This window comes from Marinobacterium sp. xm-a-127 (assembly GCF_013283425.1).
In the GTDB taxonomy this organism is placed as follows: domain Bacteria; phylum Pseudomonadota; class Gammaproteobacteria; order Pseudomonadales; family Balneatricaceae; genus Marinobacterium_E.
This window is the reverse complement of record NZ_WBYH01000003.1, coordinates 230,473-288,143: the sequence shown is the minus strand read 5'-3', so window position 1 is coordinate 288,143 and position 57,671 is coordinate 230,473. Positions and strand designations below refer to the sequence as shown.

At 46.9% G+C, this 57,671-nt stretch carries 48 protein-coding genes, 1 tRNA gene and 1 pseudogene (1 of these 50 running past the window's edge); 26 read left to right on the top strand and 24 right to left on the bottom strand.

Annotated elements, in window-relative coordinates:
* The 3 genes from XMA127_RS07315 to XMA127_RS07305 form a co-directional block, all read left to right on the top strand.
* Positions 1 to 612, top strand: the 3' portion of a protein-coding gene (locus tag XMA127_RS07315) for an 8-oxoguanine deaminase (RefSeq protein ID WP_173483965.1). It extends 753 nt beyond the left edge of the window; 612 of the gene's 1,365 nt are visible here — the last part of the coding sequence; its start codon lies beyond the left edge, outside the window; its stop codon occupies positions 610 to 612.
* Between the two features lie 9 nt (positions 613 to 621).
* On the top strand, positions 622 to 1,116 hold the full coding sequence (gene gpt / locus XMA127_RS07310; RefSeq protein WP_173483966.1) for a xanthine phosphoribosyltransferase: 495 nt from the start codon (positions 622 to 624) through the stop codon (positions 1,114 to 1,116).
* A 206-nt stretch (positions 1,117 to 1,322) separates the two neighbouring features.
* A complete protein-coding gene (locus tag XMA127_RS07305; protein ID WP_173480956.1) occupies positions 1,323 to 2,357 on the top strand; it encodes a diguanylate cyclase in 1,035 nt (344 codons plus the stop codon).
* Here XMA127_RS07305 and XMA127_RS07300 read toward each other — a convergent pair.
* Positions 2,354 to 3,784 carry a sigma-54 dependent transcriptional regulator gene (locus XMA127_RS07300; RefSeq protein WP_173483967.1) on the bottom strand — a complete coding sequence of 477 codons (1,431 nt, stop codon included), beginning with the start codon at positions 3,782 to 3,784 and terminating at the stop codon, positions 2,354 to 2,356. The genes XMA127_RS07305 and XMA127_RS07300 overlap by 4 nt on opposite strands.
* 24 nt (positions 3,785 to 3,808) lie before the next feature.
* A complete protein-coding gene (locus XMA127_RS07295) occupies positions 3,809 to 4,207 on the bottom strand; it encodes an Hpt domain-containing protein (protein WP_173483968.1) in 399 nt (132 codons plus the stop codon).
* Positions 4,208 to 4,412: 205 nt separating this feature from the next.
* On the opposite strand from XMA127_RS07295, the gene XMA127_RS07290 reads away from it, so the two are divergent.
* The 6 genes from XMA127_RS07290 to XMA127_RS07265 all read left to right on the top strand — a co-directional run bounded on the left by XMA127_RS07290 (position 4,413) and on the right by XMA127_RS07265 (position 9,363).
* Positions 4,413 to 6,077, top strand: a complete 1,665-nt coding sequence (locus XMA127_RS07290; protein ID WP_173483969.1) for a SpoIIE family protein phosphatase — start codon at positions 4,413 to 4,415, stop codon at positions 6,075 to 6,077.
* A 97-nt stretch (positions 6,078 to 6,174) separates the two neighbouring features.
* On the top strand, positions 6,175 to 6,768 hold the full coding sequence (locus XMA127_RS07285) for an AAA family ATPase (protein WP_173483970.1): 594 nt from the start codon (positions 6,175 to 6,177) through the stop codon (positions 6,766 to 6,768).
* A gap of 73 nt (positions 6,769 to 6,841) precedes the next feature.
* Positions 6,842 to 7,186: an STAS domain-containing protein gene (locus tag XMA127_RS07280; RefSeq protein ID WP_173480961.1), complete on the top strand. Its 345-nt coding sequence runs from the start codon at positions 6,842 to 6,844 to the stop codon at positions 7,184 to 7,186.
* 3 nt (positions 7,187 to 7,189) lie between these two features.
* Positions 7,190 to 7,696 (top strand): hypothetical protein, encoded by a 507-nt coding sequence (locus XMA127_RS07275; RefSeq protein WP_173483971.1) that lies wholly within the window; start codon positions 7,190 to 7,192, stop codon positions 7,694 to 7,696.
* 8 nt (positions 7,697 to 7,704) lie between these two features.
* Positions 7,705 to 8,187, top strand: a complete 483-nt coding sequence (locus XMA127_RS07270) for an OmpA family protein (RefSeq protein WP_173483972.1) — start codon at positions 7,705 to 7,707, stop codon at positions 8,185 to 8,187.
* Between the two features lie 12 nt (positions 8,188 to 8,199).
* Positions 8,200 to 9,363: a WecB/TagA/CpsF family glycosyltransferase gene (locus XMA127_RS07265; protein WP_173483973.1), complete on the top strand. Its 1,164-nt coding sequence runs from the start codon at positions 8,200 to 8,202 to the stop codon at positions 9,361 to 9,363.
* Here XMA127_RS07265 and XMA127_RS07260 read toward each other — a convergent pair.
* Entirely contained in the window at positions 9,308 to 9,781 is a 474-nt protein-coding gene (locus XMA127_RS07260) for a hypothetical protein (RefSeq protein ID WP_173483974.1), read from the bottom strand. The genes XMA127_RS07265 and XMA127_RS07260 overlap by 56 nt on opposite strands.
* Positions 9,782 to 9,964: 183 nt before the next feature.
* Between XMA127_RS07260 and XMA127_RS07255 the strand changes: the two genes are divergently transcribed.
* Together XMA127_RS07255 and XMA127_RS07250 are read left to right on the top strand one after the other, a co-directional pair.
* The gene (locus XMA127_RS07255) at positions 9,965 to 11,161 is read left to right on the top strand and encodes a glycosyltransferase (RefSeq protein WP_173483975.1); all 1,197 of its coding nucleotides are present in this window, start codon (positions 9,965 to 9,967) and stop codon (positions 11,159 to 11,161) included.
* Between the two features lie 8 nt (positions 11,162 to 11,169).
* Positions 11,170 to 12,405 carry a hypothetical protein gene (locus tag XMA127_RS07250; protein ID WP_173480968.1) on the top strand — a complete coding sequence of 412 codons (1,236 nt, stop codon included), beginning with the start codon at positions 11,170 to 11,172 and terminating at the stop codon, positions 12,403 to 12,405.
* 34 nt (positions 12,406 to 12,439) lie between these two features.
* On the opposite strand, the gene XMA127_RS07245 is transcribed toward XMA127_RS07250, so the two are convergent.
* A complete protein-coding gene (locus tag XMA127_RS07245) occupies positions 12,440 to 13,423 on the bottom strand; it encodes a hypothetical protein (protein ID WP_173480969.1) in 984 nt (327 codons plus the stop codon).
* Between the two features lie 144 nt (positions 13,424 to 13,567).
* On the opposite strand from XMA127_RS07245, the gene XMA127_RS12070 reads away from it, so the two are divergent.
* Entirely contained in the window at positions 13,568 to 13,705 is a 138-nt protein-coding gene (locus tag XMA127_RS12070) for a hypothetical protein (RefSeq protein ID WP_371731440.1), read from the top strand.
* Positions 13,706 to 14,094: 389 nt separating this feature from the next.
* Here the strand turns inward: XMA127_RS12070 and XMA127_RS07240 are convergent.
* The 5 genes and pseudogenes from XMA127_RS07240 to XMA127_RS07220 all read right to left on the bottom strand — a co-directional run.
* Positions 14,095 to 15,927 (bottom strand): annotated as a pseudogene (locus XMA127_RS07240) (SLBB domain-containing protein); the annotation flags it as partial.
* A gap of 322 nt (positions 15,928 to 16,249) precedes the next feature.
* Positions 16,250 to 17,173 (bottom strand): hypothetical protein, encoded by a 924-nt coding sequence (locus tag XMA127_RS07235; protein ID WP_173480971.1) that lies wholly within the window; start codon positions 17,171 to 17,173, stop codon positions 16,250 to 16,252.
* Entirely contained in the window at positions 17,163 to 17,642 is a 480-nt protein-coding gene (locus XMA127_RS07230) for a hypothetical protein (RefSeq protein WP_173480972.1), read from the bottom strand. Before XMA127_RS07230 ends, XMA127_RS07235 begins: the two co-directional genes overlap by 11 nt.
* A 68-nt stretch (positions 17,643 to 17,710) precedes the next feature.
* Positions 17,711 to 18,907 carry a glycosyltransferase family 4 protein gene (locus XMA127_RS07225; RefSeq protein ID WP_173480973.1) on the bottom strand — a complete coding sequence of 399 codons (1,197 nt, stop codon included), beginning with the start codon at positions 18,905 to 18,907 and terminating at the stop codon, positions 17,711 to 17,713.
* Complete coding sequence (locus tag XMA127_RS07220; protein ID WP_173480974.1) at positions 18,907 to 20,187, bottom strand: lipopolysaccharide biosynthesis protein; 1,281 nt, start codon at positions 20,185 to 20,187, stop codon at positions 18,907 to 18,909. The genes XMA127_RS07225 and XMA127_RS07220 overlap by 1 nt, the downstream gene beginning before the upstream one ends.
* 127 nt (positions 20,188 to 20,314) lie before the next feature.
* Here XMA127_RS07220 and XMA127_RS07215 point away from each other — a divergent pair, with 127 nt between their 5' ends.
* Genes XMA127_RS07215 through XMA127_RS07205 form a run of 3 tightly spaced genes read left to right on the top strand, consistent with a single transcriptional unit; the run spans position 20,315 to position 23,920 of the window.
* A complete protein-coding gene (locus tag XMA127_RS07215; protein WP_173480975.1) occupies positions 20,315 to 21,205 on the top strand; it encodes a DUF6492 family protein in 891 nt (296 codons plus the stop codon).
* Between the two features lies 1 nt (position 21,206).
* The gene (locus XMA127_RS07210; protein ID WP_173480976.1) at positions 21,207 to 22,607 is read left to right on the top strand and encodes a sugar transferase; all 1,401 of its coding nucleotides are present in this window, start codon (positions 21,207 to 21,209) and stop codon (positions 22,605 to 22,607) included.
* A complete protein-coding gene (locus XMA127_RS07205; RefSeq protein WP_173483978.1) occupies positions 22,607 to 23,920 on the top strand; it encodes a hypothetical protein in 1,314 nt (437 codons plus the stop codon). Before XMA127_RS07210 ends, XMA127_RS07205 begins: the two co-directional genes overlap by 1 nt.
* Before the next feature lie 83 nt (positions 23,921 to 24,003).
* Here XMA127_RS07205 and XMA127_RS07200 read toward each other — a convergent pair whose 3' ends face one another.
* From XMA127_RS07200 to XMA127_RS07190, 3 genes are all read right to left on the bottom strand, one after another.
* Positions 24,004 to 25,176 carry a nucleotide sugar dehydrogenase gene (locus XMA127_RS07200; RefSeq protein ID WP_173483979.1) on the bottom strand — a complete coding sequence of 391 codons (1,173 nt, stop codon included), beginning with the start codon at positions 25,174 to 25,176 and terminating at the stop codon, positions 24,004 to 24,006.
* A gap of 74 nt (positions 25,177 to 25,250) precedes the next feature.
* Positions 25,251 to 26,648 carry a mannose-1-phosphate guanylyltransferase/mannose-6-phosphate isomerase gene (locus XMA127_RS07195; RefSeq protein ID WP_173483980.1) on the bottom strand — a complete coding sequence of 466 codons (1,398 nt, stop codon included), beginning with the start codon at positions 26,646 to 26,648 and terminating at the stop codon, positions 25,251 to 25,253.
* A 55-nt stretch (positions 26,649 to 26,703) separates the two neighbouring features.
* The gene (locus XMA127_RS07190) at positions 26,704 to 28,203 is read right to left on the bottom strand and encodes a trehalase family glycosidase (protein WP_173483981.1); all 1,500 of its coding nucleotides are present in this window, start codon (positions 28,201 to 28,203) and stop codon (positions 26,704 to 26,706) included.
* Positions 28,204 to 28,314: 111 nt separating this feature from the next.
* Between XMA127_RS07190 and XMA127_RS07185 the strand changes: the two genes are divergently transcribed.
* Positions 28,315 to 29,886 (top strand): bifunctional GNAT family N-acetyltransferase/carbon-nitrogen hydrolase family protein, encoded by a 1,572-nt coding sequence (locus XMA127_RS07185; RefSeq protein ID WP_173483982.1) that lies wholly within the window; start codon positions 28,315 to 28,317, stop codon positions 29,884 to 29,886.
* Between the two features lie 238 nt (positions 29,887 to 30,124).
* Here the strand turns inward: XMA127_RS07185 and XMA127_RS07180 are convergent, their stop codons facing one another.
* Positions 30,125 to 30,463, bottom strand: coding sequence for a HopJ type III effector protein (locus tag XMA127_RS07180; RefSeq protein ID WP_371731435.1), 339 nt, complete (start codon positions 30,461 to 30,463; stop codon positions 30,125 to 30,127).
* Between the two features lie 17 nt (positions 30,464 to 30,480).
* The gene (locus XMA127_RS07175) at positions 30,481 to 31,143 is read right to left on the bottom strand and encodes a phosphotransferase family protein (RefSeq protein WP_173480983.1); all 663 of its coding nucleotides are present in this window, start codon (positions 31,141 to 31,143) and stop codon (positions 30,481 to 30,483) included.
* Positions 31,144 to 31,331: 188 nt separating this feature from the next.
* Here XMA127_RS07175 and thiB point away from each other — a divergent pair, with 188 nt between their 5' ends.
* The 3 genes from thiB to XMA127_RS07160 are packed head-to-tail and all read left to right on the top strand — an operon-like array spanning position 31,332 to position 34,523.
* Positions 31,332 to 32,333 (top strand): thiamine ABC transporter substrate binding subunit, encoded by a 1,002-nt coding sequence (gene thiB / locus XMA127_RS07170; protein WP_173483983.1) that lies wholly within the window; start codon positions 31,332 to 31,334, stop codon positions 32,331 to 32,333.
* A 23-nt stretch (positions 32,334 to 32,356) separates the two neighbouring features.
* Entirely contained in the window at positions 32,357 to 33,919 is a 1,563-nt protein-coding gene (locus XMA127_RS07165; protein WP_173499069.1) for an ABC transporter permease subunit, read from the top strand.
* A complete protein-coding gene (locus tag XMA127_RS07160; protein ID WP_173483985.1) occupies positions 33,909 to 34,523 on the top strand; it encodes an ATP-binding cassette domain-containing protein in 615 nt (204 codons plus the stop codon). Before XMA127_RS07165 ends, XMA127_RS07160 begins: the two co-directional genes overlap by 11 nt.
* Before the next feature lie 158 nt (positions 34,524 to 34,681).
* On the opposite strand, the gene XMA127_RS07155 is transcribed toward XMA127_RS07160, so the two are convergent.
* A complete protein-coding gene (locus XMA127_RS07155; protein ID WP_173483986.1) occupies positions 34,682 to 35,665 on the bottom strand; it encodes a quinone oxidoreductase in 984 nt (327 codons plus the stop codon).
* Positions 35,666 to 35,675: 10 nt separating this feature from the next.
* A complete protein-coding gene (locus XMA127_RS07150; protein WP_173483987.1) occupies positions 35,676 to 36,470 on the bottom strand; it encodes a DUF4198 domain-containing protein in 795 nt (264 codons plus the stop codon).
* Positions 36,471 to 36,494: 24 nt separating this feature from the next.
* Between XMA127_RS07150 and XMA127_RS07145 the strand changes: the two genes are divergently transcribed.
* A complete protein-coding gene (locus XMA127_RS07145) occupies positions 36,495 to 37,625 on the top strand; it encodes a HupE/UreJ family protein (RefSeq protein ID WP_173483988.1) in 1,131 nt (376 codons plus the stop codon).
* 184 nt (positions 37,626 to 37,809) lie between these two features.
* On the opposite strand, the gene XMA127_RS07140 is transcribed toward XMA127_RS07145, so the two are convergent.
* Positions 37,810 to 38,940, bottom strand: a complete 1,131-nt coding sequence (locus XMA127_RS07140) for an aminotransferase class V-fold PLP-dependent enzyme (protein WP_173483989.1) — start codon at positions 38,938 to 38,940, stop codon at positions 37,810 to 37,812.
* 159 nt (positions 38,941 to 39,099) lie between these two features.
* On the opposite strand from XMA127_RS07140, the gene XMA127_RS07135 reads away from it, so the two are divergent.
* A complete protein-coding gene (locus XMA127_RS07135; protein ID WP_173480991.1) occupies positions 39,100 to 39,987 on the top strand; it encodes a DMT family transporter in 888 nt (295 codons plus the stop codon).
* 64 nt (positions 39,988 to 40,051) lie between these two features.
* Positions 40,052 to 41,644 carry a sensor histidine kinase gene (locus tag XMA127_RS07130; protein ID WP_173483990.1) on the top strand — a complete coding sequence of 531 codons (1,593 nt, stop codon included), beginning with the start codon at positions 40,052 to 40,054 and terminating at the stop codon, positions 41,642 to 41,644.
* 225 nt (positions 41,645 to 41,869) lie between these two features.
* On the opposite strand, the gene XMA127_RS07125 is transcribed toward XMA127_RS07130, so the two are convergent.
* The 3 genes from XMA127_RS07125 to XMA127_RS07115 all read right to left on the bottom strand — a co-directional run bounded on the left by XMA127_RS07125 (position 41,870) and on the right by XMA127_RS07115 (position 45,711).
* On the bottom strand, positions 41,870 to 42,697 hold the full coding sequence (locus XMA127_RS07125; protein WP_173480993.1) for a PhnD/SsuA/transferrin family substrate-binding protein: 828 nt from the start codon (positions 42,695 to 42,697) through the stop codon (positions 41,870 to 41,872).
* 12 nt (positions 42,698 to 42,709) lie between these two features.
* The gene (locus tag XMA127_RS07120; RefSeq protein WP_173483991.1) at positions 42,710 to 44,548 is read right to left on the bottom strand and encodes an ATP-binding protein; all 1,839 of its coding nucleotides are present in this window, start codon (positions 44,546 to 44,548) and stop codon (positions 42,710 to 42,712) included.
* 185 nt (positions 44,549 to 44,733) lie between these two features.
* Positions 44,734 to 45,711: a calcium/sodium antiporter gene (locus tag XMA127_RS07115; RefSeq protein WP_173483992.1), complete on the bottom strand. Its 978-nt coding sequence runs from the start codon at positions 45,709 to 45,711 to the stop codon at positions 44,734 to 44,736.
* A gap of 303 nt (positions 45,712 to 46,014) precedes the next feature.
* On the opposite strand from XMA127_RS07115, the gene XMA127_RS07110 reads away from it, so the two are divergent.
* Positions 46,015 to 46,102: transfer RNA gene (locus XMA127_RS07110), tRNA-Ser, on the top strand.
* 315 nt (positions 46,103 to 46,417) lie between these two features.
* Here XMA127_RS07110 and XMA127_RS07105 read toward each other — a convergent pair.
* Positions 46,418 to 49,423: an ATP-binding protein gene (locus tag XMA127_RS07105; protein ID WP_173483993.1), complete on the bottom strand. Its 3,006-nt coding sequence runs from the start codon at positions 49,421 to 49,423 to the stop codon at positions 46,418 to 46,420.
* A 218-nt stretch (positions 49,424 to 49,641) separates the two neighbouring features.
* A complete protein-coding gene (locus tag XMA127_RS07100) occupies positions 49,642 to 50,355 on the bottom strand; it encodes a YebC/PmpR family DNA-binding transcriptional regulator (RefSeq protein ID WP_173483994.1) in 714 nt (237 codons plus the stop codon).
* A gap of 115 nt (positions 50,356 to 50,470) precedes the next feature.
* On the opposite strand from XMA127_RS07100, the gene XMA127_RS07095 reads away from it, so the two are divergent.
* From XMA127_RS07095 to XMA127_RS07085, 3 genes are read left to right on the top strand one after another with little or no spacing between them, the layout of a single operon-like run.
* Positions 50,471 to 50,722: a Trp family transcriptional regulator gene (locus tag XMA127_RS07095; protein ID WP_173481000.1), complete on the top strand. Its 252-nt coding sequence runs from the start codon at positions 50,471 to 50,473 to the stop codon at positions 50,720 to 50,722.
* A complete protein-coding gene (locus XMA127_RS07090) occupies positions 50,719 to 52,113 on the top strand; it encodes an anthranilate synthase component I family protein (RefSeq protein ID WP_173483775.1) in 1,395 nt (464 codons plus the stop codon). Before XMA127_RS07095 ends, XMA127_RS07090 begins: the two co-directional genes overlap by 4 nt.
* Before the next feature lie 14 nt (positions 52,114 to 52,127).
* Positions 52,128 to 52,790, top strand: coding sequence for an aminodeoxychorismate/anthranilate synthase component II (locus XMA127_RS07085; RefSeq protein ID WP_173484085.1), 663 nt, complete (start codon positions 52,128 to 52,130; stop codon positions 52,788 to 52,790).
* A 142-nt stretch (positions 52,791 to 52,932) separates the two neighbouring features.
* On the opposite strand, the gene gcvP is transcribed toward XMA127_RS07085, so the two are convergent.
* Complete coding sequence (gene gcvP, locus XMA127_RS07080) at positions 52,933 to 55,797, bottom strand: aminomethyl-transferring glycine dehydrogenase (protein WP_173499068.1); 2,865 nt, start codon at positions 55,795 to 55,797, stop codon at positions 52,933 to 52,935.
* Positions 55,798 to 55,967: 170 nt separating this feature from the next.
* Positions 55,968 to 57,635, bottom strand: a complete 1,668-nt coding sequence (gene leuA / locus XMA127_RS07075) for a 2-isopropylmalate synthase (RefSeq protein ID WP_173481003.1) — start codon at positions 57,633 to 57,635, stop codon at positions 55,968 to 55,970.
* Positions 57,636 to 57,671: the final 36 nt, after the last annotated feature.

Below are 57,671 nucleotides of genomic sequence, written 5' to 3'. Positions count from 1 at the left end.
CGAACGGTAGATTACCTAGAGTCTGTTGGTTGGCTATCCAGTAACACTTGGTTGGCGCACGGCATACATTTTAATGACGAAGAGATTGCCCGATTGGGTAAAGCTGGCGTCGGAGTCTGTCACTGCCCAAGCTCGAATATGATGCTGGCATCGGGCATTGCTAAAGTGAAGGAGCTTGAAGCGGCCGGTTCACCGGTAGGTTTGGGCGTCGATGGTTCTGCGTCGAACGATTGCTCGAATATGATTCAAGAAGTTCGCCAAGCCATGTACATCCAGCGCCTGCGTTACGGATCCTCTGCGGTCACCCATTTTGACGCCTATCGTTGGGGTACCAAAGGCTCAGCGCAGGTATTAGGCCGTAACGATATAGGTGAGCTCGCGGTGGGCAAAGCAGCCGACCTAGCTCTATTTAAGCTTGATGAGCCGCGCTTTAGCGGTGCTCACGATCCATTAGCCGCCCTGCTGTTGTGTGGGGCACATCGCGCAGAAGCCGTAATGGTGAATGGCGAGTGGCGCGTTAAGGCTGGTGAGTTAGTCGGTCAAGATATTGAACAGATCATGCATGAACATAAAGAGGCTGCTAATACGCTTGCGGCTCGTACGATTTCTTAGGAGAAGATAATGACACCCTTCAGCAAAGACTTTCCCGTAAGCTGGGATGAACTGCACCGAAATGCACGTGCACTGAGCTGGCGCCTTCTAGAACAAGGGCCTTGGAATGGCATTATTGCCATCACTCGCGGCGGCTTAGTACCAGCAGCCATCCTAGCTCGAGAGATGGATATTCGCATGATCGATACGATCTGTGTCCTTAGCTACTCAAACTCAGACAGTGGTGAAGCTTCTGTTCAGGGGCAGATAGAGGTACTAAAAGGCATTGAAGGTGATGGCGAGGGGATGATTTTGGTCGATGACCTGGTTGATACCGGCCGCACCGCAAAATACGTTCGCGAAATGCTTCCTAAAGCACACTTTGCAACACTCTATGCAAAACCGGCTGGCAAACCACTGGTTGATACCTTTATTACTGAGGTCAGCCAAGATACTTGGATTCGTTTCCCTTGGGATATGGTGCAAACCTTTGCACAACCACTATCAGAAGTTATCGATAAGTAACTGATTTTAAATAAAGTATTATTTTGATTGGACGTTCTATTTTACACAAATAAAACGTCTTAAAAAATCCTGCAAAATCAAAATCCTCTGCTAGGCTTAAGCTTTCATTATGTTTGGAAGGGTTTTGTATGGGTTTTAGTTACCTAGTTTCCTGCCTATCTTTGTTACTCATTAGCCAACCTCTTTGGGCTAATGAGAGCTCTCTAATGGCTGAGATAAGACTCCACCCCGTCATCTTTTTAGTCTCTGTTACACTTATCATCATTGTGCTGGCCACAATGACTCGAACCCTGCAGCTATTTCGTTCACGTGGACATAAGCAGTTTAGACAGCTTAAGCGTGAGCGTCACAAGACACAGCGACATCTTGCCATCATCGACAAACACATCTTAATGGTAAATACCGACCCAAACGGCAAGGTGACTAAGGCATCTAGCGCCTTTTGCGATCACACGGGATATACAAAAGAACAACTTAAATCAGGCACATTAGCTCGTTTAATTCCAGACGAAAACAGCGCACGCCTTTTGCAACAACGATATCAAGAGGCAAGTCAGAAAGGGGTCGTGAGTGTTGAAACCCAAGAGAAAAATGCCTACGGTGGACTCTATTGGGTCAAGCTTCAGATCGAGCCTCAATACGACCGAAACGCTAATCTGATTGGATTCACCGAGATTCGCGAAGACATTTCGACTCAGAAAAAACTGGAAGAGCTATGGATGACGGACCAGTTAACCGGCCTCTACAATCGTTCGAGGCTAGATGAGCTATTTGAAGCAGAGCTGCGACGTGCAAACCGATACGGCACTCAATTTTCGCTGTTGCTGTTAGATATTGATCACTTCAAACAGATCAATGATACCCACGGGCATCTTGTAGGCGATGACGTTCTCTATGCCGTCGCTAACCTACTTCAGAATAATATTCGTGATGTGGATATATTGGGTCGCTGGGGCGGTGAAGAGTTTATGATCATTTTACCCAACACCAACCAATCTGAAGCGTTGATTCTTGCAGAAAAACTTAGAAACACACTAAGAGATCACCCATTCACACCCGTGAGTAAGGTAACGGCTAGTATCGGTATCAGTAGTTTTATTGCCGGTGTCGAAGCAGATGAGCTATTTAAACGGGCGGATGATGCGCTCTATCGAGCCAAAGCAAAAGGAAGGGATCGGGTAGAGTTAGGCATGGTCAGCATACCTAACCCTAATGAACAGAGTCGCGATCGCAGCGCTTAACTCCAACCCTTTATTTTGCGGTAGAGTGTAGAGGGGCTAACCTCAAGTAACGCGGCCGCTTTAGGGACATTGCCTTTACAGAGTTTGACGGCATTTTCGATGATTTTTCGCTCTAATACATCCAGAGGTTCAATCTCGTCTAAACTCTGAGCCATCACTTTCGAATAGGGTTTAGACTTCTTAGCGGATTTACTCGTTTGAACCTCTTCTGGCTGTTCTGTTTTGACGGGTTGGGGTGCCACAATCTCCTGCAGCGAATTTAACGGGGCCGGGAAATCGGCTACACCGACCATACCCCCCTCGTTTAATACAACGACATTACGAATCACATTCTGAAGTTCGCGGACATTGCCCGGCCAGTGGTACTCCAGTAGTCTACGCTTAGCTTCATCTTCAAAGCCCTCGAAATACTTGGTCTCTTCACGCGCGTAACGGTTTAGGAAGAATTCGGCAATCATTAAAATATCATCACCTCGATCCCGTAACGGCGGCAGGTGAACAGGAATCACATGCAGGCGATAGTAGAGATCCTCTCTAAAACGACCCGCTTGCACCTCAACCAGAGGGTCTCGGTTCGTTGCGCAGATGAATCGGACATCAACCACCTCATCTGAATTACTGCCCACTTTCTGGATAATGCCGGTCTGAATGAATCGTAGCAATTTGGTTTGCAAATCAAGACTCATTTCACCAATTTCATCTAGAAAAAGTGTACCGCCATTGGCTTTGCTGGCTGCGCCCTCACGATTGGCACTGGCCCCAGTAAACGCACCCTTAACATGGCCAAAGATCTCACTCTCCATAAGATCTTTAGGGATAGCGGCACAGTTAATAGCAACGAAAGGGCCTTCAGAACGCGCGCTCTGCTTATGCAGGGCTTCTGCAGTGAGCTCTTTACCTGAGCCACTCTCCCCTGTCACAAAAACAGATGCCTTACTGGGGCCCGCACGCTCGATAAGATGATACATATCTTGCATCGCAGGACTGGCACCGATAAAGCTATGAAAGGTCTCACGCTCCCTCTTCTCTGCCAAATCGACAGGGGCAAAATTGAGCTTTGCCACCTGTGCAAATGCTGAGCTGATCGCTACCTTTAGTCGACGCGCATCAAAAGGTTTTTCTAGAAAATCATAAGCACCTAAACGAATGGCATCGACAGCAACATCGATCGACCCATGCGCAGTCATAATAATCACCAACGACTTAATCTGATGCTCAATTATTCGTTTAAGAAGCTCAAAGCCATCACCATCAGGCAGGCGCAGATCCAGAAGAACGACCTGATAGACCTTGGAATCAAGTGCGGTGTGAGCTTCAGCCAGTGTGGCGGCGGCATCAACTAGTACCCCCTCCTTCTCAACGTACTGTGCATAGATACGTCGCAGACTGGCACTGTCTTCAACAATTAATACTTGATTCTGAGACATCAGAAATTTCCTCAATTAACTTTATTATGCCGATAGCGCTGATGAAAAACGGTTCAACTCTGCAAGGACAGATTCCAGCTGCGAGGGTACAGAAGGCACAAACTGATCAACCGTAGCTTGATCGCCAGATTTGGCTGCTTTTTCTATGCGTTCAGCGGTAGAACGAAGCGTTTCGGCACCAAAGGTTGCTGAGGTACCTTTCAGTGAATGTGCTTCGATACCTAAAGTCGCTAAATCATTTTCAGACATCGCTTTACTGATTTTTTCTAAACGCTGTGAAGATTCTGATTCAAACACTTCAATAAGGCTTGGCAAAAAATCGATCGACGTGTCCTCTAAAAGACGCTCCAGTACTGCAAGATCCAGTACTTCAGAAACCTTTGAAGCAACCGCCTGATCCATTGAATCGATGATTTGTCCCATTTAACTATCTCCTTAATTAACCCTTCTAAACAGTGAAGGCATAACAGGTGAAAGCAAGGTCCATGCCAACTCTTCTTACTGCTTATAAAAAGATCTATTCATAGTGATTCGCAAAATGCAAAAAGTCTAGATATTTGATTCAGAGCTGTTGGCACGGTTTGTGCTTACCCTCTTGCAATACGAACTAAATAAACCGAGTTTTAAGATGAATATTGCAGTATCAGCGAAGATTAGCGAACAAGACCATTTTGATATCAATAGAATCCTAATGGTTGATGACAGCCCTACCGAACGAGCTCGCCTTGGCGCGATGTTAAAAGACCTAGGCTATGAAGTCGTTGAGGCCTGTGATGGTAAAGAGGCACTCGCACTGCTGGAGAGAGACCAATTTCAATTGATCCTCTCAGATCAAGTGATGCCAGAGATGGATGGCAAAACACTCTGTCGCACTCTGAGAAGTAACGATCGTTACGGATCACCCTACGTGGTTATGTTAACTGCTGAAAATGATCAAAATGAGCTGGTCACCTGTATGGATGCAGGCGCGGATGATTTTTTGCGTAAACCCGCTGTTAAAGAGGAACTTCGTGTACGACTGGCTGCAGGAGCTCGGTTGGTAAGCATGCGTAAGAGTGTCACCGACCAGAACGAGCAACTTAACGAAACCGTGACTGCACTGGAAGCTGCACAGAAGCAAAATGAGGAAGAGTTGCAATTTGCGACGCATCTTCAAGAGGAGTATGTGCCAAACAATCAGTGGTTATCACCCACCCTAGAACTCGCTACTCACTTTAAAACAGCACGTGGCATTGGTGGTGATTCAATGGGATTTGTCACTACCAATAACAATCAAGTACTGATCTATCAGATCGACGTAATGGGACACGGGGTCGCATCGGCTATGCTCTCCTTTACCTTACAAAATGCCATTCAACAGATGCTGGGTTACTACATCAATCAAAGTGTCTTGCCACCGCTTCACCAAATCGTACGCAGACTGAATGAGCGCTTTCCGAGTGAGCGTTTTTCAGGCCTCTACTTCACTATGTTCCTTGGCATGATAGATGAACAAGCCAATACCCTAAGGTACTGCCAAGCAGGGCACCCTCACCCCTGCGTATTAAGCGAACAGGGTGATATGATGCAGATAACCCGCGGCAGCTTTCCGGTTGGAATGTTTGAGTTTGCCGACTTTGAAACACGATCCCTTCCCTTTTTACCAGGCTCTTCATTACTGTTAAGTAGTGATGGACTGTTTGATATTGTTGATGAAACAAACTCAGCCCTAGGCCGCAATGCGATCGAAAACATACTGAAAAGTGAACGCAGTAAAGATGCCGAAACTCAGTTAGATATCATTAAGCAATTTGCCTATGATTGGGGTAACCAAGAGACCCCAGAAGATGATGTATCGGTCATGTTGATTAAACGCTCCTCGGAAAACAACCAAGAGACAGAGTTGAACGTCCAGCCATTTCTGATCAGTTTACGCCCTACAGAGAGCGACGTAGAAAAGACACTGGATCGTATCTATCTTCACTTAAAACTGCTTAATACCGATGATCTAATCCTCTCTAAGATCAGAACCGCGCTAGCTGAACTACTGAACAATTTTGTTGAACATACTGTTTGGCCAGAAGATTACGCGGAGCTTCCTATAGAGATCATCACAACGACCTCTAAAAGCTGGATTGAGTTCAATATTCAAGAGTATTCCGTAGAGCTTCCTCATCTATGCCCACCTAAGCCCTATTCAGGTGAATCAGAGTCAGGGCGTGGCCAACACATCATGATGAGTTGGATCGATCAAATCAGCTGTATGCGTGACAATGATGCAAACCTATGGCGACTGCGTTTTAAAAACAGCTAATAAAGTCACTCAAAATAAGCCGCATCTATTGCAGCTTATTCATTTCCAGAACTGATCTCTCTATAATCTGAGCACATTTTGAACCGATGGAATTGACGTGAAACCTCTTTTGATTGCCGTTGCCGGTGCGTCTGGATCTGGGAAAACCACCGTAGCTAACGCCCTCTTGCAGGGCATTCAATCACAGGGATTAACGGCCACGCTGTTTAGCCAGGACAATTTTTACAACCCTATTGGCCACCCGCTAAGTAATTACGATGAGCCTCAAGCGCTAGAACTTGATCTACTGGCCGAGAAATTAAATGAACTTAAACAGGGATTGGCAACAGAAATTCCAACCTATGACTTTGTTGTTCACAGACGCCAGCAAGAGACTTTGATCATCGAACCCCTGGATGTAATTATTGTGGAGGGGCTTTTTCTACTGTCACAACCGAATTTAGTCTCAGCCTTTGATGTCAAAATCTACTTAGATGTTCCTCAAGAGGTCTGTTTCCAACGCCGTTTTGAACGAGACCAAATTGAACGAGGTCGCGAACCAGACGATATTCGTCGTCAATATAACGATCAAGTGCGACCTGGTTTCGATAGTCACATTGCCCCATACCGTGATCAAGCCGATATTAGGATTGATGCCCTTCCCGTAGATGTAGAAAGTTTTATTAAAAATGAACTAAAACTCCAACAATAATCACAATAAAACTCCAAGTTGGCACACCTATTGCTAAGTCAATATAGGTAAATAATTAACTTAGGAGTTACCGATGAGTTTTACAGTCAGTTCTTACGATTCAGCTAACGTCGTTCACATGCCAGAGAAACTTACTATGGCCAATGCGAACAGCGTGAAACAGCAACTTACAGAGATGATCGATGAAGGAAAAACCAACCTAGTCATCGATTTAGCCGGCATGAGCTTTACCGATTCAAGTGGTTTAGCCGTGCTAGTCGCTGTCTACAAAAACATTCAAAAATTGGGTGGTTCAGCGGTGATCTTGTCGCCTCAACCAGCCGTGCAATCTCTGTTAGAACTGACACGCCTGCAAGAGCTATTCGAGATCTATCAGGATCCGAATGCTGCCATTGAGCGAGTCAGCAAAGCGGCTTAACCAATGTACGAAGCCCTTCGAGAACACCTAGACTCCGCCGTGCTGACATTGGCGGAGTCAAAAGGATCAGAGCTACCCAATGCACTTATTGAGTCGCGCATCACCTCAATTATCTTCTATAAGGCGGCCATTGAGTTGATTGAACGGTTCAATAATGGACAGATAAACATCTTGGAAAAACTTCCAGAAAATGTCCGTCGTTCGCTCCTTACGCCCAACTGCATGATGAGTTATGAGCACTGGCTAGATGCCATTTCTAATCTGCATCTTGAGCTAGAGAAGGTCTACTACAGTGATACCCATTTAACGCACGAATCTTTGGCTGATATTCACCGCAATGCGATCGATATTGAGCAGTTTGTTCTCAGTGCGCCCTTTAACGGCAGAGCCAGCCTGTTAATGCCAGGATTAATAAAACGGGACCAGAAACTTAAATGTTTAGCGGCACCCTTTTTAGTCTTTAAGAGGCTAGGTTTACTGACTCCGTTGAAATCGGTTGTGAACGGATAGGAGTGATCATGAAAAAATATGACGGCATCAAGCTGGGTTCATTGGTCAGCTTACTCCTGTCTGGTTGCAGCCAACAGCCGATACAAAACGAAAACGAGACGATCTATTTTTCGCACTCGTTGCCGAATATCGCCACTCCCTTAAAGCCTCAACCAGTCGTCAACATTGTGCTACCGATCATCTACTTCGCCAACGACAGTTATGAAGTGACGCCAACCGAGAGGGTCAAACTCAAAGAGTTTGTTGAGACACTGGGTGAGCAACGTCCGTCAATCATTTTGAATGGGCATACCGATTGGAATCGCAGTGACCAATACAACGATCAGTTGGGGCTGAATCGATCCGAGTCCGTCCTACTAACATTGGTTGATATTGGCTACCCAGCTGAAAAACTGGCCACAGCCTCCATGGGCGAATCCCAACCCGTTGCAGACAATCAAACCGAACAGGGCCGTCAACTGAATCGACGAGTCACTCTATCACTATTCTAATAGAGCCAAATCATGACACGAGAAGAAGCGATTGCACGTGATCTAAAGCGCAATGTATGGACAGTCATGGGGCTGCCGTTTGATTGCACAACAGAGCAAGAGACGACAGATCATCTGATTGATGCGATGCTAAAAGAGGAGCGCTGCTTCTTCACAACACCGAACCTAAATTTTGCAATCACTGCACAAAATGATTCGCAATTTAGGGATTCAGTCATTAACTCAGATTGGGTGGTCGCGGATGGTATGCCGCTTATCTGGATTGCAAAAACTCTAGGTATTCCTTTGCCGGAACGCGTCGCTGGCTCTTCAGTGTTTGAAAGGGTTAGGCAAGAGTATAGAAACCCACATCGCCCCATCCGACTGGTCTTTTTCGGAGGCCCTGATGGAACAGCAGCTGAAGCGTTTAAAAAGATCGCGGTAGACAACAGCAGCATGGAAGTCGTTGGTTTTTACAGCCCCGGCTTTGGCTCGATGGATGAGATGAGTGATCCTGAGATAATCAAACAGATCAATCAGACAGATGCGGATCTTTTAATTGTTGCGTTAGGAGCAAAACGAGGCCAGCAATGGATCGAACTAAACCGCCACAATCTTGATGTTCCGGTCATTTCACACCTGGGCGCGGTCATCAATTTTGTTGCAGGAACGGTTAACAGGGCCCCTCTTTGGATACAACGTAGCGGTTTAGAGTGGTTATGGCGTATATGGGAGGAGACGAGTCTATTTAAGCGGTATTGGCATGATGGTCGCGCATTTATTTGGCAATACCTCACAAAAATACGTCCCTATAAAAAACTAATGCAGAAGCAGTCTCAGCTACCGCAGATACCTTTGGAGTTTAGTTATCTAAACGACTCAAACACCCTACAAATATCGGGTGATGCACTTCACAGAAACTTATCAAATCTTAGAAGTGCATTAATTGAGTTAATTGAAGAGGAGAGAGTTCGGGTAATCGATCTCAAAGGCCTATCTCGGCTGGATGGTTCATTCATCGCCCTGCTACAACTGGTGCAAAAGCAGATCAATATAAGCGGTCACAGCTTGACGCTTAAAAACCTTGATTCAGTTCATCTGCAACAGTTTGAATACGCTTGCGTATCTGATCAATTCACTATTATTCAACATCCAAGCCCAGTGGATGACGTTTCACTAGCGCCCACTCAATCATAGCGATCAATAACACCAGTGCAGTTGAGATAAGATAAACGTTCACCACCATTTCAAAATGGGTAAAAGGGTCTTTCTCTTGTAAAAACTCTACCAAAAAGATCACTGCGGCAATCCCAACTCCGGGCAACCAAGAGTAGGCTAGATTTCTTAGCAGTCGATAGAGTCTGAATCGAACTATCTTCTTAGAAGGGTTTATTAGGGCAAAGCAGAGGTAATAACTGAATGTGTGGAACGCGCCAACACTGAGCATCAGTAAGCCAAGGTAATCCAGATAGTAGGTTTCATAAATTGCCTTCCCTACAACGAATTCGATGCCAAAAAAGATAAGCAACAGCATCACCGATCTCATTAAGTATTCAACAATCAGCACAACGACCAATGGCTGATTCTTCAACTCACCAGCCTCCGCTTTTTCCATAGTCTGTAGATTAGACGCTCGAGGTGGTCCGATAACAGATAGATATCCTAAGATGAATAAAATTTTCGACAGAGCTCTCATCTAATTCCTCTCTATGTGGCACACAAATTGCTTTAACTAGCTGGGTGCAAACCCATTACTTGCCAAGTGATAAGCAATTTACAGGCCAACTTGAGAAATATTATGAGTAAACAGACACTGTTAATGATCAGCATAGAGCTTCCCTACCCCGCTAATAGCGGTGGGCGAGTCAAGAGTTGGAATATGCTGAAGTACCTAACCAACCACTACTCTGTTGCCCTGGCCTGCCCACTTAAATATGGGAGTGAACATGTAACTGAATTTTCGCAGTTGATAGATCTAGAGGAGTTACTCTTTGAAAGGGTTGAAGAACCACGTTCACCTAAAAACTTGGTTAAGAGCTATCTGAAATCGATCCCTCTTAATGTCTTAAGGTCAGGCTCAAAAAAACTGAAAGAGCGTATTGCAGAGATCGCGAACGATTACGAAATCATATTGGTAGATCACTACGAAGCAGCTCAATACATACCCAACCATTTTACAGGCAAAGTAATATTTCATGCTCATAACGCCACCTACCTAATGTGGGATCGTTATGGCAAAGAGGGTAATAATTGGGTTATGCGTACCATCGCAAATTGCGAAGCCAAACGCGTTGCAAAGTTTGAATCTGATGTCTGTCGTCGCTCTGATCTATTTTTTGCTTCTCCCAACGATATAGACAATCTCTCCAAAATCGGAGCAGACACCTCTCTAGCAAGAGAGACATACCACCTTGGGGATGATACTCAACTTGCTCTCCCTAGCATCAGATTTGAAGAGACAGAGAAGCGACTTCTCTATGTAGGCACACTCAGTTGGGAAGCCAATGTTGATGGCTTACTCTGGTTTATTGAACAAGTGTGGCCGGAGATAAAGGCCAACAATCCTAACCTGATTCTAGACATCGCAGGTGGTAATCCTGCACAACGTCTTGTCGACAGAGTTGCACAGATCCAAGACATTCACTTGCTAGGCTTTGTTGATGACCTAGAGCCACTGTTCAAACGCTCTCGTGTGTTTGTTGCACCACTCACATTTGGTTCAGGCATTAAAGTCAAAGTGCTCAACTCAATGTGCAGAGGACTTCCCATATCAACCACATCGGTGGGTGCCGAAGGCATAGATGCGGACCACTTAACCCACCTATGCATAGACGATACCGCTGCAGATATGGCGAACTCAATTGATCGCTTGCTGCATGATCAAAGGCTATGGGAGACACTGGAACAAAAGAGTCGTGAGCGGGTACGTGAAAAGTACACCTGGGATAGGGTTCTAGGTTTCATGGTCAACGAAATCAATCTGCTATCGGCTTAATCGACCCTGTGTTCATCTCGACTCGAGCCCTTATCACCTTTGCACTGGCTGTCATCTTCTATACAGCGTTTAAGGGTGCCTATTACTTTATGGCCAATAGATTACAGGAGGTCGGTTTTCTCCTAACCTTTATTCTATTTGGCTACTCTGCACTGGTTGCAGCACTGAACGTTAAAGAGCAAAACCTTCGATGGAGTTTTTGGGTGTTCACCACCCTGCTATTTGTGGCTTACACCTTTGTGCTACCGGCCTATCAATTCTCTGTGAATGCTGGTGTGTCAATGCTACCCAGCATGATGGCATCACGTGAATTTCTGATTGTGTTTATTGCCCCTACTCTCTACTTCTTGTACCGAATTGGTTACAAAGTTGAGGACATTAATAGAGTCGTTCTGTTGGTGTTTGCTGCCATTGTTTTTAGTTATGTATTTCACTATTTCCGTATCGATCTTGAAGCTGCCTACAACTCCTCTGACCCAACTATAAAAGGGATGACAACGCATGACGAGCATCGAGGATATCGATTAAAAGCGCCACAGGTAGCTCTATTTCTAACGACCATAATTTCAGCCTATCTAATGGTGACTTCCGAAAGCTTAAGAGCAAAATTGGGTTGGGGCATCACATTTTGTGTTTCCGTTTGGATATGGTCCATTATTCAAGCAAGAGCACCAACGGCAATGATGATTCTGGGTGTTCTTCTCTATCACCTATGGTTTGCAAGAAAGCCACGCATGGGATTGCTTTTCCTGGGTATGGCTCTAATCATTCCGCTTTATACACTGGCCATTCAACAATATTTTGCCGTTATGGAAGGGGCCGATGATGGTGTTCGCTATCGCTCCTACATGATTGCTCTTAACACTGTGATGGACCATCCATTTTTTGGATTTGGTCAACAAAGTGCAGCGACAATCACAGAGCAAGAGATCTTTTGGTATAAGTTCTACAGCTCAGATCTCGGTTTAATAGGTGTGGCATTTAAATTTGGCATAACGGGTGCTTTGCTCTATGTGGCACTGATGATCTATACACTCAAGAAAGCAGTGACTACCAACTGGTTAATTATTCAGCATACGGGGAAAGCTAACATATTTTTTGTTGCATCCATTGCGAAACTAATTACCGATATTTTCAACTCTTTACTGTCCGTGCACTATATTTATATCCATGGTCTAGCCCATGCATCAATAATCATTGCCCTGAGTGTCATCTATAGACTCGAGTATCAGAATCACAGATAGACACTATAGAAACTGGCGAATGCATAGAGAGTCTCTATTTATCAATCCACTCTTCAAAAGTCTGAGATGTAACCTCATCACCAGAAATGGGCTTTGCTTGAACCTTTCCAACTCGGGCTTTGTATTCAGAAAGTGCAGCGTTCATTTTTCTTAGAATGACGAGCCCAATTACAAAGAAGAGGCCTAAAAATAGCACCCCTACAAAAGCTAATACGGTCCACTTTTTTCGGCTCGGGTATGACTTGTAAAGCGGTGGATTAGCAGGCTGTATCATCTCAAAAGGATAATTCTCTCGAGCATGGATCATCGATTCGACACCCAACTGTGCTTCTAATAAACGATAAATAGAACGTTGCACTTCGATATTATTTACCTCACTCAGACGGCGTTCTAAATAGTCACGACGAGAATTCATTGTCTCTACAGAGCGCTGTTTAATAAACGCATTAAAATCAGCAAGGTAGTGATTAACAATCTCTGCAGAATAATCGGATGAGTGAGTGGTCGCATAAACGGTCAAGAGACCACTTTTTTCATCATGAGAGTGGCCAACGTGCTCTTCCCTAAAAATCTTAGTGGCAACTCGATAATCTGGAACAAACCCCTCACGAAATGAGGCAGATTCTGCATTCCATTCGTTGGGAAACAACATCGGCAGCAGTCCGCGCTTATCAATAAAATACTTTGTAAACTCAAAGCTATTTAACTTAGCTAACAAGCGATCAAGTTCATTACTAGGTGCAACATCAATAATGAAGTCGTGCTCTAATAATCCTAAGGCATCGCTACCTCGATAACTTTCTGGGGCTACGCCACCTGGATTTTCATTGATATTCACAGCCGCGATTCCTGATGCGGTAAACTTATCATCCACAAACTTTGATAAACCAAAGACAGCAGCTGCTGAAAAAATGGCCGCGATCAACAGACGATATTTCGAGCGGAGTACAGCGTCTAAATACTCTAAAAGATCCACCTGTTGATCGATATGAATAGGTGGTTCATTTGTGTTCTTCATAATTAATTACCCTTAAAAAGATAACTGACGCTTGAGGCTGATAAGGTCAATTTATAGAACAGATCGACCCAAGATTGTGTGAACTCTCGACCATTGATTCGATCGACACTCAACGGCACATAGATAGTAGACCCTGGAGTCACTTTGACGTTTGAAGCGCTACCTAACCAGCCCCAACTCGATGCTTTAGAACGAACACTCATCACCTCTCCATTAGCTTGTACCACAAAAGCATGCTCATGCTGCGCTAACTCTTTCATACCACCGCTTAGATTGATGTAGTCCAATGAGGCTCTATCTTTTCGATATTTGTGTGACGTTGGAAAATAGACCTGACCGACGACAGAGACCTCATCTTGGTATTTTGGAACCCTAATGCGATCTCCAGACTCTAGAACCACATCAGACAGCTCTGAGCAGTTTTTAACAGCGGCCTCCATATCAACCACCATACGTCCTACTGCACGCTTAGGAGCCAGTTGCTTGATGATTTTCAAAGTTTCCTCTGCGCCGTTGTTTTCGGGCTGTTTATCCTGTTTTTGGTAACCTGGTGAAAGATGTACATCCGCTAACAGATCATCAAGCTCGCCCATCATGCGATCAAGTGCCTGTAGTTCACGAAGACGGACAGATTCACGCGTAAATACCGTACCGAAGAGATAAGCGTCCTCTGTAAAGCCACCGGCTCTCTGCAATAATCCACAGAGTGTTTCACGCTTATCAACGGTGTATGTGCCCGGGAATAGAACTTCACCTTCGATGGTCACCTCTTTACGGTTACTGATCCATTCAGGTTTTTGTCTGATGACCAGATGATCCGAGGGTATCAACACAGTGGTTAAATCTTCGCTTATACCTTCTCTTTGAATTAAAGAGACATCGTATTGATCTATGCGCGAATAATCGCCTTTGATAATTGAGCGACGGGCTAGCGTTGCCTCTGAGTTGAATGCTTGCTCTTTTAGGCCACCTGCAGCAACCACAAGATCCTCAATACGCATTCCAGCCACTAGGGGATAGAGGCCAGGAGAACGTACTGATCCGCTCACTTTAACCACTTGTGTAGGAGTATTGATCGAAGCTTGCTGGCGAAGCTTCTCAAGTAGACCTTTTAAAATCTCAGATCGTTTACTGTCTCGGCCAAACAAGAAGAGTTCATCCCCTGCTTTCAATTTAGGGTTATAGCGATTCTCTGTTAAATCCAACGCTGTCACATCCACCTTTAAGCTGTCAGCATCGGTGCGCGACAAAATTACATAGGAGCGATCACTACCTACCTGGAAGCCACCAGCATACTCAATCAAATCGGTTAAGCGCATCTCATTGGCGATTGGATAGGTGCCGCCATGACGAACGAACCCTTTGATCCGAACCAGAGGTGAAAGCTCTGATGCAGACGCCTCGCGCTCCATTCTCTTAACCAGATTATTGAGTTGATCTGCACGCTGATCGTGCGTATTGAAAACGACAATTCGATCTCGCGCCTGCAAAGTCAAATTATCTTCTGAAAATGGGTTAGAGAGTGCATTACCTAAATTAAAATAGAGTACCTCTGTTCTCTTGCTAACAGGATTTTCTCTCTCTACCAGTGCGGTTGATAAGTCAGCGCCCTGTTTAAGAGTGGCAACATCCTTAATCAGATCAGTGACTTTAATACCGCTTCGCCACTGCATTGCACCGGGTTTAAGCAGATGACCATCAAGCAACACAACATTTTCAACACGATCTATCACTGGTAGCACCTTAACCAGATCGCCATTGATCAGACGAATATCCCCACCCTGCTTCGTCATATCGGCAGAGATCAACTCATAGGACTCGCTTGAACCTATACGTTCTATCATAACGGTGCTTTTGGCAGCCGTCGGCAACAGTCCACCAGCCAGTTTGAGCAAGTCAGTAACGCTCTGCTCTTCCTCGATTTCATAGATTGCTGGTCGATGCACTTCTCCCGCAATACCTGCCGTCATTCCGATAGGTTTGATAAAGATGATGTCGCCTTGGCGCAGATACGCATTTCCGCTGTCATCACCCCGTAGAAGCAGATCATAGAGATCAAAATCTGCAACAACCCGGCCCTGACGCTTTACCTGAATGGAGCGTAGTGAACCAGTTCGTTTAATCCCCCCTGCCTGAATCAACGTATTCAGTAGCGAACTCATACCACTCACCGTGTAGGTGCCTGGTTGATTGACTTCACCGACCATTAGAACCTGAATGGAGTGAAGCTCAGCTAGCGTTACGATACTTTTCACACCGACTCGGACGCGATCAATGGACTCTTTGATTAACAGTTTAGCGTCTGAAAAATTGAGACCCGCAACTTGAATGGCGCCAATTTCTGGAACCAGGATTTGACCCTCACGAGTGACGACAAGTCGATACTCCAAATCGGTCACACTGAAAATCTGCAGCACAAAGGTATCACCTGGCCCAATGATGTAATCTTCAGGAACAGGAATACCTGCAACGGGTGCAAAGGTTGTGGCAAGCGTAGTGAACATGTCATAGCCAAATTGCTCAAGCGAAGGCTGAGTTTTCAAATCGCGGCTTTTCTCCGTTAACTCAACCGGCTTCAGCGTCTCTGCAATCTTTTTCTCTATCTCAGAAGGCTCTTGTAACTCATCGATGATTAAGCTTTTCACAACCCCCAAAGGGACCTCCTCTAAGGGTAAGTCCTGACCGGTTGGAGCCGCATTAATCGCTGCTTGACGCTGCTGACGCTCGGGCAGTGAATTGGCCGACGCGTTATTGACCGTGAATGCCATTAACAGACAGAGAGCGCTCAGAACAGAGCTATTCGTGTTAAACATATTCATTACCCTCTTACTCATCAGCAAACTTCTCGCAACCGTTAAAGTTGACCAGCGCATTTAAAGCGGTGCTTGGACACTGATCTTTGTAATCAAAAACACCATCGCCATCACTATCTTTAGGTCCTTTATAAAGTACTCTCTCAACAAAATGCGCCATTTGTTCAGGCGGCATTATTTTGTCTGCAGCACTTGAAAAACCACAGTCTCCGATCTGATCTATAAGCGATCTTGATAAAGAGTTACTGATTCCAATCAAATAGATACAGCTACCTTTTAACTCTTTTGGCGACATCCATTTAGGCGTTTTTGATTGAATAAGGTGGCCTTCTGGGTAGCGATATGCCTGACGCAATCGATTAATGGCATTGACTAAATTTTCATCAACGACACTCCAATCCGTCAGAATCACTATCGTTTGAAAACCCCTCACCTGTGCAGACTGTTGATGTAAAGCGTTTAGCAGAGAGATCAAATCCTCAGCGACGAACTGAAATTGCTCACTATCTAATTGATAAGGATCGAGCTTAGATAGTGGCTTAAAGCTGAAGTCCGAGGAGAATTGCGCCAGGTCATTGGCAGCTAGCAAACGGCTTTCAAGGTTTGTCTTGGGTGCCGTTACCAGAAAACGACGCACGACCTCTTCGGCATAATCTGTACTGGGCACACCTCGATACTCTTTACCCTTTAGGGTTGTCCAGTCAGCAATCAGGGTAAATTGGTCAGCTCTTCTCTCAAGCTGAAGTTGATTAACCCGCGGCTCAATATTGAGTGGATCAAAAATATGCAGTGAGCGTTTATTCAATGAAGTGTTGTATTCGTCAATCGACGTTAACAGTGTTCTCTCTGGTACATCGATGGTTCGTTCAAAACCAGAACAACCCGCTAAAAACAGCGTTGTTATCGGTAACAAAAGCTTCAGTAGATCACTTTTCATTTGACGTTCCTTTGAGACCTAACAGGTCCTTAGCCTCCTGAAACAGATCAAAAGGCAGATAATCACTAAGATGAGAATTGGGCATCAAATCGATACCAGCAAAGCTTTTGATTAGATAGAGAGCTGCAGCCAATACAATAAGAGCGGTCATCATTAAACTGCCAGACACCAGCAGGTAGACAGTTCGTCGTAAACCAATGGGCAAACGCTCGATCCGGTTCAACTCTAAATTGTGTGTTTTACGTCTTCGATCACGACCTGCAAACAGAACGAGATAGTAGGCTCTAAAAAAAAGCGGGAGTCGAATGCGGATATCTAGACTGTGTCGTGTTTCGGTGGACTGAGCGACCAGTGCCGACCTGACGTCGTTGAGTTGTTCAACACTGAGACTAGAGAGAGTTTTATGAGGAATTCGACTGATCGTAAAATCAGCAAATACTTCACTACTCTCTCGGGTTTTATCCTGCACACTGCTACCTAATCATTAATTCTCAGATAGCAATAAGCAAAAACCTTGCCAGTTTTGCAAAGTGCAAATCAAATAGCCTGATAGAGTTCACTGTATTTAGAGAGCATTTCTCGGTTAGAGTAATTTTTTGCTTGTTCTAAACAGTGCCTAGAGAGTGTTTCGTAATCCAACTGACCAAAGGTTTGCAGTGCTGATTCAAACTCTGATTGGCTGTTAATATCTATGACAAGACCTGTCTCTCCCTGCCTGACGAGCTCGAGCAATCCACCAGCACCATGAACCATTACCGGTATGCCATGGGCATAGGCTTCAATGACAACGCGCCCCATAGGCTCATACCATAAGGAGGGAACAATCAGCACATCGATCTCTGCAAAGAAATCAGCAGGTTTTGTAAATCCTCTATAATCAATGGCTGGATCACTCTCCAGTTGTGACTCAATCCTTTTCTCACCAGTTCCGGCAAAAACGAAGCGGTAATCACTCCCTTCAGGCAGTTGTTTCACGCGATCAACCAACTGCATTACACCCTTGTCGTACTCCAAACGACCAATGTAACCAAAGACTTTCGCCTCACTCGACCGAGGAGTCTGTGACTGTTCTTCAAAATTGTCATTAGGGGAGATGCTGTTATAGATAACTCGCTGATGACTCTTCTTAAAGTAACCGTCTTCGGTGTGGCTATTTAAGATGAAATTGCTAATCCCTACGATGCCATCGACTCGCTCAGAACCCCACCTTTTTGGCGTCGAATAGCATCTACACTCCTTGCAAATTGCTTCGCAATTTATCTCATTTTTTCTTCTCGACTCTCGATGACACTGTATATAGTAATCCCGCAAGGTATGAACGACCTTGCAGCCTCGTTGCTTAGCAATCTTCCAAACCAATACACTGATTCCTTTAAGATTGTTGGTATGCACAATGTCTGGCTGAAACTGATCAATGACGGATAAAATATCTTTTCGATAACGAAAATTACTAAGATCCAGAAGACGTTGTGCAAGCTTCTGAGCAACACGTTTAACTTTGTTGGGTGTTTCTAGCGTTACGAAAGGCCAGTAGATGTTTCTATCTGGGAAGTAGAAGGCTTTTACGCCATTTTCTAAACGCCGAGAACCAACCAAGCTGGGATCTTTCACGATACTGGCTACTGCCACCTCATAACCCATGGAGACCAGACCATCCGCTAGGTTATAAACTGACTGTTCAGCACCTCCTAGCTTGGTAGGAAAGAAGACAGAATTAAATAGCAGAATTTTCATCATTGGGTTCCTGTTAAATCACTACAGCGTTTGGATTTTTGGTAGACAAACAGGATTAAAGTCCCGTAGAGAAAACCGTTAGCAATGCTTAAATAGATGATCGATTGAAGTGGGCTTTGTGCTAGCACGCCAAGGTAGATGGCTAACACCCGAACAGAGAGTGAAACGATTTCATGAGCAAGCAGATGAGCCTGCAGACCTAGAACGGGGACTGATGCAATGGCAGGCCTTGAGGCCAGCATCATCAATAACCACAGGGCAATCCATTGTGCAAATTCTCCCGACGTTTTCCACTCTTCGCCGTAAAGCAGAGCGAAAATGCTAGGCCCAAGTAGAGCGATGAAACCAAAAGGAAATATGCCCAATAAGAATAAATTTCTCGTCGTTCTATTAAGAAGTGCGGTGATAGTCTGTTTTTGCTCTACCCTATCAACAACCTCTTTGTAGAAGACGTCCCCTACACTTTTCCCCAACAAGGTTGCAGGTACAGTCAACAGCGCGAAGGCGATGGTGTAATAACCTGCAGCAGCTGATCCGAACGCCCAGGCAAACATCAACGTAGGCGCAGCCAACGAGACTGAGTTTAATAGCACCTGTGGTGCGCGATAGATTGGAAAATCGTAATAGCGTTTGAGCAAATCACGATAGGAATCTTTAGTGACATACTCAGTGGATAGACCAGATCGCTTCGCTAGATAGAGGTTTTGAATCATCATACCCAGGGTATAAAACAGGACTAACCATCCACCGGTGGCTTTAATCAAACCCATCAAGGTTTGACTCACTCCAATAAACAGCGCCCTAATGTTGAGTGATTTTGCCAGGTTGGAGAACTTCTTAGTTCTAATCTGCCACTGTTCATTAACCTGGAATATCGCAGCAATAAAAATAGCCACAGGTAGTAGCCAACCCAAACCAATAAGGGACTCGGCATTTATTAATGTCAGGACCTCTTTTTCAAAGATCAGCAAACTTATGAGTAAAGTGGTCGATAGAGATAAGCTTATAAACAGCGATAGCTTAGCCAATTTCCAAGCCTCGGCATCGCTTTTCGCCAGTACGATAGACATAGGTAAGGTCAGAGCAATGGCAGGGGCAAACATATAAATTGACGAGGTGAAAACACCTAAATAACCATACTGTTCAGGACCATACAGTCGTGTAATGACCAATGAAAATAGAAGCGTTAAAGCATTAGACAGCGCCGTGCCACTGGCCAGCACCATTATATTTTTTAAAAAAGCATCCTTATTTAGAAAGTGCTTAAGTCGAGAAATCATCAGTCGTAAACCCAAACATTGATCGATTGAACCTCTACAGCATATTTCGTGCCAATGTATTCATATAAATGAATATAAGTTGGCACGATTAATGCTAATCACCAGTAAATGCATACTGGAGTGAGTAATGAGTTCAAACTCTCAATCTGATCAACTGGCGCTAATCACCTGTTCGTATGGTCCGGACTTAGATCGTTGTAAACGATTGTGCGAATCGGTGGATAGATTCGTTGATTCAATCTACGAACATGTCTTGATTGTTCCTAAACGTGATCTCAAAAAGTTTTTAACGCTCGTAAACGAGCGACGCAGAGTAGTCAGTGTTGAATCTGTCGTACCAGACTCATTTATTCAACTCCCATTTTCGAACAAGTGGTGGTTGGGGGCTTGGGGTTTTCCAACACGCGGTTGGGTCATGCAACAGATTACAAAACTAAGCGCAGGCTTCTCCACTAAGGCTAAAACCTTAATGTTTGTGGACTCAGATCTACAGTTCATACGCCCGCTTGACCTCTCTTTAATTGAACAGTCAGGACGCACACGTCTGCACTCTATTCCAGGGGATATGGACTACGGTGTTCACCTTAAATGGCATGCGAAAGCTGGAGAATTGCTCGGCTGCGACACAGCTTATGCGGGTTCTGATTACGTTGGACAGTTGATCACATGGGATCGAGAGACGTTGATGGCTATGTTAAGGGACATTAGCAGAGAAACCGGTACTCACTGGACAAGAGCGATTGCGCGCTCTTTGACTGTGTCTGAGTACATTCTGTACGGCATGTATGTGACACGAGTGCTAGGTATTAACCGATCAAACCACTACGAAACAAGCAAAGATCTTTGTCACTGTTGCTGGGATTCTGAGGCCGCTAAGGCAGTTTCCAATGGAACCGCCAAAGTTGATCCATCGGCTATCGCCGTTCTAATTCAATCAAATTTAAGCTTCACAACGGATGAAGAGGCCGAATTGATTGATAAGGCATCGAAAATTTCAAACGCAAAGGTTGGTGCATGATATGCAGATATTAGAATCAATCACTCCAATCAATGAATCAGATTTTCGTCAGTACATTGAACTCTCACTTCGCCAAAGCAGTGGCAGTCAAACAGTCTCTTTCATTGACGCTGCAGGGCTTTCAATGGCGAATGAGCAGGCAGATCTCAAGCAGGCATTTTCATCTGTCGATCTGCTCATCCCTCGCGGGCGTGGTATCAATGTATCGATGAACCTGATTAATCGTGGACAAATGCCGTCAGCAAACAGCTCATCACTCTATCGAGAGCTACTGCTATCACTTGAAGCGTTTGAAAAACCGGTCATTTTGTTCACAGACAATAAAAAAGCCGCGCATAAAACAGAGCTCGAGATTACTAAACTTTACCCTAACCTAAATCTCCAGATCACTATTTGCGATACACAATACGATAAAAGCACACAATGGTTTTTAGATAAGATCAAAGAGAAAAACCCAAGCTCGGTACTATTCGCTCTCGAGACTCCCCTTCAAGAGCGTTTAATGTCTCGAGTAAAATCAAAGTGTGAAGTACCTCTGTTGGTCACTTTGGGGCATCCACTGTTTGATGCTATTTTTGAGGTGAGTGAGGGCTTTAACTTATCTCGCCTAAGACACAGCGTCCTCTTCTCTCCAATGCGATTTTTTAAAACCTTCGTAGGAACGCTTTATCAAATCCCTAACAGTGACGAGAAACGAAACTCACGTATCAATACGATTTTAAGACAGTGGGGATGGTCAACCCGCATTAAGCGCCTATCAATACGAACCAAGTCATCTCTGTGGCTATTGCGATGCAAAATGCAAAGCATTTTAAAACGATCTATTGACTTATTAGGCGCCGGTTTGGGGCTGCTATTGCTATTACCGCTGTTAATTCCCGTTGCTGTAGGGATAAAAGTCACTTCGCCTGGGCCTCTCTTTTACTCTCAAGTCCGGGTAGGACACCGAGGCAAGCTGTTCAGAATGTGGAAGTTCCGTTCAATGTATATCGATGCCGACGCACGTAAAGCGGCACTAATGGAACAGAATGAATCATCTGACGGCGTCATTTTCAAAATGAAAAAAGACCCTCGCATTACACCGATAGGTCGCATCATCCGTCGACTCAGTATTGATGAGCTACCACAACTCTATAACGTGTTGATCGGTGATATGTCGCTGGTTGGCCCGAGACCCGCTCTAGAAGCTGAAGTCGCTCAGTACCCGGTGCTAGCCCGCGCTCGTTTAGAAGCTATGCCTGGTTTAACAGGTCTGTGGCAAATCTCAGGTCGATCAGACCTCCCCTTTGATAAGCAGGTTCTGTTGGACACTGCCTATGTAAACCAGCAATCAGCAATGAATGATGTAAAGCTGATCGCTAAAACCATACCTGCTGTAGTTAGCGGTAAAGGAGCCTACTAATGACCATTGAACGTGCCATTCTTTTCGCTGATCGAAAAGGGAAAGAGCTAACTCCTCTCAATGATCGCTACCCTATCTGTTTGCTACCCATTGCTGGTAAAACACCCCTAGAGTTCTGGCTTGAGCAGCTCTGTGATATGGGTGTTAAAGAGGTAGATATTGTGATCAATCAGTTCGCTGATCTGATTAAAAAAGCGGTACCCAATGGTGATCATTGGGGGCTAAAACTTAACTACCATTTATCAACCGGTGAAGAGCCGCCTCTCGCTTTTTGGAGTAGGATGCACTTTTCAATGACAGGTAAGATGATTGCTGCACGAGCCGATGTTTTGCCCGTCAAAACAGAACAGGGAGCGATTAGTAATCTATTAACGCTGGACTCTGAATCGGTTGAACAGCTAAACACCCTAGAGTGGAATCGAAGTGAAGATAAACAGCGTGATTCCAACTCACTCGCGTCACTGGATGCATACGTAAAAGCCTATTTTGCTCTGCTAAACGGCGATCACTATGGCCTAGTTCCTAGGGGGTTGCGTGCAGACGATGACAAATGGCTAGCGACACCGACCTTCAGTTCAAGTCGCTCAGACTCAATTGAAGGACCTCTCTACATCGGCAGAGATGTAATGATTGATCAGAACGCAACCTTGTCTCAAACGGCGGTTGAGGCAGGCTCTATGGTCGATAAAGGCGCTCAACTGAATCGAGCTATTGTATTTCCAGGTACTTATGTTGGACAGGACGTCAGTTTAACGGACTCAATTGCGATGGGCAGTTTACTGGTCGACTTGAAACACCAGAGTGTTATACAGATTGCAGATCCTGCATTAATTAGTCCGATCATACCCAGCAGCTCATTGGTTAAAACGAATACCAGCGAACGATTAGTGGCATCTATGCTTATGATCTTATCAGCACCCGTCGCATTGCCACTGGCATTGATTACTCAAAAATCGGGGGTATTAAATAGAGAAGATCAGCTCTCAAACCGAGGATCTCGTCTACACCCGCTCTGGTTTACCAAACTTAACTTCACATCAAATATTGGTTGGGTAAAACGCTGGCCTGAGCTTTTAGGGGTGATCGATGGGGATCTAAAGCTATTTGGAAGCGAGTATGAGTCCATCGAAGATGAGCGCCCCCTAACAGAGCTTCCAATTTCCCAGGGTCTGTTTACGCCTCAATCGGTGTTTAAAAATCAATCACTCGATGAGTTTGAACGACAACTTTGGGGGTTAGAGCTGGCGAACGAGAAGCTTGGTCCTTTTCGACTCTTTGCAAGAGCCATCAAAGTAAGCTTAAAGAATATTTAAATAGGGCCACTCTTTTACCGGTCCAGTAACAACAAAAAAGGTGGCGAGCTATTTAGCTGGCCACCTTTTTTATTAGTTAAAAACTAACTGTCGCTATTGAATATATCGCGGGTAAAGACTTTATCAAGAACGTCTTCTAACTCTTCATCCATCCGGTTACAGACGATCACATCCGCATCGGCTTTGAATGCATCCAAGTCTTTGTAAACGATGGAGTTGAAGAACAGATCCTCTTCAAGCACTGGCTCGTAAACAACGACCACAATGCCTTTTGCCTTTAGGCGCTTCATCACCCCCTGAATGGCAGATGCGCGGAAGTTATCGGATCCAGACTTCATCACCAAACGATACAAGCCAACAATCTTTGGATTACGCTTAAGAATAGAGTCCGCAATAAAATCTTTACGGGTGGTGTTGGACTGAACGATCGCACCAATCAAGTTACTGGGTACGTCGTTGTAGTTAGCCAGTAGCTGTTTGGTATCTTTTGGCAGACAGTAACCACCGTAACCAAAACTTGGGTTGTTGTAGTGCGTGCCGATACGCGGGTCTAACCCTACCCCTTCTATGATCTGTCGCGTATCCAAACCGTGTGAAAGCGCGTAGGTATCCAACTCATTGAAATAGGCCACACGCATCGCAAGATAGGTATTGGCAAAGAGTTTGATCGCCTCAGCTTCGGTACTACCAGTAAAGAGGGTATCAATATTTTCTTTAAGTGCTCCCTCGACAAGCATAGAAGCAAACTTCTCAGCGCGATCAGAACGCTCACCCACGACAATACGTGATGGGTATAGGTTGTCGTACAGCGCCTTACCTTCACGTAAAAACTCTGGCGAAAAGATAATATTCGGTGAGTTGAACTCTTCACGCAGATTTCGAGTGTATCCGACAGGAATGGTTGATTTAATGACGATCGTCGCTTCAGGGTTAATGCGAATGACATCTGAAATCACCGCTTCAACCGAGCGAGTATTGAAGAAGTTAGTCACCGGATCGTAATCGGTCGGTGTCGCAACAATGACGTATTCAGCTCCTGCATACGCCGTTTCCGGATCCTTTGTCGCAACCAGGTTTAACGCTTTTTCGGCTAAATAGTGTTCAAGTTCAGTATCTTCAATAGGCGCTTTGCGGTCATTGACCAGTGCTACCCTATTCTCATCAAGATCTATGGCTGTCACTTCATTATGTTGAGCCAAAAGAACGGCGTTGGACATGCCCACATAACCTAGGCCTGCAACCGCTATCTTTGTCATATAAAAATCCTAATCGTTAAGTCTGTCACTCTGCTAACAGCTAGCTAGAGTCACACACTCAAATTACAAATGCGTTAAGAACGGCCGTAGAGATCTTCAAAACGGACAATATCATCTTCACCTAGGTAAGAACCTGACTGAACTTCAATCAACTCTAGTGGGATCTTGCCTGGGTTCTCTAACCAGTGAACACAGCCTACCGGAAGATAGACCGACTCATTCTCGGTTAGCATGATCTCTTCATCATCGCGCCCGACACGCGCTGTTCCCGACACAACAATCCAGTGCTCAGCACGGTGGTGGTGCATCTGAACCGAGAGTTTATTACCCGGCTTCACTGTAATACGCTTAACTTGGTAACGTTCGCCGTTGTCGATGGAGTCGTATTTACCCCAGGGACGGTAGACTTCACGGTGCAGCTCATACTCACTGCGATCTTCAGCTTTTAGACGCTCTACAATTTTTTTAACGTCTTGTACCTGATCTTTGCCTGCCACCAGTACAGCATCTTTGGTTTCGACCACGACAATGTCTTTAACACCGACAGTCGCAACCAGTTTACTGGTCGATTTGATCAAGGAGTCTTGAGTGTTGTGGGTCATAACATCACCACTGACGGCATTACCGTCGCCATCCTTAGGGGTAACTTCCCATAGCGATGACCAGGCCCCCACATCATTCCAACCAGCATCCATTGGCACGACAACAACATTGTCGGCTTTCTCCATCACCGCATAGTCGATCGACTCATCTGGACAGGCTTTAAACGCCTCTTCATTAATGCGAACGAAATCTAGATCCGGAGTAAGAGTTTCTAATGAAGCGGTACAAGCATCTAAGATATCTGGGCGGTGTTTACCCAACTCCTCGATGTAACGTGAGGCTTTGAATAGGAACATACCGCTGTTCCAGTAGTAGTCACCCGAATCTACGTAGGCTTGCGCACGCTCAAGATCCGGCTTCTCAACGAATTCCGCCACTTGATAACCTTCTGCTTCAGCAGCGCCTCGACGAATATAGCCATAGCCGGTTTCAGGACCCGTGGCGACAATACCAAAGGTCACTAGGGCACCCGCTTCAGCAAGGGGTTTAGCTCTGTTCACTTGCTGCTGGAAAACCTCGACATTCTCAATGACATGATCCGCCGCTAACACCAGTAGCAAAGGGTCATCTTCAGACGTCAGTGCTTGCAGTGCAGCCAATGCAATGGCCGGTGCCGTATTGCGACCGACTGGCTCTAAAAGAATATCGGCCTGGGTATCCATCGCACGCATCTGCTCTGCAACGATGAAGCGGTGCTCCTCATTACAGATCACCAACGGCTTTCCATCGCTGATACCGTCCACACGTGAAGCCGTTGTCTGCAGCATGGTTTGTTGTCCTGCTAAGGCTAGAAACTGTTTCGGATAGAGGGAGCGAGACAGTGGCCATAAACGTGAACCGGAGCCACCGGCCATAATTACAGTTTTCATTTAATCCATTCCTTTTATGATCTATCCAAAACACTAAGCAATGATTGTGCCAAAATTAAGTCTCCATTGCGCGCTTTAGTGCCAAATAAGTCCCATTCGTCCAACCGAAACCATCTTGAACGGCATATTCACCGCCACCGGCGATCTCACCGGGAGTGACAACGTTGTACTTCTCCAACATTTTGCCCGTGTGGCTAAAGACAAGATCTAGAGTAGCCAGCCAGCGTTTAGCGCCCTCTTCTGCCAACTCATCAAACTGGTACTGTTTCAACCCTTGAAAACAGATCCACTGCAAAGGGGCCCAGCCATTCGGCGAATCCCACTGTTCACCCGACTCAACATTGGTCGTTACCCAACCGCCCGGTTTTAAAAACTCTTCATTTAACTTAGCAACGACGCAAGCGGCTCTCTGTGGTGAAGCAATACCAGCAAATAACGGGAAACTCATCGCCAGTGACTGATGGTCTCTCTGTTTAAACCCATCTAGGTCCAAATCGACATAACAGCCAAGGTCGTCATTAAAGAAGTAGTATTCAATCGCATCGGCACGCTGCTTAGCCAACTGTTCATAATGGCTCGACAGTTCTGGTAAACCTTTTATCGTGGCCGCTTTGGCAATCACTCGTTCTACCATGACCAATAGCGAGTTAAGATCCACAGGAATAATGTTTGACGTTGAGATGGAACCGAGATCCTCACCATTGAACCATCGAGATGAGAAGTCCCAACCCGATTCAGCCCCCGCTCTTAGATCTCGATACAGGGTCTCTTCATCCCTATCAGAAGCCTTAGCAAGCGACTCATCCTCTCTGAAGCTCTCCTGACGCGGTGTGGCGGCGTCATCCCAGTAGCGGTTCAATGGCCCTTTTTCGGTCATAACAACACGACGATTGGATTCACCAACAGAGAGTTTTGCAGCGCCATCCATCCAGAAGAGAAGATGCTCACGCATCATATGGGGTAGAAATTCAGCCAATACCGATTCATCGGTTTGATTCGCTAGCAGATCGACCATCAAAGCAAAAAACGGTGGCTGACTTCGTGTGGCAAAGTAGCTTCGGTTGCCGTTGGGTATAAAACCGAGTGTCTCGATAAGATGTGCAAAGTTCTCCACCATATGGCGAACAGTTTCCACGTCACCTGACTCTACTAAACCCAGCTGGGTGAAGTAGCTATCCCAGTAGTAGATCTCATTAAACCGCCCACCCGGCACGATGTAGGGATTAGGCAGCGGGATACAACTACTGCCCTCGACATGCTGATCAGACGGGCGCTTGAGCAGAGTCCAGAGCTGTTCGATGTGCTCATGAGGATTGATACTCCCCCGCTCTGATGCCGATGACTCAAGGGTTTCTCGCTTAAAGAAACGTGGAATAAAGTCAGCCAGCTCAAACCCCACTTCACTCTTACACTCTATGAATGCTTGGTTTATTTCATCAGCTGAGGCCCTAGGCACTAAATCAACAAAGGTTTTAGAGTCAGGAAAAAGGCCTGAACGTTGAACGGCAAGAAAGAGTTCCGGAAACATAGCGTCCGGTGGGGTTGGCAATGACACAGTATCCCTCCAATAATCACAAACGCCATTGTAAATAAAACTTCGAGAAAACCCATAACAGGTCTATGCTTAAGTTATCTAAACAGTGCTTAATTTGTTCGAGAGACCTTTATGAGCTACGAAAACCCGAAAGATCTTCAACTGAAACTGCGCAACCTAACCCTGGACGATCTGGATCAACTGGTCGAGTTGATGGATCGCGTCTACGATGATCTGGGTGGCAGTTGGCCAAAAGAGTCCCTTGCTCTTCTTCTAAAACAGTTTCCTGAAGGGCAAATTGTCATTGAAGATCGCGGCACCATTGTGGCTGGCGCGCTCTCTGTTCAATGTGCTTATAACCGCTTCACTCGAGCCCACACCTACGACGATTTGATCGGTCGACGTGAGACCTTCCAACACGATAAGAAAGGCGATGCACTCTACGGTTTGGACCTATTTGTGCACCCAGACTATCGTGAATATCGATTGGGCAGAAGATTATATGATGCTCGAAAAGAGATCTGTATCCAATTGAATTTACGATCAATTTTAGCGGGTGGGCGCATCATAAACTACTACAAGCACGCTGAAGAGATGACGCCTAAAGAGTACATCGAAGCGGTGCGCAAACGTGAGGCTTATGACCCCATTCTAAGTTTCCAGTTTGCTAACCACTTTGAAGTGAAACGTATTCTTCGAAACTACCTGCCAGAGGATGAGCGATCTAAAGGGTTCGCGACTCTGCTGGAGTGGATCAACATCGATTACGAACCAGAAGATGAGTCTCTGCAAGCCGAAAACTTCAGAAAACGATCCGTTCGCGTCAGCGCCATACAGTGGCAGATGCGCACCACAGAATCCTTTGAACACTGGTTAACCCAGGTTGAGTACTTTGTCGACTCTATGGCCGACTACACGGCCGACTTCATTATGTTCCCAGAGTTCTTTAACGCCCCGCTCATGGGGCTCGGCAATCAAGAGAATCAATATGAGGCGATCAGATTCCTAGCAGGCTATGCCGAGAGAACCATTGAAGCGATCTCTGGCTTTGCCGTCGCTTATAACATCAACATCATCTCGGGCAGCATCCCGGTACTGGAAGGTGACACTCTCTACAACAATACCTACTTATGCCGTCGTGATGGCAGCATAGAGGTGCAACCGAAGCTCCACATCACACCGCACGAGCGTCGTGACTGGGTCATTGAGGGTGGTGACACACTGCAGGCCTTTGATACTGATGCGGGTCGTATCGGTATTCTGATCTGTTACGACGTTGAATTTCCTGAGTTGGGTCGACTGTTGCGTGATGAGGGCATCGACATTCTTTTTGTCCCTTTCTGGACAGATACAAAGAACGGATTTCTTAGAGTACAGCGATGTGCACAGGCGCGCGCTATTGAGAATGAGATCTATGTTGTCATCGGAGGCAGTGTCGGCAACCTACCGCAGGTACACAATGTCGATATCCAATATGCTCAGTCGGCTGTCTATTCGCCGTCTGATTTCGCCTTCCCGCACGATGCGATCATCGCGGAGAGTACACCTAATACTGAGATGGCACTGATAGCCGATTTAAACTTGGATTCGTTGTACGACGTCAGGGAGAAAGGGTCAGTGACCAACGGAAAGGACCGTCGAACCGACCTCTACTCTTTGGTGTTGCGGAAAAAAGCGACCGATGCGCTGAAAGAGAGTGAATAAACTTGTTGGAGCATCGCGGCCTTTTCAAGACCGCTCCAACATGCCAACCTTATTGTAGGAGCTAGCCCAAAGGGCGAAGCGACCTGTTGGAGCCTTATCGAAGATGAGGCGAACAGGTGTCAAGCTTAGCAAGAAACCTTGAAGGAGAGCATCGCGGCCTTTTCAAGACCGCTCCAACAGGAACAGCCATGTTTCGACGCAACCTGTTGGAGCCTTATCGAAGATGAGGCGAATTAGCCTACTTAGCCGTCAACACACCTTCAGGTAACTGAACGCCAGCCCAACCCGAATTCATGAAATTACGAATATTGCCGTGATCGGTTCCTTCAGGATTACCCAACACATCATCGCGGTAGTAAGTACCAAAACAGGCCAGCGTCTCTGATTCAGAAAGATTATTCAGCTTAGCAAAGCTCAAAATCTTAGCCGAGCCCTGGTTTTGCTCTGCTGAGTTTTCTAGATCACCGTTTACAAAAGCAGAAGGTTTATGGTCAAACGATGCATCAATAACCGCCATCACCTCAGCGAACTCTACGCTCTCAGGTGCCTGTTTAATCTGTTCCAATAATTCATTCATGTTCATTCTAATTACCCTTAACCTGTAACCTGTGATTTATAATGTGACCAGAGCATCTCAAGCTGATCGACCACCTGAATTGATTGGGCCAGCCAGTGGGTTAACGCCTGCTCGTCAAAAGCGTTCAACAGAGGCAACTGCATCAACTCACTTGCGGTAAAGCCTAGATCTCGAATTAACACCGCGTAATCCAACCATGCGATTCCAACGCCTGCGTACTCCCAATCAATAATGGTGGCGTCGCCATTCTGCCAGCAAATATTACCCGGGTGAAGATCATGGTGAACTAACACCCTAGGCATGTTAGGAAGGGAGAGTAGTTGCTGCTCAGTCTCATCAGTTAACTGTTGATGTCCTGAATCACGCAACTCGTCTCGATACTGCTGAAATAGCGCAGCATAATCTAACATGGGCAGTTCAGTAAGGCTCTGCATCTCAGTGATAGCCTTCAATAGAACCGTTTTTTGAGCCGATGAGAGCACGCCTGAGCACTCTCCTGCGTGACGCATAATCAACACACCCTGCTGAGGCTCGTTGATCATTAACTTAGGGGACCATTGAAAATGAGCGATGGCATCAAGAATGTTTCGCTCACGAAACGGGTCCACCCCTGGGAGGGTCTCTTTGTCAGGTTCTGCCCTAACAACAAACCGCTCCCCTTTTTCCTCAAGTAGATACATCCTATGACGCGTAGCAGACGTATCAAGAGGTGCTATCTGACTGTTCAAAGGAATTTTGTCTGAAATTAATTGCGACAAACTTCCCGAAACCGCCCTAGATGCAATGACAGCCTCTAGCTCACTTAGTATCATTCAACGCCTAACTTAATAATGGATGTTTAAGTTTTTTAAATTACAGGAGTTTCTTGATGGATTCAGCAACCACACTCAAATTATCTGTTGCCGGTGCAATGTTAACGGCTTCTTTTGCGGCAGTCGCTTCCGATAAGCCCGAACTTAACGTGTACACCTACGACAGCTTCGTCTCTGAGTGGGGTCCAGGCCCTCAGCTCAAAACAGCCTTTGAAGCACAATGTGGTTGTACTCTTAATTTCGTCGCAGCAGAGGATGGTGTCAGCATTCTGAATCGCGCACGTGTCGAGAAATCCAACACCCAAGCCGATGTACTGCTTGGCCTTGATAACGGTTTGATGACAGAAGCTACGCAACTGGGTCTGGTTCAATCTCACAGCGTCGACACCTCAAAGATCACCAGCGACTTAAACTGGAACAATAATCAGTTTGTACCCTTTGACTACGGCTATTTTGCATTCATTTATGACGCGCAAAAGATCCAAGCGCCAGCAACAAGCTTTGCTGAACTCTTAGCTTCCGACGCCTCAGTTATCTACCAAGACCCACGTACGTCAACGCCAGGCCAGGGGTTAATGACCTGGGTTAATAAAGCGTACGGTGAGGAAGCGGCGACTGCATGGGCAGATCTAGCTAAGCAGACCGTTACCGTCACCAAAGGTTGGTGGGAAGCTTACAGTTTGTTCCTAGAGGGCGGTTCTGACTACGTTTTGAGTTACACCACATCGCCTGCATACCACGTTGTTGCTGAAGGTAAGAATCAGTACAAAGCCGCAGAGTTTACAGACGGACACGTAGCACAAGTTGAAGTAGCCGCGATCAGCGCATACAGCGATCAAACTGAGTTAGCGAACCAGTTCCTTGAGTTTCTAATCTCAAACGAAGCGCAGCAGATCCTACCAGTGACCAACTGGATGCTACCGGTTATTGATAATGTAGAGCTACCAGAAGCGTTTGAGCAGTTGGTAACCCCACAGCAGATCAAACTTGGCAGTGACGAATTGGCCGAAAACCGTGCTCGCTGGATTCGTGAGTGGCGTACCGCTGTTTCACAATAAAGCGATCGCGTGAACCAATCCTGATGTTACTAGGCCGCACTTTCACCCCACTGATGAGTGCGGTTGCTTATCTGGGCACCCTCTCTCTGACGGTGCTCGCCTTTTGGGGGTTGATCGGATTCGAAGAGACCCGATTCACCCCCGAGCTGTTACAAGACACATACCTACAAAACATTTTAAGTTTTACCCTCTACCAAGCCCTGTTAAGTGCCTTGGGCTCTCTTCTACTGGCAATACCCATCGCAAGAGCCCTGCATCGTTTGCGACCCGCTGGTAGAGATCAGTTTCTAAGACTCTCACTGCTGGCGTTCGTGATGCCATCACTCATATTGATTACCGGCATCGTCAACCTGCTAGGACCGCAATCGCCATTTATAGATCTGTTAAAAGAGTGGAAACTCTTTGGCCTCAATGGAATCTTAATTGCCCATATCTATCTGAACTTTCCGCTAGCCGTTCGTATTCTCTATCAGGGCTACAGCTCTATCCCTTTAAACCGAGAGCAATTAGCCGACCAGCTTAAGTTCAGTTTTTGGCAACGCCTTCGACACATTGAGTGGCCTGCTATTAAGAGCCAGGTCGCAACACTGGCGGGCTTAATCTTTATTCTCTGCTTTAACAGTTTTGCGATCGTATTAACGCTCGGCGGTGGACCTAAAGCCACCACCTTAGAACTGGCCATCTACCAAGCCCTTAAATACGACTTCAACCTCAACGAGGCGCTAACCCTTGCCTGGCTGCAGTTTGCGATAGCCGGTCTTATCTATCTTGCCCTGATCTATGCCAGCAGAGTGAACTGGCTCGGTTCCACTCGAGAGCAGCCTGCTTATCGATTAGAGCAAGGGGTAAAAGTGCCTATTCAATTGGCTTTCTACCTGCTGGGGTGGGTCTATCTATTAGGGCCGTTAATTGCACTGTTCATCACACTCAATCAAGAGGCACTAATTAACTACCCCTACGCTGCCATGTTGAAAGCAATGGGCGTCTCACTGCTCATCGCATTAAGCGCATCACTGTTGGCACTTCTCACCGCCATCGCACTGCTGACACCCATCAGAAAAGCAGCCCAACAAGTTAAGCCGATACAAGAGACGCTATTCAGTTGGTTAGCCAATCAGTCACTGGTCGCTCCAGCCTTGGTGTTATCGACCGGTAGTTACATTTGGCTGATCAGCCGTGGGCTACTCGAGACTTACGCCACACTGATGCTAATACTGCTTAACGCCTTTGTTCTGCTACCCTTTTTGCTCAGCCAGCTACGCCCAAGATTCATTCAATTTGATTCGCAATATGCAAAACTAGTAGGCAATTTAAAACTCACACCGCTGGAGAGAGTGCGCATCATCTACCCGTTTATTCGACGCTCACTACTAGCCGCTTTCTCTTTGGGACTTCTGTTGGCCTTAGGTGATGTCTCCATTTTTGCTATATTTGGCAGTTATGAATCACCGACCCTCCCCTGGCTGATCTACACCTTTGCTGGTACCTATCGTATGTCAGAGGCCGCTATCACATCGGTCATTCTGTTGGGACTTTGCTACCTGCTATTAATTCTACTGGAGCGCAGTGTTCACCATGAGCAATAACCTTGGCCTGCAGATCAACAACCTCATAGTCAGCTACCCCGATTGGGAGTACTGTTACGACTTGATGGTCCCTGACCAATCCAGAGTCGCTCTCCTTGGCCAAAGCGGAATTGGTAAAACAACTCTACTGTTGGCTATTGCCGGCTTTGCACCGATTAAATCAGGTGAAGTGCGCTTCAATGATCAGGTCATTACTGATCAGCCTCCTGAAGAGCGTCCAGTCGCGATGCTGTTTCAGGAGGATAATCTCTTTGAACACTTAACCATCCAGCAGAACTTGAGATTGGGATTGGACAAACGTCAAAATCCGGACAAACGCATCCAAGAGGCGATGCAAGAACTGGATCTGATCGGCTATCTCAACAAGATGCCTAATCAGCTCTCTGGCGGGCAACGTCAGCGTATTGGCATCATCAGAACCCTACTGCGTCCTGAACCGATTATTGTCCTGGATGAGCCTCTAACAGGCTTAGACAGCGAAACTAAGGAGAAGGTTTTGGACTGGATCGATAGACAATTAACCGAACAACAGAAGATGTTGATTATGGTGACCCACCAGCGCAGCGAAGCTGAGCGATTGGGGTGTGAAATCAAGAGTGTGTGACTAGCACCAAATAATGTTGGAGCGGTCTTAACAAGGCCGCGATTACCTTCCTAGAGGTGTCTGGCTTTAGCCTGACACCTATTTCGCCTCATCTTCGATAAGACTCCAACAGATCACTTCGAGCTGTTGGAGCGGTCTTGAAAAGGCCGCGATGCTCTTTAAGGCAACAACACCGTTGAACCGGTCGTTTGACGCGACTCCAAATCGATGTGAGCTTGCGCTGCATCAGCCAAGGGGTAACGCTGATTGACTTCAATCTTCACCTGCCCTGATTCAACGCGCGCGATCAGATCCTTGGCCATACTCTCCAACATAGGACGATCATGAACATAGGTCATCAGTGTCGGGCGAGTCACTTTAAGGGACCCTTTTGCCGCCAACATGCCAATCTCGAACGCTGGAACCGCACCGGTTGCGTTACCAAACGAAACCATCGTGCCACGCGGTGCTAAACAATCGAGTGACTGCATAAAGGTATCTTTACCAATAGAGTCATAGACCGCTTGCACCCCTTTACCGTCCGTCAGCTCACGAGTACGAGCAACAAAGTCCTCTTCGGTGTAGATGATCGTCTCATCACACCCAAAGCTCTTAGCCAAATCCGCTTTAGCCTGATTGCCGACCGTACCTATAACACGCGCACCTAATGCCTTAAGCCACTGTACAGCAATCAAACCAACACCGCCTGCTGCAGCATGAAGCAGGATGGTATCGCCCGCCTGCACCTTGTAACTGTCATTCAGAAGGTACTGAACGGTAAGACCTTGCAGCATCATAGCAGCACCCTGCTCGAAGCTAATGCTCTCTGGTAGTTGAATCAACGTATCCTGCGGCATCACGCGCTTTTGACTGTAGGCGCCAAGAGGTTGCCCCGCGTAAGCCACTCGATCACCGACGCTGACATAGGTCACACCTGAGCCAATTGCTTCAACCACACCGCTACCTTCCATGCCAATCTTGCCTGGCATATCTTGCGGGTAGAGACCGGTACGGAAGTAGACATCAATGTAGTTAAGGCCTACCGCTTCATGACGAACCAACACATCAAACTCGCCCAGTTCAGGAAGTTCGACATCAACCAACTTCATCTCTTCTGGACCGCCATTCTGCTCAATTCGAATCGCTTTAACTGTCTCGCTCATTATTAATCCTTTATTTTTGACACTGGTAAGTCAAAGAGGCCCAATCACTGACCCAATCCTTACCCTTAGCTCTTGGTTCAGATCCGTAATCAATACGAACGGCATTGATTAAAAATGGACCCTCTTGTGCAGTAAATCTTACTTTACCATTCTGGTTAGTGCGGTACTGTTCTGTCCCGCGTTTACCTTTAATAAACCGTCTTACAAGGGCGCCCTCTAGCGGCTTACCCTGCCATAAGAGTTGGAATGTGGGGGCGGTGGAACACTGGGTGAAGGATGCAACCGGGATCAGCTCCAAACGGTGACCCAATGGTTCGGTTAGCCAATCAGCCTCTTCACTGCCTTCCACGGAAAAGAGTGTTTTAGCATGGCGATAGTAGGTCTCTGTTACACCCTCTCTGGACTTACCCTGCTCCTGATACCAATCGAGCACCCACTCAAGGCCTTCGCCGTTGATATAGTCGACAAACTTCTTCTCACTATCAAAGGTTAGGTCATAGGCCTTAGACTCAAGCGCCACCCAGCGAAAACCCATTTCTGGCATTTTAGAGGTGTAAGCCGGCTTATCTCCGGTGATGGCATCAACGTTACGCAGACCAGCTCCATCCCGCTCAATGAACTGCGCTGTCTCATGTTCAAGGTAGGGATAGGCGTACCCTTTGAAGTTTTGCCCAATCCGGATATCCGCTTTTATCGTAGCTTTCGGACGTATCTGATACTGGCTAGGCTCTAACCATTGCTCATGAGCACTTGCGAACGATGAACTAATCGCTACTATCAGTGCTAATGGTTTAACTATTTTCACATCCAGCTCCGTTAAGGAAATTCAATGACTCTACGTGCTCGTCTCTATTTTGGCCTTCTTGGCACTCTACTATTATTAGTCAGCACGTTAAGCCGAGCCCATGAAATTACTCCAACCATCATTGAGATGGAAGTATTACCCGACAATAGTTTGGAAATGCGTGTTGATACCAACTTAGAGGCTCTGATGAGCGAAATCGGGACTGAACATGCGGATACTGATAACGCCCCCACCGCTGAGCAGTATAATCAATTAAGAGCACTGCCCACTGCTGAACTGTCAACTAAAGCAGATCCCTTCGTTGCTAAGCTGTTTAATCAGATCACACTCGCCTCAACAGATGGGCCAGTACCTAAATCACTCCTTAGCTCTGATCTAGCCGTTATCGATCAACCCGATATTGATCTGGCCCGCCAATCTTTGGTCACCTACCGCTTTACTGTCGAATCAACCTCGTCAGAGATCACCTTTAGCTGGCCAGAGGCCTATAGCGATGCCGTCGTCCGGTTAAGTGAACAGGGTGAGATCAAAGGGGCATCTTGGGTAGCCGCTGGCACTCAATCAGAATCGATCAATTTAAGTCGTCTTGAGTTGAAGCGCCAAGGGCTTTTGGATTACGTAAAGCGGGGCTTTGAACACATATTACCCTTAGGCCTTGATCACATTCTGTTTGTGCTCGGCCTCTATCTATTAAGTCAACGTCTTAAAGATCTTCTGTGGCAGGTCACCGCCTTCACAGCCGCGCATACATTGACTTTAGCACTGGCCATTTTAGGGCTTGTGAACATACCCCCATACATTGTGGAGCCTCTGATCGCCCTGTCGATTGTCTATGTTGCCATTGAAAACCTCTTTAAAGATCGGGTCTCTAAATCCCGAATTGGACTAGTTTTTGGCTTTGGATTGTTACACGGACTAGGGTTTGCGGGTGTGCTACGCGAAATCGGCTTAGAGTCGGATAGTTTCGTAGAGAGCTTAATCGCCTTCAATATTGGCGTGGAGCTCGGGCAACTCGCAACACTTGTGATTGCGCATCTGCTGGTTGGATACTGGTTCTCATCCAAAGCCTTTTGGAATCGATGGGTGCGCATACCGTTAAGTATGGGGATTTCGCTTCTTGGAGCGGTTTGGTTTGTAGAGCGGGTGTTTTATTAAAGCTGATCGCCTCACCCTACGGGCTAGCTCCTACAATTACGATCGCCACGGGGTCTGACCTGCGGTCTGACCCCACTATCAAAACGTTTTCCTGAAACTGGAGCGTAATTGTTATGTGGTGTCAGACCAGAGGTCAGACACCTCAAAGAAAAGCATCGCGGCCTTGGTAAGACCGCTCCAACTGTTAAAGACCCGCTTTATCCAGCGCCTCTTTCAAGTAATCCAACGTACGATCAACGTTCATTAGCTTATCGATACCGAACAGACCGATACGGAAGGTACAGAAGCCTTCTGGCTCATCACACATCAGCGGTACGCCCGCTGCGATTTGGAATCCTGCTTGTGCAAAGCGAGAACCATTCTGAATATCACTATCGGTCGTATGGTTAACGATGACACCAGGCGCTCCAAAGCCGTCAGCCGCTAAGCTCTTAATGCCGCGTGATGCCAGTAGTTCGCGAGCCTCTTTACCTAAGCGAGCTTGAGCCGCTTTCAGTTCAGCAAAGCCGAACTTCTCAGCCTCAGCCATTACATCACGTAGCTGACGCAAACCATCGGTAGGCATGGTGGCATGGTAGGCGTGGCCACCGTTATCGTAGGCTTCCATGATTTGAAGCCATTTTTTAAGGTCGCAAGCAAAGGAGTTACTAGTGGTGTTCTCGATCGCATCACGAGCTCGTTGACTCATCATCACAAGGCCCGCACAAGGTGAACCACTCCACCCTTTCTGTGGCGCACTACAGAGCACATCAACACCCAGAGCCTTCATATCAACCCAGATAGCACCCGAAGCTATACAGTCCAGAACAAACAGCGCACCCACTTCATGAGCCGCATCCGCAACCGCTTTAATGTACTCATCTGGCAGAATCATACCGGCCGAGGTTTCGACGTGTGGTGCAAAGACCACATCTGGTCGCTCGTTACGAATGGCATCCACCGCCTCTTCAAAGGGGTACGGAGAGAGTTGCGCTTGTGCATCGTCTGAATCAAAACGAGCTTTAAGAACCAACTCTTCACGAGGCAAGCCTGCCATCTCAAAGATTTGAGTCCAACGGTAACTAAACCAACCGTTGCGAATCACCATCGCTTTTTTGCCGTTAGCAAACTGTCGAGCCACCGCTTCCATACCAAAGGTACCGCTACCAGGAATGATCGCAACGGCATCGGCGTTGTAGACGGATTTTAACTGACCCGAAAGATCACGCATGACATGCTGAAAGGCATTCGACATGTGGTTTAGGGAACGGTCTGTGTAAACAACCGAGAATTCTAGCAATCCATCTGGATCAACGTTTGGCAGTAGTCCTGACATAGTCTGTCCTTATCAATAATTATTCAGCACATAATGCGAAAGAACCGCTTTTGAATCAAGGCATAATCAGGCAAAGTCACAGGATGTAATCCTAGGTGAACAACCATCGGTTCCCTTATGATGGCTAAGCTTGCAAATAAATAGAGATCAACCGATTAGATGCCTACTTCACAACTGCTCAATCTTTTCACACTGTCGCTGCTTTGGGGTGGCTCGTTTCTATTTATCGGTATTGCCGTTCAAGAGATAGATCCCCTTCTACTGGTTTTTTTAAGGGTGATGATTGCAGCACTGGTGATGTTAAGCCTGCTGCCTCTTTTCAAAGTTCCGCTTCCTAAAGATGTTGATACCTGGAAGAAATTTTTTGTTATGGGGCTGCTCAATAACGTCATCCCCTTTACCTTCATCTTTTATGCACAAACTCTGATCAGTGTCTCATTGGCCTCCATCATCAACGCCATGACACCGATCTGCACCTTTATTGTGTTAGCCCTATTTAAAGAGGAGTTACTCAAACCCAATAAAGTCATTGGCAGTCTGTTGGGCGTATTGGGAGTCGCGCTGCTAAGCGGCCTAACCCAATTGGCTCTACACACCGATCCTTTGGGAGTTCTGCTAAGCTTTTTAGCGACCGTAAGTTATGGTTTTTCAGGATTATGGGCGAAACGACACCTCGCCGGACGCAACTCGATCCAGTCTGCGACATGCCAGCTTAGCGCCTCAAGCCTTATTATGATTCCAGTACTGATACTGACCTCAACCGAATTACCCGACACCCTGCCCTCTTTCAGCTCGACCGCTTCAATATTAGCGCTGGCGGTGGCCTCAACATCCTTTGCTTACATACTCTTTTTTGAGTTAATCAGTAAAGCAGGTGCCGCTAACGCCATGCTGGTCACCCTTCTGGTTCCTATTAGCGGCACTCTGCTAGGTATCAGTGTTCTTAATGAGACCATTACACTGATTCAAGTGACGGGAGGTTTGTTCATTGGTTTCGGACTGCTTGTTATCGATGGGCGTATATTTTCTCTACTACAAAAGAAGTAAAACAACTCAGGATCTATAGACTATAGTTAACGAATGAGAAACTGATGTTTATTGAGACAGCGCGTTGATTCGAAACTCCATTAAAACTAAGACGATCCTAGGGGTAGCTGCTATCGAAGCGGTCCTTCTGATCACGCTGATCGTTATGATGCTCGGTTTTATTCGTGATACGAACTTCAACGAGATGGATAAGCGCGCAAACGCAACCGCAAAACTCTTTGCTATTACCGTTAAAGACGCTGTTTTAGCTTACGATCTAGCCTCTCTGAATGCGTTTGTCGATGAGGTCATGAAAAGTGACGACATTCTCTACGCGCGTGTTCTCGATCAACAGGGTCGCACCTTAACTCAGTCCGACACCATCTCTCCGGGTGACGTAGACCTTAAAGCGTCAGAGGTTGATGACGGTATCTTTGATGCAAAAGCGGTCATCGAGGTCGACGGCGATCAGTACGGCATGGTTGAGGTCGGGTTTAGTATCCACCCTATACTCAACAGGATTGAAGAGGCTAAACGTTGGAGTTACGCCATCGCCGCATTAGAGATGGTGTTAGTGGCAATCTTCTCTTTTGTATTGGGACGCTATCTTATTAATAAGCTCTCCCTTCTTCGTGATGCTGCAGAGACCATTAGCCAAGGCGAACTAAAGACTCAAATCGAGGTTAAAGGAAACGACGAAATCGATGTCGTGGCAACCGCTTTTAACCGAATGAGCTCCACCCTCAAAGCGACACGCGAACAGGAAAAGACCCTAGAGCAGCAGCTGCGTAATTTAAATGAAGAGCTAGAAAACAAAGTTGAACAGCGTACTCTAGCGCTATCAGAGAAAAACCATCTGCTTGAATTAGCCAATCATGAAATCAAGGCCGCACAAGCCAAACTTATTGCTGCTGAAAAACAGGCCTCACTGGGAATTCTAGCGTCAGGCATTGCGCATGAGGTGAATAACCCGCTTTCGATTGTCCGTTCTAACATCGACACCCTGCGCGATTACATAGAGCAGTGTGTGAGCGCGATAGAGCAGATAAAAAAAGAGTCGATCAATCCTGAACAGCTCAATCCAATCTTAGAAAGAGCTGATTTTGATTACCTCTCATCAGATTATCCGTCACTGATAGATGAGTCCGAAGCGGCTATTTTGCGGGTAACACTGATCATCTCGCAACTTCGTAATCTGGAGTTAAACAGAGAGGAGTCAGAGTTAGAGTTGGTCAACCTACGAAGCCTAGTTGAACAAAGCGCTGAACAAGCTGTACAGCAGTTACCTGATCGCGCTGCAGGTAATTGTCAGATACTGATTCAACTGCCCGACTCTCTATTTGTTCGAGCGAAGGCACGCTTAGCAATCGATGCAATATCTGGCGTAGTTACCAATGCGATACAGGCTGTTCCTCATGAAAAAGAGGCTCTGGTCAACATTCAATGTGAAAGAGAAGGATCAGAACTTAAACTGACGATCGAAGATAATGGTTTGGGTATAGAGACCAAAGACATCAACAACATCTTTGACCCCTTCTTTACCACACGCGAGATTGGGGCTGGAACGGGTTTAGGGCTATTTAAAGTGCAAACCCTGATGAAAAGTATGGATGGTGATATTGAGCTGGTTAGAGCGAAACCGAGCGCGCTTTTCCAGCTCAGGTTTCGCTTGGATTAAGTTCGCGGCCTTTTTAAGACCGCTCCAACAGTTCGAAATCTTTTCTTAAGTTCGCGGCCTTTTTAAGACCGCTCCAACAGTTCGAAATCTTTTCTTAAGTTCGCGGCCTTTTTAAGACCGCTCCAATAGTTCGAAATCTTTTCTTAAGTTCGCGGCCTTCTTAAGACCGCTCCAACGGTTCGAGATCTTTTTATGTTGGAGCGGTCTTGAAAAGGCCGCGATCGATCAATCCAACAGACTATCCAACAGCGTTAGCTTCAGCGCTCGTACATCATCCCAGTCACTGTCATTTGCGGCTCTAAGAGATTGAATACCCAAGCCTGATAACGCAGCTTTACCCTCTTCAGAATTACTCATATCAGCCAATACCGCTGAAACTTTCTTAGCTATATCGGCATCGACTCTTGGGTGGTTAGCAAAGGCATGGGGGGTGTACTCTTCGGTTTTCCAAAGCACTTTTAATTGGCTCTTAATATCATCTTTGGAGTTATTAAACGTGCGTCCTATTCCGCCTCCAGCCAAGAAAAACTCACGGGACACACCCAAATAAACCGAGTCATGCGAACTGACATAACGGGGAGTGATAGTAATACCCATTTTTGCCAACTCCCCACGTGGAACCAACGAAGCCGCAAAGGCTGCTGGCGAAGGGAACGCGACCTCCTTACCCTCTAACTGGCTTAACTCAGTAATGGAGCTGTCGTTACGCGTTACAAGAAGACCCTGAATTTTCTTATCCGCTCGATGCGCAAGCGCAGTGTAACCCATGTGTTCATTAAAGAAGGTGAAGTGGTAGGGGTTCATGTAAGCAAAGTCATACACACCATCCATTAAACGCTGCTCAAAGGTAGGAATGTCGGTAGCGGTGGCAAACTGAAACTGCACGCCCGTTTTATCTTCTAAATGCTTAAGAACAGGCCCCCAGACTTTAGCTAACTTGGTTGCTGACTGCTGAGGGACAACACCAAAGGTGAACGTCTCTGCCCAAGCTTGACCACTAATCGCCGTCGCCAAAACGCCAACTGACACAAAACGCTTTAATAACTTATTCATCACTCACTCCTCTTAACTATTAACGATTTTGACAGATTGAGAGTGCAAAAACGCCTCAATGCTGTCGATTTTTAACGGTTTTGCCAACACAAGATCTGCACCCGCTTTTAATAGCTGATCTCGCTCCCCCCCGATGGTTGCCGCTGTTACACCGATAATGGGTGTATCAACATCCATAGACCTTAGGGTTTTAATCATCTCTGCCCCATCCATGACCGGCATCATCAGGTCAGACAGCATAAGATCAAAGGTTTGTAATTTAGCTTTTTGAAGACCCTCATCCCCGTTAGAGGCGGTCACAACCGATGCGCCTTTTGATTCCAGCATCTTTTTGGTTAACAGTTGTATTGTTAGGTTATCCTCAACGACCAAAACGGATAATCCTTCTAACACTGAGAGTTCCATCTGAGGTAACTCAGATGTTGGCAAAGAACTCTTAGCCTCTTCAATCGCCAATGAGAGTGTAAAGGTAAAACGGCTACCCGTTTTCCCGTCACTCTCTAACACCAACTCCCCGCCCATATTAGTCACCAACTCCTTACAGACACTGAGTCCAATACCGGTCCCCTCAGTCTGGCTATCACCTCTAGTAAAGCTCTCAAACACCCGAGCCTGAAGCTCTGGCTTAATGCACTTACCATCATCGGTAATAGAGACTTCAAGATGTGCAGAGTTTGGGTTAATGCGTTGCAGATCGGCCGAGATAGATAAGGTTTTACACTGGCTGTGAATGATGGCGTTTCGCATTAGATTTGAGACGATTTGACGCAGCGCCTTCTCTGATGTTTTAACCTGCGTCCCGGTAATCGCTATCTCATCGACTAAACGAATTCCATGTGCATAGGCTTGCTGTCGATAGCTGGTAATAAGACCACTGAATAGCTCAGCCAAATCGACTGAATCGACGTTCATATCACGACCAGAACCCGCTCGTGCGACCAAGCTCATATCATCAATAAGCGATAGAGTATGATCAACATTCGAGCGGATGAGATTGAGATTAATGGATTCTCTATTTTCTAACTCCATCATGATGATCGATATGGGCGTGCGGATCTCATGACCTAAAATGGCGAACACATCGGCTTCACGCTGTTTAGATTCTTCCGATAATCTAAGTGCCTGCTGAAGTTCTTTGGTTTTACTTTCGACTTGCTGAGCTAAGTTTTCCTGACTTTTCGCCATGACTGATTGTGCTTCAACTAACTTCTTGCGCATCGCTTCAAGCAGACTAGCAAACTGCGAGATCTCATCATGGCCAATAACCTTAACCTCTGTGTTTAGGTCACCCTTAGCAATCGATTGGACACTTTTAGAGAGCTCTCGGATACGACAAGTCAGGTATCGACCAAGCAGGTATGAAAAGAAAGCTACTAACAGAAGCCCGCCAATCGCGATTTGAAAACCTAACAGTTTGGCAAAATTGGAGTTATCGTCAACGATTGAGATGTCATAGGTAAACTCCACCCAGCCAAAGGATTGTTGATCAATAATAATAGGCATCTGAACATCGTATATGGATTCAAGCCCACTAAGCTCACTCTGTGTCTGGCTCGCCATGACTCGATCATTAGCTGCTATAACTGAAACGCCCAATACCGTTTCACGCTGCATGAATTGAGAAATGGCCGATTCTATCTCGGCAATATCAAAGCTGATGACCGCGTTGGTGATGGACGAGGCAAAGAGCTCTGATATGTCTCGTGCAGACTCTTCATAAAGCGCTTTATTCGTATCATGAACAATGGCTGACTCTGTCAGAATCAAGAAAGAGAAGGCGCAGATCTCGATTAATGCCACACCAATGATGGTTTTAGCACCAATACTTAACTTAGACACAAACTTAAACATACTGCTCTCTACAAATTTTCGTTAGTAAATTTAGAGCAAGTATCGTGCCAACTATTTAGACGTTGGAGTTTGTCTGAAAAGCTATCGCGGACTTTTTAAGACCGCGATAGAAATTGTTGGAGCGGTCTAGCAAAGGCCGCGATGATAAATGTAGTAATAGCCCAAAGGGCGAAGCGAAATAAGCGTTAAAACGAAGCTGACAGCGTATAGAAAAGGTAACCCGCATAACCTATATAGACGGCCACTAACAACCCACCCTCAATACGATTAATGCGACGACGCCCCAACACACCGTAACCCAGAACAAACAGGGACAGAGTTAACACGCCCATAATGGTCCAATCACGGTAGAGAGCTGCAGCTTCAATACCCAAAGGCTGAATAGCACCGGCTATACCAACAACGGCAAGAGTATTGAATAAGTTAGATCCAATGACGTTACCCAAGGCTAAATCATGCTCGTTCTTCTTCACCGCAATGATTGACGAAGCTAGCTCAGGCAGCGAAGTGCCTATCGCTACAATGGTCAATCCAATGATCAGATCACTGACACCCAAAGCCATCGCAATATCGACAGCGCCCCAGACCAACAGGCGTGAGCTACCAATCAGAATCACTAGGCCTAACACCAACCAGAAAAGCGCTCGACTTAACGGCAGGTAGTCGTCATCTTCAAACTCAGATTCAAAGTCCGCAGAGAGTGCATCGTTTTTGGCTCTCATGCTGGAGTAAATCGACCAGCCCATAATCAGCGCAAAGACAAACAACATCAGAAAAGCATCAAAACGAGTAATCTCTAAATCGTAGATCAACGCACCCACAAGTAGGGTTGCAAGGGCTAGTAGAGGAAGCTCCGTCTTAAGAATCTTGGATTTAACGCTGATAGGACTTAACAGCGCGGTAATCCCCAAAATTAACGCAATATTAGTGATGTTTGAGCCAAAGCCATTACCAATGGCTAAGCCGGGGTTACCTTGGGAAGCGGCTAAAGCAGAAACCACCATCTCAGGTGCAGAGGTACCAAACCCAATAATGACCATACCGATCAATAAGGTTGGCATACCCAAATGTTTAGCGGTAGCAGCCGCCCCATCGACAAAGCGATCGGCACTCCAAACCAATAACACAAGACCCGCAACCACAGCCAAGATAGGCATCAACATCAATCAGTTCCTAATGAAAATATTAAATCTGTGTGTATTCTAAACGAAACCACCCACAGTAACAGCACAAGCCGCGATAAACCCTTGTGATTTAAACCATCTTTGCTAGAATCCGCGCTCGCGTTGAAGAGCACGCCTGAAGAGTGATGTGCCAATAAAAAGTTTAGGTCAGTTGTCCGAGTGGTCGACTAAAAATGCAAGGATAGCGTTTTTGAACGAACGAAGTCCGACCCCAAAGGGGTGAGCGTCAGGAGACGCGAATAACGAGCACGCCTGGAAAGTGTTGTGCCAAAATAAAGTTTAGGTTGAGTGTCCGAGTGGTCGAAGGAGCACGCCTGGAAAGTGTGTATACGGCAACGTATCGAGGGTTCGAATCCCTCCTCAACCGCCATCCAAAACAAAAAGCCTCGCACAAGCGGGTCTTTTTGCTTTGGGTTGTTTGGATAAGAACCCGACCAGAGGGTTCGACAAAAACGCAGGATAGCGTTTTTGAACAGCGAAGCTGGGCAGAGCCCGAGCGACAGGGATGTCGCGAGTTAATCCCTCCTCAACCGCCATCCAAATCAAAAAGCCTCGCACAAGCGGGGCTTTTTGTTGGAGCCTTATCGCAGATGAGGCGATTCGCATCATCGCGGCCTTTACCAGACCGCTCCAACAAAAGCGCAAGTACTATCGCGACCTTTACAAGACCGATCAATGCTAAGGACTAGCACATACTTTCTGTGGCTATCTCCATCTGCATTAGTGTTTCAACCAATGCTTCGGCTTTAAGTGGTTTGGAGAGCACCGCATCGGCACCCTCCTGCATCAACTGCTCTGTCTCTTCGCCAATCACCGCTGCAGTCACTGCAACAATCCGCGTCGTTGCACCGGTTGCCCGGATAGCGCGAGTCAATTCCTGGCCATCCATCTCGGGCATCATTAGGTCAGTAACCACCAGATCAAACTGCTCGGGATCAAAGGCATTCAGAGCCTCTCTGCCATTAACACAGGCCGTGACAATCGCCCCCTGCTTCGTAAGCATACGTTCGGTCAGCATACGCAGCGTATTGTCATCTTCAGCCAAGAGCACACGCATGCCCTCTAAGTTAATCGGTGTAGGTTCTGGTGAGATCTCATTCACCGCCTCAATCTCTTCACCCAGCGCGAAGTTGAGTGTGAAGCAGGCGCCGCCCAATGGGCTTTGGCTATAACGAATCTGGCCACCAAGGCGTTCGGCTAACTGCTTGATGATGTAGAGTCCCAGCCCCGAGCCGTCTTGGGTGGTATCACCACGCGAGAACGCCTCAAAAAGCTGCTCGACTTTCTCCGCAGGAATACCCTTACCGTCATCCTCCACCCTCAAACAGCCTTGAGGGCCCCCATTGGCATAGGAGATCTCAAAGCCCACATCTATTCGGCTGCCACCCGAGTGAATCGCAGCGTTCTTAACTAGGTTTGTCACAATCTGGCGCAGCGACTGCGCATGCAGCAGGTAGGTTGCAGCTGAACATTGTACCCCATCAGTAGAGAGCGACAGACCTCTCTCGGTAATGATGCCCTTAAGGCTGTTAAGTGCCCGACACACCAGTTTGGTAGGGTTCTCCGCAACTGCTTTCGACTCTAGCGCACGTTCCGGTGAGATCACCACACGCATATCTTCTAGCACATTGAGCAGACTCTCTGAGATCTCAGCGATCTGCTGGGTACGCTCGCGATCGTTTATCTGCTCATCTTCAGTCAGCATCTTAATGGTGGAGACCGGGGTACGCAGCTCGTGCCCAACAATCGCAAACAGCTCTTTCTGTTTGGCGAGGGTTGACTGCAGCTCCGCCTGAGTCTGCATCAACTCGTGAATATTCGAGTTGAGGAAGTCCACTCCAACCAAGTTCTGCTGCTCGTCAAAGTTGGGCCAGTACTGCAGCCGCTGCCATTGCCCGCGCAGAGCGCCAGTAACCGCCTGGGTAACCGTTTGGTACGGAGCTTGAGTTTCGATAACCTGCCGCACACCCTCCTGATGCAGCTTGGCAAACTTGGTTGAGGTGTGCTCGCCAAACTTATCAAAGGGGATAGATCCGCCCTCAGGCAATCCCCAACGCTCGGCAAAGGAGCGGTTGTAGCTCAGCAGATTGGTGTTGAGGTCTAGGCGCCAGAAGAAGGTACCGGCCTGATCAGACAGGCTCTCAAACTTCTCGATTTCAGCCTCAACGGCTTGATTACTCTCAACCAATTGCGTTACGTCTAGTGAGGTACCGATGAACAGCTTACGACCATCAACCTCAAGCAACTTCCCGTATAACTGAATCCAGATGGTGGCGCCGATATCCTCACGAATGAACGGATGGCGTGTTTGCAATACAAACTCTGGGTCAACCATCGCAGACTCAATAGACGTTTGCATATCCTCGGCAACCCAGGCGTGCCACTCCTCAGGCACCGCTGCAAAAAGCTCCTCTGCTGGATACCACTCCCCAGCCTGCCAACCCTTACCGTGCCAAGCGGCAAAGGTCTCATCGGGGCGGATCAGCTGTCGTTCAAGATCAAACTCCCACTTGTAGCCGTAGCCGATCTCGCTTGCTAGGCGTTCGCGCTGCAGTTCAACCTTGGCTTCTTTTAGCAGCGCCTCGGTGCGATCCATGCCGCGCAAACGGTAGGCCAGAACACCGCTAAGGACGACACCTTCAAACAGGTTTGCGTAGGAGACGATATGTTCAAATTCGCTCCCAACCCAACCGTTTAAATTAGCAACGTAAAAAAGCGAACAGGTTGCGTAGACACCCCAACCCAACAGCACATATTTTGCCAGCGGATTTCTTTGCAACAGCGCATTGATGACAAGGTAGATGATTACTAAGAAGACAATAGGCCCCGCCCAGTCGGCGTAAGACTTTATCAGTGCGGCCGGCTCTAAAATCAGATGTCCTGCAAGGATTGCGTAGCCGAGCATCAGCAATCGCTTCGTTGTCTTGGTCTGGTTATCCTTGAACAACAGCGATAAAAACAGATAAGCAAAGGCGTAGAGCGCCACACCGGAGTAGGCCTCTAGTGCAACGGAATTTACACTAATACCCAGGATTTCATAAAGGCGAAAGTACGATAGTGTCACGGACGCAGAACAGAGCAGAAAACCGCTATAGGCGAAATAGAGCAATCCTCCATGCGATACCGCGAGAATGAGGTTATAAAGCACCAGTACAACCAAGCCACCGAAGAGAAGCAACCCAACGGTTGACTCTTTGTGATCTGAAAAGTAACCCTGATTAAGATCAGTCACCTGGTAACCCAGATCGACCTTGAAGTTACTCTCAATTCTGTACAGCAGCTCGGCCGAAGACTGACCATCTAACTCTATCGGGAAGCTGGTTTTGGTAAGTGTCGAAGCTCGCGACGCCATAGACACCGAAAAACCGTTGCTACGCAGTCGTGTGCCAGCCTCAGTCACCAGATACTCCTCAACCAGGGGCAGGCGCAGGGAGTCGAACTGTACCACCTGCGTTGTTGGAGCGGATGAGTAGTTGTTGACGCTCAGCTTAATCCAGAATACCGAGTCGCTGAACCCACGCGAGGTGTCGATGGTCTGCTCAAACCAATGTGGATTGGCCATCACCTCATCGTAGGTTTTAGTCCCTGTGGTATCTTCAAACAGCCATATTTCATCATTAGCAGTGGCATTTGAACTTCCAATGAGCATTAGAGAAATTAGCTGTAAAAATAGAGTGATTGCACGAAACATATTGATACTCGGTTTCTTAAATATAGAGTTTATGAAGCAAGTATCGTGCCAATTTTGATCGCTTCGCCCTTCGGGCTAGCTCCTACCTCATGCGACTTGTTGGAGCCTTATCGAAGATGAGGCGATTGGGATCATCGCGACCTTTCAAGATCGCTCCAACAAAAAGGTTTATTCCAACAAAAAAGGCTCCCTAGGGAGCCTTCATTCAACGTCATTCTTTACAGTTGAACGTTGTGGTAAACGTGCTGAACATCATCAAGATCTTCTAGCATGCCTAAGAACTTATCAAACAACACCTGATCTTCTTCGCTGATCTCTGTGTAGCTGTTAGGTACCCACTGGATCTCTTCTACTTCAAGATCCGTAATGCCCATCTCAGTTAGAGCTGTTTTAGCTTTAAAGTAGTCGGTAGGAGCAACAAAGGCGGTTAGCAACCCCTCTTCGTTCTCAAGATCGGTTACATCAACGTCGGCTTCCATCAGCGCTTCAAGCACAGCGTCTTCATCATCGTGTTTGAATACAAATACCGCAGCGTGTTCAAACATGTGCGCTACGGCACCTTGGTTACCGATTTTACACTTAGTCTTAGTAAAGGCTTGACGAACATCACCAAAGGTACGGTTCGGGTTGTCAGTTAGACACTCAATGATCGCCATTGAGCCGCCTGGGCCGTAACCTTCATATCGAGCAGGTGCGAAGTCTTCACCGCCACCACCTTGCGCTTTATCGATCGCTTTATCGATAACGTGCGCAGGTACCTGATCTTTTTTAGCACGATCAAGCAAGCTACGCAGAGACAGGTTAGCATTGGGATCCGAACCACCGGATTTGGCACTCATGTAAATTTCACGGCTGTAACGACTGTAGACCTTAGCATTCTGGTCAGAAGTTTTAGCAATCGAGGCTTTTCGGTTTTGATACGCACGACCCATCGGGAAGTCACTCCAGTAGTTCAAAAAAGAGGCGACAGTTTAATCCCCTAGCGCCCTTCAGACAATCCTAAAAAGCGCTGTTCACTGGAAAAGCATTGTGCTATCGTACTAGTACATGAATACATCTAGCCATTTTGATCAACTCATTACTCACCTCTTCTCTTGTCAAAGCGAAGAGACACTTTCCGTTGCGCTGCAGGAACTGTTAACACCCAGTGAAGTCACAGAGATCAGTAAACGATTACAGATCTTCCGACTTTTAGAGGATGGTGTTCCCCAACGCGAAATTGCGAAACAGCTAGGTGTAGGTATAGCGACTGTGACGCGCGGTTCGCGCGCATTGAAAGCCAAAGAAGGTAACGAATGATTAACCGTAAACCGGCCAAAATTGAGCTTCCCCGAAAACCTCAATACGTCAAAATGGCGGCCGACATCGATTTTTTCCAACTGTTTAAGAAGATCGAAAAGCGCTTTGATAACTGCGTGATGCTCGAATCTTTGGGTGAAGAGAGTTACATCTCACGCCACTCCATCATCGGTTTTGATCCTGAGCAGATTTTGTGGGCCGACGAAGGTTATCTTCATATCGAGGATCGCCAGGGCAACCGCGAGTCTTACGCCAGTGAAAACCCATATTACCTTCTACGTGAGATCGTTCCTCAAAACATCATCTCGCGAAAATATGCGGGTGGTTTGACCGGCTATATCGGTTACGACTGTATGAACTACTTTGAACCCTCACTGAACCTACAACACAGTGAGATGTTCGATATCTTCCGTTTTGGTGTTTTTAAAGACGGTCTAATTCTCGACAAAATGACCGGTGAAGTTTTCTACTTCTACTACACTGATAGCCGCATTGAGTTGGTCGATGAGATTCTCGCTTCCGACTGCCCTGCCAATGGCCCGCTGAAGATCTACAACCTCGGCGATACCATGACCCAACAAGATCATGCTGATGCTGTTATGAAGGTTAAACAGGACATCATTGAGGGTAAGATTTTCCAGACGGAAGTGGGCTTTAAAAAGCGTTTCCGCCTCGAGGGTGACACCATCAACATTTACGAACAATTGCGCGAAGTGAACCCATCGCCGCAGATGTACTACGTAAAGTTTGGTGAGCAGAAGCTAATTGGCGCAAGCCCCGAACTACTCTTCCGCTTACGTCAGGGTGAGATGGAGACCTTCCCACTGGCCGGCACAACAAAACGTGGCGCCGATGCCGTTGAAGATCAGCAGTTAGCTCGCGCCCTACTCAACGATCCTAAAGAGATTGCCGAGCACAATATGATCGTCGATCTACATCGAAACGACATCGGTCGAGTGGCACGCTTTGGTACGGTTAAAGTGCGTAACCTTATGGACATCAAACGATTCAGTCATGTCCAACACATCTCAAGTGAGATTGTCGGCATTATCTCTGATGAGCATGACATGTTCTCTGCTTTGGCCAGCAACTTCCCTGCCGGCACACTGACAGGCGCGCCTAAAATTGAGGCGATGACGATCATTGATGAGTTGGAAGCAGATGGCCGGGGCCCTTATGGAGGTGCAGTCGGTCACTTCTCCTTCAATGGTGATTGTACCTTTGCCATTCCGATTCGCACGGTATTTGCCAACGGTGAACAGGCGTATGTGCAGACCTGTGGTGGTAATGTCTACGACTCTAATCCGGAAGATGAGTACGAAGAGATTCGTCGCAAGTTTGCCGGTACTAAAAAAGTACTGGATCAATTTATGGTGGAGGAACAGGCGTGACCGACTCAACAACCATGAAGGTTTACATCATCGATAACTATGACTCCTTCACCTACAACCTCTACCAGTTCATTGGCGAGATTCTTGAAGCTGAGCACCTCGCCGGCCACTTGGATAATTTTGAGATCATTGTAAAACGCAACGATGAGGTCGATGTTGAGGCTGTTCGCCAGGCCAACTCAGATAGAATCATTATCTCGCCCGGCCCTGGCTCACCGGATGACCCTAAATATTTTGGCGTCTGTGCTGATGTGATAACCAGCCTAGGCAAAGAGACGCCATTAATGGGCGTCTGTTTAGGTATGCAAGGCATAGTCCACTGTTTTGGTGGAAAGGTGGTGAAAGCCCCACTGCCGATGCACGGCAAGATCAGTCCGATCACCCACAACGCCGAGGGTGTATTCAAAAATATCCCCGATCAACTTGAGGTGATGCGCTACCACTCTCTCATTGCAGAGTCGGAATCGATTCCAGACTGTTTAGAGGTCACTGCAGCTGTCGGTGAGCTACAGCAGAACGACCTGACCAACATCGATCGAATCCGCCAAGGCGGTGCCTTTGAGATTATGGGTGTTAAGCACAAAGAGTATCCAATACACGGCATTCAATTCCACCCAGAGTCCTTTGCGACCGAAGGCGGTAAAGAGCTGATTCGAAATTTTTTGTTTGTGGAGTGATCTTGTTGGAGCCTTATCGTAGATGAGGCGATTTATAATCGCGGCCTTTTCAAGACCGCTCCAACATTCAAACCGCTCCAACGCTCCAAAAAAAAAGGGGTCTGACCTTTGGTCTGACCCCTTTTTGTTAATACAAAATAACCTACTCTGCGTAGTCACTCACCGGTGGACAGGTGCAGACGAAGTTTCGATCGCCGTAGACGTTGTCGATACGGTTAACCGTTGGCCAGAACTTCGCTTGGCGAACCGCACTGACTGGGAACACAGCCTGCTCTTTTGAGTAGCTGCGGGTCCACTCTGCATCCACCAGATCTTCCAGGGTGTGCGGTGCATGTCTAAGAACAGAATCTTCCGCAGCGACTTCACCTCGCTCAACCGCCGCAATCTCTTCACGAATCTTAATCATCGCTTCAATGAAACGATCAAGTTCCTGAATAGATTCTGATTCAGTTGGTTCCACCATTAGCGTGCCCGGCACAGGGAAGGACATGGTCGGCGCGTGGAAACCATAGTCCATCAAACGTTTAGCAATGTCCTCCTCTGTTATGTCAGAGATCTCTTTCAGAGGACGAATGTCGATAATACATTCGTGTGCGACAAAGCCATTCGTGCCGCGGTAAAGAATCGAATAGTGATTCTCAAGACGCTTAGCAATGTAGTTCGCATTTAGAATCGCCAGTTCGGTCGATTCGCGCAGACCACGATCACCCAACATACGGATGTACATCCAGGTAATCGGAAGAATAGAGGCCGAACCGTAAGGTGCTGCTGCTACGGCTCCGTTACTGCCATTACCGGGCACAGGCGAAACTGTGTGGCTAGCAAGGAATGGCGCTAAGTGTGCTTTCACACCAATAGGCCCCATACCTGGACCACCACCACCGTGAGGGATAGCAAAGGTTTTGTGCAGGTTAAGGTGTGATACGTCAGCACCAATCGTACCTGGCTTACACAGGCCTACCTGCGCATTCAAGTTAGCACCGTCCATGTAGACCTGACCACCATGCTGGTGAATCAGTTCACAGATTTCACCCACAGCCTCTTCAAAGACACCGTGCGTCGATGGGTAGGTAATCATCAGTGTCGACAGGTTGTCGCTGTGCTGTTCCGCTTTGGCTTTCAAGTCAGCCACATCCACGTTACCCACTTCATCGCAGGCAACCACAACCACTTTCATATCCATCATTGCGGCTGAAGCAGGGTTGGTACCGTGCGCCGACGATGGAATCAAACAGACATTACGGTGACCTTCACCGATAGACTCTTGGTACTTACGAATCGCTAACAGACCAGCGTACTCACCCGAAGCCCCTGAGTTTGGCTGCATAGAGATCGCATCGTAGCCGGTGATATCAATCAACCAACGATCCAACTGTTCTAGCATTTCAGCGTAGCCCTGTGCCTGCTCTGCAGGAACGAACGGATGAACATTACCAATTTCTGGCCAAGTGACCGGCGCCATCTCCGAAGTCGCATTCAACTTCATCGTACATGAACCTAGCGGAATCATGCCGTGAACCAGAGAGTAATCTTTATTCTCTAGACGCTTCATGTAACGAAGGATATCGTGCTCAGCGTGGTATCGATTGAATACAGGATGTGTAAGAACCTCGTCTTCACGAACCAAATCAGTCGGTAATGAGAAGGACTCCTCAACATCGTCTAACTCTTCAACAGAGATGACCCTACCAGTAATGACACTGATCAGTTCGGCAACATCTTCAACGCTGTGCGTCTCATCGAAACTGATACCAAAGCGAGTATCAGACAGTTTACGAGGATTGATATTGGCATCCAGCGCGCGCTGATAGACCGACGCGTCAGCATCAAAACTCAAGGTATCAAAGAAGTGGGTATTGGTCGTTAAGCCAGCAGAGTTAAGCTGTTTCGCTGCAAGCTGAGCAAGGCGGTGAACGCGAGTGGCAATCTTTTTCAGACCGACTGGGCCATGGTAGATCGCATAAAACGCAGCCATATTGGCAAGCAGTGCCTGCGCTGTACAGATGTTAGAGGTCGCCTTCTCGCGACGAATGTGCTGTTCACGTGTCTGCATCGCCATGCGGTAGGCTTGGTTACCGCGAGAATCGATCGATACCCCAATAATACGACCAGGAACCGAGCGCTTAAGCTTTTCGCTGGTCGCGAAAAATGCAGCATGTGGACCACCAAAGCCCATCGGTACACCAAAACGTTGTGCTGAACCGAGTGCAACATCTGCACCGAGAGAGCCCGGTGATTTAAGCAACATTAATGCTAAAAGATCGGTTGCCACCGCAACCAGTGCACCCTGTGCCTTAGCATCTTCAACGACGCTGGCAAGATCGATGATCTCTCCTTCACTGCCTGGGTATTGAACCAGACAGCCGAAACAGTCGTGTGAAGAGAGGTTTGTGGCATCATCAACAACAACCTCAATACCAAAGTACTCGGCACGTGTTTGAATCACATCCAAGGTCTGTGGGTGTACCTGAGAATCGACAAAGAAGGTGTCTGATTTCTTACGATTAGATCGCTTAAGCAGAGTCATTGCCTCGGCTGCAGCGGTCGCTTCATCAAGCAACGACGCGTTTGCCAAGTCCATGCCGGTCAGATCCATGACCATCTGCTGGAAGTTGAGCAGTGACTCAAGACGGCCTTGTGAGATCTCAGGCTGGTAAGGGGTGTAGGCGGTGTACCAAGCGGGATTCTCCAGCACGTTACGCTGAATAACACCCGGTACCAAAGTGCCGTAGTAGCCCATACCGATAAAGTTTTTGTTCAGTTGGTTCTTAGCCGCGATCTGCTTAAGTTCTGACAGGGCTTCAACCTCTGTCACCGGATTACCAATCGAGAGCGCATCACTCAGCAAGATCGATTCAGGAACGGTTTTCTTAATCAAATCAGCTCGATCAGAGACATCCAGGGTGCTGCACATCTGTAATTGCTCAGCATCATTTGAGCCGAGGTGGCGCTGAATGAATTGATCAGAATCGCGAAGTTCTTGAAGCGTACTGTGAGAGTGAGGCATGAAGGGTTCCAACTAACAATTAGAAAGTTTCAATTAAGGCCAATATTCTACTCCTTCAGCCTATTTCATGACACTTTTTGATAGATTGATTGAAAATAAAAAGGCCAGTACACATTTCACAATGCGAACCGGCCTTATCAATTAACGGATTAAATCAGTTGTTAGCGTCACTAAGCCGCTAGTTGTACAGCGACCTCTGATCGGTTGATGGCCGAGATCAGTGCCTTTAGAGAAGCCCCTAAACTGTCTGTATCAAAGGCCATACCGACGACACGCTGACCATCAACATTGATTAAGAAGTAAGCTGCTGCCAATGCATCGGTGCCACTACCGACCGCATGTTCAGAGTAGTCGATGACGTTGACTGCCTGCCCAGTCAACGAGGCCCAACCATCAAGGAAAGAGGAGATTACCCCTTCCCCCTGACCGATCAGTTCACGATCTTGGCCGTTGATCGATACTGTCGCTTTGAACTGCTCGTTTTGCTGACGATCAATGGAGAAGCCTTGCAACGCTACTGGCTCAGCCGATTTAATAAAGTTCGCTTTAAGGATCTCAAAAATCGCATCACTGCCCATTTCCGAAGCACTCTCTTCTGAAGCTTTTTGAACCAGCGGAGCCAATTCAGTCTGCATCCAGCGCGGCAGAGTAATGCCATAATCACGTTCAAGTACAAAGGACATACCGCCCTTGCCTGATTGACTGTTAACGCGAATAACCGCTTGGTAATCACGGCCAATATCCTTTGGGTCGATTGGCAAGTAAGCCACCTGCCAGTGCTCATCCTCACCCTGTCGGTGCAAACATTTCTGTATAGCGTCCTGATGGCTACCCGAAAAGGCCGTGTAGACCAACTCTCCAATCCAAGGATGACGGGGACTAACCGGCAAGCGCGTACACTCAGTAAAGGTGGTAATAATCTCATCCGGATTAGACAGATCCATTTTAGGATCAACGCCTTGGCTGTATAAGTTCATCGCCATTGTGACCAAATCCATGTTACCGGTACGCTCGCCATTGCCTAGCAACGTCCCTTCCACACGATCAGCACCGGCCAAAACTGCCAGCTCAGCAGCCGCCACAGCACATCCTCGGTCATTATGAGTGTGAACTGAGATAATCGCGCCAGCACGATTCTTCATATGGGTACAGAAGTACTCAATCTGATCGGCAAAAATGTTGGGCGTCGACTCCTCTACCGTTGACGGTAGATTGATAATGCAGCGGTTCTCAGCCGTTGGCTGCCAAACATCCATTACCGCATCACAGACCTCGATCGCATAGTCGATCTCAGTTCCGGTAAAACTCTCTGGTGAATACTGGAAGGTCCAATCAACTTCTGGGTAATCTTTGGCACCCTCCATGACCCACCGCGCACCCTGTGTCGCAATCGCTTTGATACCCTCGCGATCCTGATTGAATACGCGCTCACGCTGAATCGTACTGGTTGAATTGTAGACGTGAACCACCGCACTTTTAACACCACGAAGCGCTTCATAGGTACGGTCGATCAGCTCTTTACGGGCCTGAACCAGTACCTGAATCGTCACGTCATCAGGAATCTCACCGTTGTCGATCAACCAGCGAACAAAATCGTAGTCCGGCTGACTCGCTGACGGGAAGCCCACCTCAATCTCTTTTAGACCAATCTTCACCAACAGACGCCATAGACGCTGCTTCTGTTCTACGGTCATCGGTTCAAGTAGCGCCTGATTACCGTCACGCAGATCCACCGACGCCCAAATCGGCGCGTGGGTGATTGTGTTGTTAGGCCAAGTACGATTCTCAATTTGAATCTGTGGAGCTGGCTGATAGCGGCGGTAATCGAAGTTAGACATACAATCCTCAACAGTGGCTTCGAGTTAATTCATTGC

What these genes read in the sequence shown, in the direction of transcription:
- gpt (WP_173483966.1), top strand. Translation starts at nt 622, where the DNA reads ATGACACCCTTCAGCAAAGACTTTCCCGTAAGCTGGGATGAACTGCAC.
- XMA127_RS07305 (WP_173480956.1), top strand. Translation starts at nt 1,323, where the DNA reads ATGGCTGAGATAAGACTCCACCCCGTCATCTTTTTAGTCTCTGTTACA.
- XMA127_RS07300 (WP_173483967.1), bottom strand. Translation starts at nt 3,784, where the DNA reads ATGTCTCAGAATCAAGTATTAATTGTTGAAGACAGTGCCAGTCTGCGA.
- XMA127_RS07295 (WP_173483968.1), bottom strand. Translation starts at nt 4,207, where the DNA reads ATGGGACAAATCATCGATTCAATGGATCAGGCGGTTGCTTCAAAGGTT.
- XMA127_RS07290 (WP_173483969.1), top strand. Translation starts at nt 4,413, where the DNA reads ATGAATATTGCAGTATCAGCGAAGATTAGCGAACAAGACCATTTTGAT.
- XMA127_RS07280 (WP_173480961.1), top strand. Translation starts at nt 6,842, where the DNA reads ATGAGTTTTACAGTCAGTTCTTACGATTCAGCTAACGTCGTTCACATG.
- XMA127_RS07275 (WP_173483971.1), top strand. Translation starts at nt 7,190, where the DNA reads ATGTACGAAGCCCTTCGAGAACACCTAGACTCCGCCGTGCTGACATTG.
- XMA127_RS07270 (WP_173483972.1), top strand. Translation starts at nt 7,705, where the DNA reads ATGAAAAAATATGACGGCATCAAGCTGGGTTCATTGGTCAGCTTACTC.
- XMA127_RS07265 (WP_173483973.1), top strand. Translation starts at nt 8,200, where the DNA reads ATGACACGAGAAGAAGCGATTGCACGTGATCTAAAGCGCAATGTATGG.
- XMA127_RS07260 (WP_173483974.1), bottom strand. Translation starts at nt 9,781, where the DNA reads ATGGAAAAAGCGGAGGCTGGTGAGTTGAAGAATCAGCCATTGGTCGTT.
- XMA127_RS07255 (WP_173483975.1), top strand. Translation starts at nt 9,965, where the DNA reads ATGAGTAAACAGACACTGTTAATGATCAGCATAGAGCTTCCCTACCCC.
- XMA127_RS07245 (WP_173480969.1), bottom strand. Translation starts at nt 13,423, where the DNA reads ATGAAGAACACAAATGAACCACCTATTCATATCGATCAACAGGTGGAT.
- XMA127_RS07235 (WP_173480971.1), bottom strand. Translation starts at nt 17,173, where the DNA reads ATGAAAAGTGATCTACTGAAGCTTTTGTTACCGATAACAACGCTGTTT.
- XMA127_RS07225 (WP_173480973.1), bottom strand. Translation starts at nt 18,907, where the DNA reads ATGAAAATTCTGCTATTTAATTCTGTCTTCTTTCCTACCAAGCTAGGA.
- XMA127_RS07220 (WP_173480974.1), bottom strand. Translation starts at nt 20,187, where the DNA reads ATGATTTCTCGACTTAAGCACTTTCTAAATAAGGATGCTTTTTTAAAA.
- XMA127_RS07215 (WP_173480975.1), top strand. Translation starts at nt 20,315, where the DNA reads ATGAGTTCAAACTCTCAATCTGATCAACTGGCGCTAATCACCTGTTCG.
- XMA127_RS07210 (WP_173480976.1), top strand. Translation starts at nt 21,207, where the DNA reads ATGCAGATATTAGAATCAATCACTCCAATCAATGAATCAGATTTTCGT.
- XMA127_RS07205 (WP_173483978.1), top strand. Translation starts at nt 22,607, where the DNA reads ATGACCATTGAACGTGCCATTCTTTTCGCTGATCGAAAAGGGAAAGAG.
- XMA127_RS07200 (WP_173483979.1), bottom strand. Translation starts at nt 25,176, where the DNA reads ATGACAAAGATAGCGGTTGCAGGCCTAGGTTATGTGGGCATGTCCAAC.
- XMA127_RS07195 (WP_173483980.1), bottom strand. Translation starts at nt 26,648, where the DNA reads ATGAAAACTGTAATTATGGCCGGTGGCTCCGGTTCACGTTTATGGCCA.
- XMA127_RS07185 (WP_173483982.1), top strand. Translation starts at nt 28,315, where the DNA reads ATGAGCTACGAAAACCCGAAAGATCTTCAACTGAAACTGCGCAACCTA.
- XMA127_RS07180 (WP_371731435.1), bottom strand. Translation starts at nt 30,463, where the DNA reads ATGAATGAATTATTGGAACAGATTAAACAGGCACCTGAGAGCGTAGAG.
- XMA127_RS07175 (WP_173480983.1), bottom strand. Translation starts at nt 31,143, where the DNA reads ATGTATCTACTTGAGGAAAAAGGGGAGCGGTTTGTTGTTAGGGCAGAA.
- thiB (WP_173483983.1), top strand. Translation starts at nt 31,332, where the DNA reads ATGGATTCAGCAACCACACTCAAATTATCTGTTGCCGGTGCAATGTTA.
- XMA127_RS07165 (WP_173499069.1), top strand. Translation starts at nt 32,357, where the DNA reads ATGTTACTAGGCCGCACTTTCACCCCACTGATGAGTGCGGTTGCTTAT.
- XMA127_RS07160 (WP_173483985.1), top strand. Translation starts at nt 33,909, where the DNA reads ATGAGCAATAACCTTGGCCTGCAGATCAACAACCTCATAGTCAGCTAC.
- XMA127_RS07155 (WP_173483986.1), bottom strand. Translation starts at nt 35,665, where the DNA reads ATGAGCGAGACAGTTAAAGCGATTCGAATTGAGCAGAATGGCGGTCCA.
- XMA127_RS07145 (WP_173483988.1), top strand. Translation starts at nt 36,495, where the DNA reads ATGACTCTACGTGCTCGTCTCTATTTTGGCCTTCTTGGCACTCTACTA.
- XMA127_RS07140 (WP_173483989.1), bottom strand. Translation starts at nt 38,940, where the DNA reads ATGTCAGGACTACTGCCAAACGTTGATCCAGATGGATTGCTAGAATTC.
- XMA127_RS07135 (WP_173480991.1), top strand. Translation starts at nt 39,100, where the DNA reads ATGCCTACTTCACAACTGCTCAATCTTTTCACACTGTCGCTGCTTTGG.
- XMA127_RS07125 (WP_173480993.1), bottom strand. Translation starts at nt 42,697, where the DNA reads ATGAATAAGTTATTAAAGCGTTTTGTGTCAGTTGGCGTTTTGGCGACG.
- XMA127_RS07120 (WP_173483991.1), bottom strand. Translation starts at nt 44,548, where the DNA reads ATGTTTAAGTTTGTGTCTAAGTTAAGTATTGGTGCTAAAACCATCATT.
- XMA127_RS07115 (WP_173483992.1), bottom strand. Translation starts at nt 45,711, where the DNA reads ATGTTGATGCCTATCTTGGCTGTGGTTGCGGGTCTTGTGTTATTGGTT.
- XMA127_RS07105 (WP_173483993.1), bottom strand. Translation starts at nt 49,423, where the DNA reads ATGTTTCGTGCAATCACTCTATTTTTACAGCTAATTTCTCTAATGCTC.
- XMA127_RS07100 (WP_173483994.1), bottom strand. Translation starts at nt 50,355, where the DNA reads ATGGGTCGTGCGTATCAAAACCGAAAAGCCTCGATTGCTAAAACTTCT.
- XMA127_RS07095 (WP_173481000.1), top strand. Translation starts at nt 50,471, where the DNA reads ATGAATACATCTAGCCATTTTGATCAACTCATTACTCACCTCTTCTCT.
- XMA127_RS07090 (WP_173483775.1), top strand. Translation starts at nt 50,719, where the DNA reads ATGATTAACCGTAAACCGGCCAAAATTGAGCTTCCCCGAAAACCTCAA.
- XMA127_RS07085 (WP_173484085.1), top strand. Translation starts at nt 52,128, where the DNA reads ATGAAGGTTTACATCATCGATAACTATGACTCCTTCACCTACAACCTC.
- gcvP (WP_173499068.1), bottom strand. Translation starts at nt 55,797, where the DNA reads ATGCCTCACTCTCACAGTACGCTTCAAGAACTTCGCGATTCTGATCAA.
- leuA (WP_173481003.1), bottom strand. Translation starts at nt 57,635, where the DNA reads ATGTCTAACTTCGATTACCGCCGCTATCAGCCAGCTCCACAGATTCAA.